Annotated in this window: 50 protein-coding genes and 2 pseudogenes (1 of these 52 running past the window's edge); 19 read left to right on the forward strand and 33 right to left on the reverse strand. The window is 73.3% G+C overall.

Annotation, left to right across the window (positions count from 1 at the left end; genetic code table 11):
• Positions 1 to 200: 200 nt before the first annotated feature.
• The gene (gene ispG, locus FB457_RS25275) at positions 201 to 1349 is read right to left on the reverse strand and encodes a flavodoxin-dependent (E)-4-hydroxy-3-methylbut-2-enyl-diphosphate synthase (RefSeq protein ID WP_047020377.1); all 1149 of its coding nucleotides are present in this window, start codon (positions 1347 to 1349) and stop codon (positions 201 to 203) included.
• A gap of 95 nt (positions 1350 to 1444) precedes the next feature.
• Complete coding sequence (gene ispH / locus FB457_RS36410) at positions 1445 to 3475, reverse strand: 4-hydroxy-3-methylbut-2-enyl diphosphate reductase (RefSeq protein ID WP_078898445.1); 2031 nt, start codon at positions 3473 to 3475, stop codon at positions 1445 to 1447.
• Between the two features lie 462 nt (positions 3476 to 3937).
• On the opposite strand from ispH, the gene FB457_RS25285 reads away from it, so the two are divergent.
• Positions 3938 to 4855 (forward strand): aromatic prenyltransferase, encoded by a 918-nt coding sequence (locus FB457_RS25285; RefSeq protein ID WP_047018069.1) that lies wholly within the window; start codon positions 3938 to 3940, stop codon positions 4853 to 4855.
• Positions 4856 to 4928: 73 nt separating this feature from the next.
• On the opposite strand, the gene FB457_RS25290 is transcribed toward FB457_RS25285, so the two are convergent.
• The 3 genes from FB457_RS25290 to sigJ all read right to left on the reverse strand — a co-directional run bounded on the left by FB457_RS25290 (position 4929) and on the right by sigJ (position 8903).
• The gene (locus FB457_RS25290; protein WP_047018070.1) at positions 4929 to 5828 is read right to left on the reverse strand and encodes a sigma-70 family RNA polymerase sigma factor; all 900 of its coding nucleotides are present in this window, start codon (positions 5826 to 5828) and stop codon (positions 4929 to 4931) included.
• Positions 5829 to 6144: 316 nt separating this feature from the next.
• Positions 6145 to 7677 carry a methyltransferase domain-containing protein gene (locus FB457_RS25295; protein WP_145783425.1) on the reverse strand — a complete coding sequence of 511 codons (1533 nt, stop codon included), beginning with the start codon at positions 7675 to 7677 and terminating at the stop codon, positions 6145 to 6147.
• A gap of 293 nt (positions 7678 to 7970) precedes the next feature.
• On the reverse strand, positions 7971 to 8903 hold the full coding sequence (gene sigJ / locus FB457_RS25300) for an RNA polymerase sigma factor SigJ (protein WP_047018072.1): 933 nt from the start codon (positions 8901 to 8903) through the stop codon (positions 7971 to 7973).
• A gap of 282 nt (positions 8904 to 9185) precedes the next feature.
• Here sigJ and FB457_RS25305 point away from each other — a divergent pair, with 282 nt between their 5' ends.
• Both FB457_RS25305 and FB457_RS25310 read left to right on the forward strand, forming a co-directional pair.
• Positions 9186 to 10358: a cytochrome P450 gene (locus tag FB457_RS25305; RefSeq protein ID WP_222439519.1), complete on the forward strand. Its 1173-nt coding sequence runs from the start codon at positions 9186 to 9188 to the stop codon at positions 10356 to 10358.
• 16 nt (positions 10359 to 10374) lie between these two features.
• A complete protein-coding gene (locus tag FB457_RS25310; protein ID WP_047018074.1) occupies positions 10375 to 11187 on the forward strand; it encodes an LLM class F420-dependent oxidoreductase in 813 nt (270 codons plus the stop codon).
• Positions 11188 to 11229: 42 nt separating this feature from the next.
• Here FB457_RS25310 and FB457_RS25315 read toward each other — a convergent pair whose 3' ends face one another.
• The 3 genes from FB457_RS25315 to FB457_RS25325 all read right to left on the reverse strand — a co-directional run bounded on the left by FB457_RS25315 (position 11230) and on the right by FB457_RS25325 (position 13984).
• A complete protein-coding gene (locus FB457_RS25315; RefSeq protein WP_145783429.1) occupies positions 11230 to 12000 on the reverse strand; it encodes a glucose 1-dehydrogenase in 771 nt (256 codons plus the stop codon).
• Positions 12001 to 12104: 104 nt separating this feature from the next.
• The gene (locus FB457_RS25320; protein WP_047018076.1) at positions 12105 to 12734 is read right to left on the reverse strand and encodes an LUD domain-containing protein; all 630 of its coding nucleotides are present in this window, start codon (positions 12732 to 12734) and stop codon (positions 12105 to 12107) included.
• Positions 12735 to 12925: 191 nt separating this feature from the next.
• On the reverse strand, positions 12926 to 13984 hold the full coding sequence (locus FB457_RS25325) for a 3-oxoacyl-[acyl-carrier-protein] synthase III C-terminal domain-containing protein (protein ID WP_145783431.1): 1059 nt from the start codon (positions 13982 to 13984) through the stop codon (positions 12926 to 12928).
• Positions 13985 to 14390: 406 nt separating this feature from the next.
• Between FB457_RS25325 and FB457_RS25330 the strand changes: the two genes are divergently transcribed.
• The 9 genes and pseudogenes from FB457_RS25330 to FB457_RS36415 all read left to right on the forward strand — a co-directional run.
• Positions 14391 to 15851, forward strand: a complete 1461-nt coding sequence (locus tag FB457_RS25330) for an FAD-dependent monooxygenase (RefSeq protein ID WP_164492584.1) — start codon at positions 14391 to 14393, stop codon at positions 15849 to 15851.
• 148 nt (positions 15852 to 15999) lie between these two features.
• The gene (locus tag FB457_RS25335) at positions 16000 to 17046 is read left to right on the forward strand and encodes a 3-oxoacyl-[acyl-carrier-protein] synthase III C-terminal domain-containing protein (protein WP_145783433.1); all 1047 of its coding nucleotides are present in this window, start codon (positions 16000 to 16002) and stop codon (positions 17044 to 17046) included.
• A gap of 293 nt (positions 17047 to 17339) precedes the next feature.
• On the forward strand, positions 17340 to 19247 hold the full coding sequence (gene dxs, locus FB457_RS25340; protein ID WP_047018080.1) for a 1-deoxy-D-xylulose-5-phosphate synthase: 1908 nt from the start codon (positions 17340 to 17342) through the stop codon (positions 19245 to 19247).
• A gap of 401 nt (positions 19248 to 19648) precedes the next feature.
• The gene (locus tag FB457_RS25345; RefSeq protein ID WP_173534886.1) at positions 19649 to 20746 is read left to right on the forward strand and encodes a type III polyketide synthase; all 1098 of its coding nucleotides are present in this window, start codon (positions 19649 to 19651) and stop codon (positions 20744 to 20746) included.
• Between the two features lie 48 nt (positions 20747 to 20794).
• Positions 20795 to 21307: a cupin domain-containing protein gene (locus tag FB457_RS25350; protein WP_047018081.1), complete on the forward strand. Its 513-nt coding sequence runs from the start codon at positions 20795 to 20797 to the stop codon at positions 21305 to 21307.
• Positions 21308 to 21342: 35 nt separating this feature from the next.
• On the forward strand, positions 21343 to 22548 hold the full coding sequence (locus FB457_RS25355; RefSeq protein WP_047018082.1) for a DegT/DnrJ/EryC1/StrS family aminotransferase: 1206 nt from the start codon (positions 21343 to 21345) through the stop codon (positions 22546 to 22548).
• Positions 22545 to 23546: a class I SAM-dependent methyltransferase gene (locus FB457_RS25360; RefSeq protein ID WP_047018083.1), complete on the forward strand. Its 1002-nt coding sequence runs from the start codon at positions 22545 to 22547 to the stop codon at positions 23544 to 23546. Before FB457_RS25355 ends, FB457_RS25360 begins: the two co-directional genes overlap by 4 nt.
• Before the next feature lie 141 nt (positions 23547 to 23687).
• Positions 23688 to 26087, forward strand: coding sequence for a LuxR C-terminal-related transcriptional regulator (locus FB457_RS25365; protein WP_047018084.1), 2400 nt, complete (start codon positions 23688 to 23690; stop codon positions 26085 to 26087).
• Between the two features lie 591 nt (positions 26088 to 26678).
• Positions 26679 to 26990: pseudogene (locus tag FB457_RS36415) on the forward strand (bifunctional serine/threonine-protein kinase/ABC transporter substrate-binding protein); the annotation flags it as partial.
• Positions 26991 to 27772: 782 nt separating this feature from the next.
• Here the strand turns inward: FB457_RS36415 and FB457_RS25375 are convergent.
• The 3 genes from FB457_RS25375 to FB457_RS25385 form a co-directional block, all read right to left on the reverse strand.
• Positions 27773 to 28600 (reverse strand): SAM-dependent methyltransferase, encoded by an 828-nt coding sequence (locus FB457_RS25375; protein ID WP_047018085.1) that lies wholly within the window; start codon positions 28598 to 28600, stop codon positions 27773 to 27775.
• 84 nt (positions 28601 to 28684) lie between these two features.
• Positions 28685 to 28972, reverse strand: coding sequence for a DUF397 domain-containing protein (locus FB457_RS25380; protein ID WP_253911422.1), 288 nt, complete (start codon positions 28970 to 28972; stop codon positions 28685 to 28687).
• 2 nt (positions 28973 to 28974) lie between these two features.
• Positions 28975 to 29868 (reverse strand): helix-turn-helix domain-containing protein, encoded by an 894-nt coding sequence (locus FB457_RS25385; RefSeq protein WP_047018087.1) that lies wholly within the window; start codon positions 29866 to 29868, stop codon positions 28975 to 28977.
• A gap of 261 nt (positions 29869 to 30129) precedes the next feature.
• On the opposite strand from FB457_RS25385, the gene FB457_RS25390 reads away from it, so the two are divergent.
• Complete coding sequence (locus tag FB457_RS25390; RefSeq protein WP_047018088.1) at positions 30130 to 30588, forward strand: ATP-binding protein; 459 nt, start codon at positions 30130 to 30132, stop codon at positions 30586 to 30588.
• A gap of 401 nt (positions 30589 to 30989) precedes the next feature.
• Here the strand turns inward: FB457_RS25390 and FB457_RS25400 are convergent, their stop codons facing one another.
• Complete coding sequence (locus tag FB457_RS25400; RefSeq protein ID WP_145783435.1) at positions 30990 to 31460, reverse strand: GNAT family N-acetyltransferase; 471 nt, start codon at positions 31458 to 31460, stop codon at positions 30990 to 30992.
• 276 nt (positions 31461 to 31736) lie between these two features.
• On the opposite strand from FB457_RS25400, the gene FB457_RS35725 reads away from it, so the two are divergent.
• The gene (locus tag FB457_RS35725; RefSeq protein ID WP_253911644.1) at positions 31737 to 31862 is read left to right on the forward strand and encodes a DUF6506 family protein; all 126 of its coding nucleotides are present in this window, start codon (positions 31737 to 31739) and stop codon (positions 31860 to 31862) included.
• A gap of 41 nt (positions 31863 to 31903) precedes the next feature.
• Here FB457_RS35725 and FB457_RS25405 read toward each other — a convergent pair whose 3' ends face one another.
• The 7 genes from FB457_RS25405 to FB457_RS25430 form a co-directional block, all read right to left on the reverse strand.
• Complete coding sequence (locus FB457_RS25405) at positions 31904 to 32416, reverse strand: hemerythrin domain-containing protein (RefSeq protein WP_047018090.1); 513 nt, start codon at positions 32414 to 32416, stop codon at positions 31904 to 31906.
• A gap of 226 nt (positions 32417 to 32642) precedes the next feature.
• On the reverse strand, positions 32643 to 33683 hold the full coding sequence (locus FB457_RS25410; RefSeq protein WP_047018091.1) for a TIGR03086 family metal-binding protein: 1041 nt from the start codon (positions 33681 to 33683) through the stop codon (positions 32643 to 32645).
• The gene (locus FB457_RS25415; protein ID WP_047018092.1) at positions 33680 to 34069 is read right to left on the reverse strand and encodes an ArsR/SmtB family transcription factor; all 390 of its coding nucleotides are present in this window, start codon (positions 34067 to 34069) and stop codon (positions 33680 to 33682) included. Before FB457_RS25415 ends, FB457_RS25410 begins: the two co-directional genes overlap by 4 nt.
• Before the next feature lie 83 nt (positions 34070 to 34152).
• Positions 34153 to 34563, reverse strand: coding sequence for a thiol-disulfide oxidoreductase DCC family protein (locus FB457_RS25420; RefSeq protein ID WP_047018093.1), 411 nt, complete (start codon positions 34561 to 34563; stop codon positions 34153 to 34155).
• The gene (locus FB457_RS36420; RefSeq protein ID WP_347614680.1) at positions 34541 to 34756 is read right to left on the reverse strand and encodes a hypothetical protein; all 216 of its coding nucleotides are present in this window, start codon (positions 34754 to 34756) and stop codon (positions 34541 to 34543) included. The genes FB457_RS25420 and FB457_RS36420 overlap by 23 nt, the downstream gene beginning before the upstream one ends.
• Positions 34732 to 34875 (reverse strand): hypothetical protein, encoded by a 144-nt coding sequence (locus FB457_RS36425; protein ID WP_347614682.1) that lies wholly within the window; start codon positions 34873 to 34875, stop codon positions 34732 to 34734. The genes FB457_RS36420 and FB457_RS36425 overlap by 25 nt, the downstream gene beginning before the upstream one ends.
• Before the next feature lie 36 nt (positions 34876 to 34911).
• Positions 34912 to 35541, reverse strand: a complete 630-nt coding sequence (locus FB457_RS25430; protein WP_253911424.1) for a DNA-binding response regulator — start codon at positions 35539 to 35541, stop codon at positions 34912 to 34914.
• Between the two features lie 339 nt (positions 35542 to 35880).
• On the opposite strand from FB457_RS25430, the gene FB457_RS25435 reads away from it, so the two are divergent.
• The gene (locus FB457_RS25435) at positions 35881 to 37158 is read left to right on the forward strand and encodes an outer membrane protein assembly factor BamB family protein (RefSeq protein ID WP_145783437.1); all 1278 of its coding nucleotides are present in this window, start codon (positions 35881 to 35883) and stop codon (positions 37156 to 37158) included.
• A gap of 205 nt (positions 37159 to 37363) precedes the next feature.
• Positions 37364 to 38422, forward strand: a complete 1059-nt coding sequence (locus FB457_RS25440; RefSeq protein WP_145783439.1) for an amidase family protein — start codon at positions 37364 to 37366, stop codon at positions 38420 to 38422.
• Positions 38423 to 38459: 37 nt separating this feature from the next.
• Here the strand turns inward: FB457_RS25440 and hemC are convergent, their stop codons facing one another.
• The 3 genes from hemC to FB457_RS25455 all read right to left on the reverse strand — a co-directional run bounded on the left by hemC (position 38460) and on the right by FB457_RS25455 (position 42587).
• Positions 38460 to 39392 carry a hydroxymethylbilane synthase gene (hemC, locus tag FB457_RS25445; protein WP_047020383.1) on the reverse strand — a complete coding sequence of 311 codons (933 nt, stop codon included), beginning with the start codon at positions 39390 to 39392 and terminating at the stop codon, positions 38460 to 38462.
• A gap of 162 nt (positions 39393 to 39554) precedes the next feature.
• The gene (locus FB457_RS25450; RefSeq protein ID WP_047018095.1) at positions 39555 to 41426 is read right to left on the reverse strand and encodes a CocE/NonD family hydrolase; all 1872 of its coding nucleotides are present in this window, start codon (positions 41424 to 41426) and stop codon (positions 39555 to 39557) included.
• 186 nt (positions 41427 to 41612) lie between these two features.
• Positions 41613 to 42587 (reverse strand): ABC transporter permease, encoded by a 975-nt coding sequence (locus tag FB457_RS25455; RefSeq protein ID WP_145783440.1) that lies wholly within the window; start codon positions 42585 to 42587, stop codon positions 41613 to 41615.
• Positions 42588 to 42693: 106 nt separating this feature from the next.
• Between FB457_RS25455 and FB457_RS25460 the strand changes: the two genes are divergently transcribed.
• Complete coding sequence (locus tag FB457_RS25460) at positions 42694 to 43308, forward strand: TetR/AcrR family transcriptional regulator (protein WP_047018097.1); 615 nt, start codon at positions 42694 to 42696, stop codon at positions 43306 to 43308.
• Positions 43309 to 43320: 12 nt separating this feature from the next.
• On the opposite strand, the gene FB457_RS25465 is transcribed toward FB457_RS25460, so the two are convergent.
• The 6 genes from FB457_RS25465 to FB457_RS25490 form a co-directional block, all read right to left on the reverse strand.
• Positions 43321 to 44451, reverse strand: coding sequence for a serine hydrolase domain-containing protein (locus tag FB457_RS25465; RefSeq protein ID WP_253911426.1), 1131 nt, complete (start codon positions 44449 to 44451; stop codon positions 43321 to 43323).
• Between the two features lie 222 nt (positions 44452 to 44673).
• Complete coding sequence (locus FB457_RS25470) at positions 44674 to 45126, reverse strand: SPW repeat protein (RefSeq protein WP_047018098.1); 453 nt, start codon at positions 45124 to 45126, stop codon at positions 44674 to 44676.
• Between the two features lie 97 nt (positions 45127 to 45223).
• Positions 45224 to 45904 (reverse strand): DNA alkylation repair protein, encoded by a 681-nt coding sequence (locus FB457_RS25475; RefSeq protein ID WP_047018099.1) that lies wholly within the window; start codon positions 45902 to 45904, stop codon positions 45224 to 45226.
• On the reverse strand, positions 45892 to 46950 hold the full coding sequence (locus FB457_RS25480) for a sulfatase-like hydrolase/transferase (RefSeq protein ID WP_486589133.1): 1059 nt from the start codon (positions 46948 to 46950) through the stop codon (positions 45892 to 45894). Before FB457_RS25480 ends, FB457_RS25475 begins: the two co-directional genes overlap by 13 nt.
• A gap of 156 nt (positions 46951 to 47106) precedes the next feature.
• Positions 47107 to 47856, reverse strand: coding sequence for a class I SAM-dependent methyltransferase (locus FB457_RS25485; RefSeq protein WP_145783442.1), 750 nt, complete (start codon positions 47854 to 47856; stop codon positions 47107 to 47109).
• A gap of 263 nt (positions 47857 to 48119) precedes the next feature.
• Entirely contained in the window at positions 48120 to 49037 is a 918-nt protein-coding gene (locus tag FB457_RS25490; protein WP_145783444.1) for a class I SAM-dependent methyltransferase, read from the reverse strand.
• Between the two features lie 338 nt (positions 49038 to 49375).
• Between FB457_RS25490 and FB457_RS25495 the strand changes: the two genes are divergently transcribed.
• Positions 49376 to 50830 (forward strand): aminotransferase class V-fold PLP-dependent enzyme, encoded by a 1455-nt coding sequence (locus FB457_RS25495; protein ID WP_047018101.1) that lies wholly within the window; start codon positions 49376 to 49378, stop codon positions 50828 to 50830.
• A gap of 28 nt (positions 50831 to 50858) precedes the next feature.
• On the opposite strand, the gene FB457_RS25500 is transcribed toward FB457_RS25495, so the two are convergent.
• From FB457_RS25500 to FB457_RS25510, 3 genes are all read right to left on the reverse strand, one after another.
• The gene (locus FB457_RS25500) at positions 50859 to 52844 is read right to left on the reverse strand and encodes an ABC transporter ATP-binding protein (protein WP_253911428.1); all 1986 of its coding nucleotides are present in this window, start codon (positions 52842 to 52844) and stop codon (positions 50859 to 50861) included.
• 74 nt (positions 52845 to 52918) lie between these two features.
• On the reverse strand, positions 52919 to 53479 hold the full coding sequence (locus FB457_RS25505; protein ID WP_047018103.1) for a GNAT family N-acetyltransferase: 561 nt from the start codon (positions 53477 to 53479) through the stop codon (positions 52919 to 52921).
• 224 nt (positions 53480 to 53703) lie between these two features.
• Positions 53704 to 54792 (reverse strand): MerR family transcriptional regulator, encoded by a 1089-nt coding sequence (locus FB457_RS25510; protein ID WP_145783483.1) that lies wholly within the window; start codon positions 54790 to 54792, stop codon positions 53704 to 53706.
• 153 nt (positions 54793 to 54945) lie between these two features.
• Here FB457_RS25510 and FB457_RS25515 point away from each other — a divergent pair.
• A pseudogene (locus FB457_RS25515) lies at positions 54946 to 55488 on the forward strand (SAM-dependent methyltransferase); the annotation flags it as partial.
• A 199-nt stretch (positions 55489 to 55687) separates the two neighbouring features.
• Here the strand turns inward: FB457_RS25515 and FB457_RS25520 are convergent.
• Both FB457_RS25520 and FB457_RS25525 read right to left on the reverse strand, forming a co-directional pair.
• Positions 55688 to 56434, reverse strand: a complete 747-nt coding sequence (locus FB457_RS25520; RefSeq protein WP_047018106.1) for a peptidoglycan recognition protein family protein — start codon at positions 56432 to 56434, stop codon at positions 55688 to 55690.
• Positions 56431 to 56630, reverse strand: partial view of a hypothetical protein gene (locus FB457_RS25525; protein ID WP_253911429.1) — the 3' portion only. The gene runs 34 nt beyond the window's last position; the window shows 200 of its 234 coding nt (coding positions 35-234); its start codon lies beyond the right edge, outside the window; the stop codon is at positions 56431 to 56433. The genes FB457_RS25520 and FB457_RS25525 overlap by 4 nt, the downstream gene beginning before the upstream one ends.

The following is a 56630-nucleotide window of genomic DNA, read 5'->3' on the forward strand; positions in this document are numbered from 1 at the left end:
GCACGCTGCGCAAGCACACCCAGATACAAACCACGCTTGTGCACCGGACTCACGCTCACCAGGTCACCACCCCAACCAGCGCCGAAACTCCCGACTACGCCCACCCAGCATCCGCCATCCCACTTGGCCGCCAACACACGAGTGACTTGGCGTCCACTTGGCGATTCCTGGATTGCAATTCCACTGGGTGGGCGCAGTGTTCACGGAGTGATGACCTGAGGCGTACCGGCGGGCGTGTCCTCGTCCGCCTCCATTTCCTCGGCAATACGCATGGCTTCGTCGATAAGCGTTTCGACAATCTTGGATTCCGGCACCGTGGCGACGACCTTCCCCTTGACGAAGATCTGCCCCTTGCCGTTGCCCGACGCCACGCCGAGGTCGGCGTCGCGGGCCTCGCCGGGACCGTTGACGACGCAGCCCATCACGGCGACGCGCAGCGGCACCTCCATGCCGTCGAGCCCGGCGGTCACCTCGTTGGCCAGCTTGTAGACGTCCACCTGCGCCCTGCCGCACGAGGGGCACGAGACGATCTCCAGACGGCGCTCCTTGAGCCCGAGGGACTCCAGGATCGCCGCGCCGACCTTGACCTCCTCGGCCGGCGGCGCCGACAGCGACACCCGGATCGTGTCGCCGATGCCCTCGGCCAGCAGGGCGCCGAAGGCCACCGCGGACTTCACCGTGCCCTGGAACTCGGGCCCCGCCTCGGTCACGCCGAGGTGCAGCGGGTAGTCGCAGGCCGCGGCCAGCTTGCGGTACGCATTGATCATCACGACCGGGTCGTGGTGCTTCACGGAGATCTTGATGTCCCGGAAGCCGTGCTCCTCGAAGAGCGAGCACTCCCACAGCGCCGACTCCACCAGGGCGTCGGGCGTCGCGCTCCCGTACTTCTCCATCAGGCGCTTGTCCAGTGAGCCCGCGTTCACGCCGATGCGGATAGGCACCTGGGCGTCCGCGGCGGCCTTGGCGATCTCGCCGACCTTGTCGTCGAACGCCTTGATGTTGCCCGGGTTCACGCGGACCGCGGCGCAGCCCGCGTCGATCGCCGCGAAGACGTACCGCGGCTGGAAGTGAATGTCGGCGATCACCGGGATCTGCGACTTGCGCGCGATCTCCGGCAGCGCGTCGGCGTCGTCGGCCGAGGGCACGGCGACCCGTACGATCTGGCAACCCGACGCCGTCAGCTCCGCGATCTGCTGGAGCGTTGCGTTCACGTCGGCCGTCACGGTCGTGCACATCGACTGCACGCTCACCGGCGCATCGCCGCCGACGAGCACGGCTCGGTCGTCATGGCCCAGCCTGAGCTGCCGGCTCTTGCGCCGGGGAGACACCTGCTGGGGCACCTTGGGCATGCCGAGGTCCACCACGTCTGATCATCCTCTCGATTCTGTCGTGCTGGGCCGGCACCGGTGGCGGGCCCCTCGGGTCAGGTCTGCGGGGCGGGCGGTCAGCGGTCGCGGTACGCGACGTAGTCCACCATCAGGTCCAGCCGCTCCCGCCAGCCGTCCGCCAGCGGCGCGCCCTCGAGGGCCGTGCGGGCGGTCCCGACGAGCTGGTCGATGTGCTCTTCGACCTCCTGGCGTACGCCGGACGCGAGCATCGCGGCGCTGAGCGCCTCGGTGTCCCACGTGCTCCCCGCCACCAGCTCGGCCACCCGGGCGTCCTTGGTGGCGGCGAGGGCGAGCAGGAGGTTCATCTTGTGCTCGCTGACGTCCAGTCCGGCCGGCTTGCCGGTCGTCTCGGAGTCGCCGAAGGCGTCGAGCAGGTCGTCGCGGAGCTGGAACGCCTCGCCGGCGGCGACGCCGTACGCCTCGAACACCTCCTGGAGGTCCTGCCGCCCGGCGAGGGACGCGCCGAGGGCGAGGGGACGGTGGATGGTGTACCGGCCGGACTTGCAGACCGCGATCCAGCGGGCGAGGTCCGTGTCCGGCTTCGGCTCGGCGGCCAGCGCGATGTCGAGCTGCTGGCCCACGAGCATCTCGGTGCCCAGGTCCGTCCAGATCTCCATGGCCGTTCCGGTCAGCCCGGCGGCGAGCCGGGTGGCGTAGCCGTACGCCAGGGCGCCGGCCAGGATGCCGATCCCCTCGCCGTAGCGGCGTGGCTCGCCGGTCCAGCCCTTGTCCGCGTGGATGGCGGCATGCTTGGCGTGCAGGGTCGGCGCGCCGCGGCGGGTGGGCGCGTTGTCCAGGATGTCGTCGTGCAGCAGCGCGGAGGCGTGCAGCAGCTCCAGCGCCGCGGCGGCGCCGATGACCGCGTCCTCGGCGGCCGAGCCGTCGGGGGCACCGCCGGCCGCCAGGTATCCGCTCACGCAGAACCTCGGCCGCAGCCGCTTGCCGCCGGCCGCGATCAGCTCCGCGATGCCCTCGACGGGCAGCGCCGCACGCGGGTCGACCGCCCGCCAGCGGGCGATCTCGGCGCTCAGCAGGTCCTCGATGCGCGCGACCGCGCGGCCGACCAGTTCCTCGGTGGCGTCGTCCGAGGGGAGGTCCTTGCCGGCGGCGGCGCCGTTCTTCTTCGGCAGTTCGAGCCCCGACGGCGGCCGGAACACGACGGTCTCCTTGGCGGTGACCTCGGTCTCGACGTCGGCGTACCCGAGGGCCGCGAGACGCTCGATGACCTCCTCGACCAGCACCTCGGGGGCGCTCGCGCCGGAGCTGACGCCGACCGTGCTGACGCCCTCCAGCCAGGCGGGGTCGAGGTGGTCCACGTTCGGCAGCAGCCGGGCCTCGGCGCCCGCGGCCTGCGCGACCTCCACCATCCGCACGGTGTTGCTGGAGTTGGCGGAGCCGACGACGAGCACGAGTTCGCTGCGCCAGGCGATCGACTTCACCGCGGTCTGCCGGTTCTGGCTGGCGTAGCAGATGTCCTCGCTGCCCGCGCCGACGATCTCGGGGAAGCGCTCGCGCAGCACGGACACGATCTCCTCGGTGTCGTCCACCGAGAGCGTGGTCTGGGTGAGGAACGCGGCGCGCGTGCCCTCCGGCAGCTCCAGGTTCCTGGCCGCCTCCGCGTCCTCCACGATGATCGTACGGTCCGGGGCCTCCCCGTAGGTGCCCTCGATCTCCTCGTGGTCGGCGTGCCCGACGAGGAGCAGGGTGCGTTCGTCGCGGGCGAACCGGCGCGCCTCCTGGTGCACCTTGGCCACGAGGGGGCAGGTCGCGTCGATGACCTGGAGGCTGCGCTGCGCCGCGTTGCTGCGCACCTCGGGGGAGACGCCGTGCGCGGAGAAGATGCACACCGCCCCGTCCGGCACCTCCGTCTCGGAGTCGACGAACCTGACGCCCCGTTCCTCCAGCCGGCGTACCACGTGCTCGTTGTGGACGATCTGCTTGCGTACGTACAGCGGTGCGCCGTGGATCTCGAGCGCGCGCTCGACGATCTCAATGGCCCTGATCACTCCCGCGCAGAAGCCGCGCGGCTCTGCGAGAATGAGCTTCTTGCCGCCCGATTGCTTCTTGTTATCCACCGCGGTAGCCATATGGAAAAGACTGCGGAACCGCGGCTGTGAGCGTCAAGGATCATTGCGGGGCAACATATTGTCACCGGTTTGCCGGGATGTGTCTCGCCTGGTCAACAGGGGTCCGAACCCCTACGGCGGGGCGGCGGAGGGGCAACCGATTAAAGCATGGAAAGTCCCGGGAGAGAGCTGGCACGGGGTGCCTGCGAACGCCTTGGGCCGGACTGTGCGGCGAGTTGGCGCCGGCTTGTCGGCGTACCCGGCAATGCGTTGCCGCAGGCAGCTTCCCGATTCTCCCGCGCCGGGTTCCCGGCCGCCGCTGCCGCCTCGGCCGGTGGCCAGGGTTCCGCCAAGTCGGCGCCAACCGGGTCCACAGTCAGGGCCAAGCCTGGTGACGGACCCTGGGCAGGCTGAGCTGGTAGCTGCCCCATACATCTGACCTGACCTCGACCCGTCGACCCCCATCGACTTGCGGAGGATTCCATGTCCGGTGCTGCTGACGTCGAGCGTGTCTATTCGGCCATGGAGGAGGCGGCCCGCCTCCTCGACATCACTGTCTCCCGGGAAAAGGTCAGACCCGCTCTGGAGGCGTACCACGAGGTGCTCGCCGACGCCGTGGTGGTCTTCTCGATGGCGAGCGGACGCTACGCGACGGAGCTCGACTTCAGCATCTCGGTGCCGGCGGAGGCCGGCGACCCGTACCGCGTGGCGTTAGCCAAGGGGTTGACCCCCCGCACCGACCACCCCGTCGGCAGACTGCTCGCCGACACCCAGGAGCACTGCCCCGTCAGCATGTTCGCCTTCGACGGCGAGATCACCGGCGGGTTTAAGAAGACGTACGCCTTCTTCCCGACGAACGATCTGCAGAGCGCGTCGAAGCTGGCCGAGATCCCCTCCATGCCGGACAGCGTGAAGGAGAACGCCGACCTGTTCGCGCGGTACGGCCTCGACAAGGTGCAGATGACGTCGATCGACTACAAGAAGAAGGCGGTCAACCTCTACTTCAGCGAGATGTCCCCGGACATCCTCGGCCCCGACACCGTCCGGTCGATGCTCCGCGACATGGGCCTGAAGGAGACCGGCGAGACGGGGCTGACGTTCGCGCGCCGCTCGTTCTCCGTCTACCCCACGCTGAACTGGGAGACCGGCAGGATCGAACGGCTCTGCTTCGCCGTGATCAGCAGGGACCCCACGCTGGCGCCGGCCGAGCGGGCGGAGGACCTGGCGAAGTTCTCGAAGTACGCGAACAACGCGCCGTACGCGTACGCCGGCGAGGCGCGCACCCTCGTCTACGGCCTCACGCTCACGCCCCGCGAGGAGTACTACAAGCTCGGCTCGTACTACCAGATCAGCGACATCCAGCGGAAGCTGCTCAAGGCGTTCGACTCGCTCAACGACTAGGTTCCGTCCGGCGGAAGGGCCGGTGTCCCCGTCGCGGGAACACCGGCCCTTCCGCCGTCCGTACGGATGCGTGCTAGAGCGCGAGCGCGATGTCGACGTCCGCCAGCTCGGCCTGAATGCGGATGGCGGTGATCCGCCCGTCGTCGACGGTGAAGCGGAACGCGAGCCGCGGCCGGCCGCCCTTCGCCCAGACCAGCCCGGCCGTCCCGTCGATGAGCGCCGGCACCGGCGCCCAGGCGCGGCCGGCGAAGACGCGGGTGACGGCGTCGGCCCCGCGCAGCTCGGCGTCGACGCCCATCTGCACCGCGGTCGCGTCGGAGCGCAGCACGATGTCCGGGTCCAGCATCGACAGCAGCGCCTCGAAGTTGCCCTCCCGGGAGGCGGCGAGGAAGGCGCTGGCCAGATCGGACTTGCCCGTCTTGGGGGTATCCGCGCTCTTGTCGTACACGCCGACGGCCGCGGTCCTGGCCAGCGGTGCGGCCCGCTGCACGCGGCGCCGGGCGCGGCTGGCCAGCTGGCGGGCCGCGGCGGGGGAGCGGTCGACGATGGTCGCTATCTCCTCGAAGGGGACGGCGAACATGTCGTGCAGCACGAACGCCAGTCGCTCGGCGGGCGTGAGGGTGTCGAGCACCACCAGCAGCGCGACGCCGACGGAGTCGGCGAGGACGGCCTCCTCCTCCGGGTCGTCCGGCGCGGCCTCGCCGTGCGGCTCGCCGGCCTCGGTGGTGTCCACCAGGTCCTCGGGGCGTGACTTGCGGGACTGGAGCATGTTCAGCGAGACCCGGGCGACGATCGTCGTCAGCCAGCCGCTGAGGTTCTCCACCTCGTCGGTGCGCGAGCGGCTGAGGCGGATCCACGCCTCCTGGACCGCGTCGTCGGCTTCGGCGGCAGAGCCGAGCATCCGGTACGAGAGTGCGCGCAAACGGGGGCGATCACTTTCGAACCGCTCGGCCAGCCAGTCGTGATCACTCATCTGGTCAAGTCCTCTCACCGGCGCCTGCCAAGTTGATGACCGGCGGGATCCCGCCGTTGTGACGAGCCGGGGACCGCCACCGGCCCGGTGCCGTGCCACGTCGCCGCCTCCCGTCCGCGCCGGTCGCGGCCGTCGGTGACAACAGCCGGCAACGAGCTTACTCCGTAGGGCGACGGCCATGACCTGCGCCTGGGCTCCGGCAGACGGATGCCCGCCCGGTACGTACCGGACGAGCACTCCCGCGCCGGAGCGCCGGCCCTCGCCCCCGCGGCCGTGGAAGGCGCGCGGTGCCGGGGACGAGGACCGGCGGCGCCGGTTACGCGCGTTCCGCGGTGAAGAAGACGAACGTGCCGGGGCCCCACTCCTCGCGGATCCGCAGGCCGGCGTCGGCCAGCAGCTCCTTGAGCGTGTCCGGGTCGAACGGGCGCGGCCCGACCCGGTATTCGGCGGGGGTGTGGGCGGCGACGAAGTGGCGGTAGACGGGATCGTCCGAGTTCCGGAAGGTCATCACCGTGAACGTGCCGCCGGGCCGCAGGCACCGCCCGACCTCGGCGACGGCCGCCGGCGGGTCGGGGAACGCCTGGAGCGCGTTCCAGCACAGCACCGCGCCCAGGCTCGCGTCCTTGAAGGGCAGCGGCGCGGCGCCGGACCTGATCGCCGGGACCCCGGGCAGCCGGGCGCGCAGCATCGAGAGCATCGGTCCCGTCGCGTCGAGCGCGACGACGCGCTCCGCGCCGACCGTGTCCGCGAGGACGCCGGTCCAGCGGCCCGCGCCGCAGCCGAGGTCGAGCACCGGGCCCTCGACCGGGCGGACGTGCCGGGCCAGGTAGTCGTCCTCGATGCCGGTGGTCACCGCGTCGTCCCAGTTGCTGCCGCACAGCCGCAGGAAGTTCGGGCGGGCGATCCGCTCGTAGAAGAGGGTCATGCCCGGCGTCTCGGCGACCATGAAGTCGAAGTCGTCGGCCTCGTCCCCGGCCATGGTCTTGGTGAGGTCCAGGATGCCGGCCGAGACCGGGTACGCCGTGTCGCACTCGGTGCACCGCGCCCGGCGCGCGGCGACCTCGAAGGCGCCGCCGCAGGCCGGGCAGCGCAGCGCGGGCTCGTGCGCGTCGAAGAGGTTCACGGCCGGCTCGGCGGCCCGGACGACCTGCTCGGCCGGCGGGAATTCGATCTCGGCGGGGACGGCGGGGGAGGTCCAGTTGCGCACCGCCCAGTACGCCTTGGCGCCGAGGCCGGCGAAGGCCGTTCCGGTGTCGGCGCGCCAGCCGCGTACGACCTCCTCCGGGGACATCGCCTCGATCCAGCGCTTGTCGAAGTCACCCTCGGCGCCGTACCGCTGCCAGGCGGCGGGGGAGGGGAACACCCGGCCGAGAACGGGGTGTTCGGGGTCGAGGGTGGCCAGCGCCCGGTCGAGCCGGGAGTAGTCGTCCTCGTGGAGGCCGGCCTGGCGGGCCGCGGCGAGCACGCGCTCACGCGCCGCGGGGAAGTGCGCCAGCAGGTAGCACAGCGCCAGGAAGAGCGGGTCGCCCTGGTCGAGGCCGCCCGCCAGGTCGGCGTAGGCGTCGAGGCCGGTGCCGACCGCGGTGGCGACGGGGCCGTCCGTCGCCGGATACTCGGTCTCGACGAGGAGACCGAGCAGCACCGCCGCGTAGCCGCGTCTCCGGTCGTCCAGCGCCTCGAAGCGGCCGGCGAGCTCCTCCGCGGCCGGCAGGGCGAGGCCGGTGGCGGCACCGTCCCGCCACAGCGCGCCCGTCAACTGCCGGAATTCCGCGTCGAGACGGTCGTCTGGTGCGTCCACGAAGGCGCTGACGAGTTCGTGCACCTTCGCCGGGGCGGCGGAAGCGCTCATGTGCGATCCTTTCGCGAGAGGCAGGCGGGGCTGCGTAAGGCGGTATCGGCGCGCGCCGGATGCAGGACTCTGCCGCGGGCGGTCGGAATGTCAGCCGCTGAGCCGGTCATCCGCGGAACACGGTTTCGCAGGAATGCCGCAGCCAAGGAATCATTCCTCCAGTTTAGTTGCCGGCCGATTCCCCCGGCGCGATCATCTTATGGGGAAAGACCGCTTCCTGCCCGGGGACGGATCGAGCGATCCGGCGGGGGCAACATATTGCTACTCCGCGCGGACGACGCGTCGGTGGCGGCTCAGCCGGTGTTCCACGCGCGGAGTTTCTCGGGGTTGAGCACGGCCCAGATCCGGGTGATGCGGTCCCCGCCGATGTCGAAGGCCAGGACCGCGACGGTCTCGCCGTTCCGTTCACTGACCAGTCCCGGCTGGCCGTTGACCGTACGCTCCAGGATCGTCAGCGGGCTCCGGGCCGCCAGCCCGGCGCAGGCGAGGGCGATCTCCCGTGCGCCGGTGACCGGATGGGTGACCGCGGCGGCCAGCCCGCCGCCGTCGGCGGTCACGGTGGCGTTCGGATCCAGCAGCCCGATGAGGGCGTCGATGTCCTGGGCCTCCCAGACCTGCCGGAACTCCCGGACGATGCCGGCCTTCCTGGCCGGCGCGGTCGCGGGGGTACGGGACGGCCGGATCCGGCGCCGGGCGGAGGAGGCCAGCTGCCGGCAGGCTCCCGGCGACCGGCCGACGATCTCGGCCACCTCCGCGAAGGAGTACCGGAAGACGTCGTGCAGCACGAACGCCACCCGCTCGGCCGGCGTCATCGACTCCAGCATCACCAGGAACGCCATGCTCACCGACTCGTCCAGGGTGATCCGGTCGGCCGGGTCCATGTGGCTGCCGCCGCCGCGGGCGGTGGTCCACTCGGTGTGCTCCGGCAGCGGCTCGGGAATCCACTGCCCGACGTACGTCTCCCGCCGCACCCGCGCCGAGTTCAGCAGGTTCAGGCAGATCCGGCTGGTCACCGTCGTCAGCCAGGCGCCCGGGGACTCGATGGCCTCCTGCTCGGCCCGCGGCATCGCGTACCAGCGGGCGTACGCCTCCTGCACCGCGTCCTCGGCGTCGGAGAGCGAACCCAGCAGCCGGTAGGCCAGATTGATCATCTGGCGTCGCTCGCCCATGATCACGCCCAGGCCCGGATCCGGTGCCGCAACCCCCGGCCCCGACTCGGTGGTCATCGCGCCACCAGCCTCCTCCACGCAACAGCCCTCGGCATCTCGTCAAGGTAACCCACCCGCACACCGGCGCAGCGCCACGCCTCACATTCGGCCAACGTGCCTTGTCGTACAGATGAGACGCACATATCCACGTGCGAGCAGGGCGCTTTCGAGCCGCGTTCCCTCCCCCCGTCCGGCGCGCGGCCGGCCCCTGCTCGTTCGCGTTCCGGCCGGCGGAATCCGGCCGGCTCGGCGCAGGGACCCACGAACCGATCACCACGGTGGAGGCGATGGAGTATGGCAGTGGAGTACAGCCCCTACGACGAGCAGCTCAACGTCGACCCTTATCCGCTGTACGCGCAGCTTCGCGAAAAGGCGCCCGTTTACCACAACGAGGAGCTGGACATCTGGGCGCTGTCACGGCACGCGGACGTCGACGCCGCGCTGCGCGACTCGGCGGGCTTCTCCAGCGCCAACGGCCCGCTGCTGGACTCCGCCATCTGGGGACCCGACGCGCACAAGGTGATGTCGTTCAACGCCATGGATCCGCCCGACCACACCAGGACCCGGGCCCTGGTGTCCGGTGTGTTCAGCCCCCGGCACATGAACGGGCTGGAGGAGCGGATCCGCGACATCGTGCGCACCCACCTCGACCCGGCGCTGGAGCGCGAGTCCTTCGACTTCGTCGCCGACGTCGCGGCCACCGTCCCGATGGACGTGATCTCGGAGCTGATCGGCGTCCCGCACGAGGACCGCGCGGAGGCGCGCCGCCTCATCCACCTCGCCTTCCACCGCCCGCCCGGCGCCCGCGACCTCACGCCCGAGAACGCCCAGGCGATGGGCGAGTTGGCCGGTTACTACCTGCGCTGGGTGAGCGAACGGCGCCGCAACCCCGGCACGGACCTGCTCACCTCGCTGGGCCAGGCGCGGCCCGACGGCGCGCTCCTGACGGACGAGCAGATCGTCGCCGTGCTGGGGCTGCTGGTCACGGCGGGGTACGAGACGAGTCTGCGGATGCTGGGCAACGCCTGGTACTGGGCGTGGCGCAACCCGGACCAGCGCGCCCGCGCCTTCGACGGCGGGATCACCGAGTGGGTCGAGGAGACGCTGCGCTACGACACGCCCGTCCAGTACATGGTCCGTACCCTCACCGAGGACCGCACCCTGCACGGCGTCCCCGTGCCCGCGGGCGCGCGCGTCCTGTGCCTGATCGCCGCCGCCAACCGCGACCCCGAGGTGTTCCCCGACGCCGAGCGCTTCGACCTCGGCCGCGACACCCACCGCGTGATCAGCTTCGGCGGCGGCCCGCACTACTGCCTCGGCGCCCCGCTGGCCCGGCTGGAGGCGCGCGTCGTCCTGGCCGAACTGGCGCGCCGCGTCAGCGCGTACGAGATCGACGCGGACCGTGCCGTCCGCGTCTACACCACCAACATCCGGGGCTTCTCCTCGCTGCCCACCACCATCAAGCTCCGCTGACGGCTGAGGATCGCGTATGAGGTTCGGCATATCGACGTTCGTGACCGACAAGGGCATCGCACCCGCCGCGCTCGCCGTGGCGGTGGAGGAGCGCGGGTTCGACTCGCTGTTCGTGACCGAGCACAGCCACATCCCGGCCAGCCGGGACACGCCCTTCCCCGGCGGCGGTGAACTGCCCCAGGTCTACTACCGCACCTTCGACCCGATCGTGACGCTCACCGCGGCCGCCGTCGTCACCGAGCGGCTGCGGCTCGGCACCGGCATCGCGCTGATCCCGCAGCGCGACCCGATCCTCCTCGCCAAGGAGATGGCCTCGCTCGACCAGGTCTCCGACGGCCGCGCCGTCCTCGGCATCGGCGCCGGCTGGAACCGCGAGGAGATGCGCGACCACGGCACGGACCCGCGCACCCGGTTCGCGCTCATGCGCGAGCGGGTGCTGGCGATGAAGGAGCTGTGGACGCACGAACTGGCCGAGTTCCACGGCGAGTACGTCGACTTCCCGCCGGCGTACTGCTGGCCGAAGCCGGCCCACCCGATCCCGGTGCTCGTCGGCGGCTGGGCGCCGGGGACGTTCGACCGGATCATCGAGTACGGCGACGGGTGGTTCCCCTTCGGCGCGAGCCCCGCGGCACTCGTCCCCGCCGTCGCCGAGCTGCGCGAGCGGGCCGGGCGGCGGGTGCCGGTCGTCGTGCACGCGGCCCCGCCCGAGCCGAAGGCCGTCGCGGACCTGACGGAGGCGGGCGTGGACGAGATCACGTTCAACCTGCGGTCCGCACCGCGCGACGAGACCCTGCGCCAGCTCGACCGGATGGCAGAGCTGCTGGGCTGACCGCCCGCGCCCCCGGCCCGCGGGCCGGGGGCGTGCGGTGGCTCAGGAGGGGGGGTCGGGGGCGTGCTTCATCAGGGCGGTCTCGCCGGCCGACCAGCCGCCGTCCACGGAGATGTCCGCGCCCGTCATGTACGAGGCCGCGTCCGAGACCAGGAAGGCCACCGCCTCGCCGATCTCCTCCGGCGTGCCGAGCCGGTTCAGCGGCGCGAACGGGAAGTTGCCCTCACCGGGCTTGGCGCCGTTGGCGGCGGTCATGGGGGTGTAGACGAGGCCGGGATGGACGGAGTTCACCCGTATCCGGTAGCGGCCCAGCTCCACCGCGGCCGTCTTCGTCAGACCCCGGGCGCCCCACTTGGACGCCCCGTACCCCGCCGTCATGGGGTGCCCGTTCAGGCCCGTGGCGGAGCCGACGTTGACGATCGAGCCGCCGCCGGCCGCGCGCATCGCCGGGACGACCGCCTTCACGCCGAGGAACACCCCGGTGAGGTTCACCTTCACGACCTGCTCGAACTTCTCCAGGCTCTCGTCCTCGATCAGCGACCAGGAGTCGACCCCGGCGTTGTTGACCAGGCCGTCCAGCCTGCCGTAGCGCCCGACGACCGCGTCCACCACGGCCGTCCAGTCGTCCTCGCTGGTCACGTCGTGGCGGAGGAAGATCCCGCCGGCCTCGGCGGCGGTCTTCTCGCCCTGCTCACTGCCCCGCCCGGTCACCACGACCGCGGCCCCGTCCCGGGCCAGGCGGGCGACGACCGCCCGGCCCAGCCCGCCGGCGCCGCCCGTCACGATCACTACCTTGTCCTGCAAGCCAGACACGGTCGTTCCTCCTGGTGTTCATGCGGTGGACGGAACCGGCCGGGGCCGGTGCGGTGCCGGGCGCGCGGCCCCGCGTCCGTCCCGGCTCCCGGCTCCCGGCGGGGTCAGAACCCGATGGCCTCGCGGAGCAGCAGGACGGTGCCGCGCCCGGGGTAGTAGTTCGGGTTGAAGGCGTGGAGGATGAGGACGCGGTTGAGGGCGCTGCCCACCCCGTACGCCTTCATGGCCCGCTCGTCCTCCAGCTTGGTGCAGTGGGTTTCGAGACGGCGCAGCCCGGTCTCCACGTCGGGCACCACCTTCTGCGCCCCGACGACCCAGATGGCGTGGTCGGAGCCGCCGGTGTAGCCGGTGAGCTGGCTTCCGCTGGCCGAGCCGATCACGAGGGAGCCGGTCTCGGTGACCGCGTGGACGCTGCCGACGATGACGTCGTGGTGGCCGAGCAGCCGCCGGATGTCCTTCCGCTGGGCGGTGCGGTCCATGGCCAGGCTCTGCGTCCTGACGGAGTCGTACCGCTCGCTGTTGAGATCCTCGTCGATGCCGGACAGGCGCAGCGTCTCGCTGGCCCCGGTGAACACGGTGGCGCCCTCGGGAACGAGGTCCTTGACGCGGGCGCGCGCGGCCGCGGCGTCGTCGAGGATCTCGGCCTCGAAGCCGTTGCCCTTCAGTGCGGTGGCCACCTTCTCCAGGCGCTCCGCGGGCGCCGGCTCGGTGAACGACGGTGCCGGGGTCGTCATGGTTTCTCCTGTTTGTCGGGTGCGGCGGATCTGAGTGAGCAGGCGGAGCCGTCCGGGCGCGATCGCGGGGGACGGAGAAGCGGGTCGTGGTGGTTCCCGGGCCGCCTGCTCGCCGGATGACGTGTTCGTCGTCTCCCTCTGTACGACAAGACATCCCGCCGGAATGTGACGCGGGTACCCCGCCGGGGTGACTACAGGACCTTCAGGAGCACGACGGTCCACTGGAATCCGAGCCCCTCGGAGACGAGGAGGACGAGGTCGCCGCTGCGGCAGCGGTCGTGGTCCACGAGGTGTGCGAGGGCGCCGAACGGGTCGGCGGCGCCGACGTGGCCGGTGACCGCCGCGTAGTCCCACGTGGTGCGCGACACCGGGATGTCCAGCGCGTCGAGGTAGTTGCGCTTGAGGAAGGGCGCGCCGATGGCCGGGACGAGCACGTGGGCGACGTCCGCGAGACCGGCACCGGCCCGGGAGAGGGCGGCGCCGATCGTGGCCGTCAGGCCGGACCTGAGGCGGCCGATGACGACCTCCGTGCCCATCCGGGTGGTGAGGAAGGCGCGGGCGCGCGCGGTGATGTCGACGGGGGTGCGGTCCGAGGGCACCTCGGCGTGCAGCCCGCTCAGCAGCGGATCGGTGAGGGTCGCCGCGGAGAGCAGCCGGGCGAATCCCGCGTCGCGGGCGAGTACGACGGCGGCGGCGCCGTCGGCGAACACGTACCCCTGCTCGCAGTTGAAGCGGTCGATGTGGGGCCGGCTCCAGAGGTCGCCCGCGACGACGAGGGCGGCGCGCTCCCGGGTGGCGAGCATCCGCTGGGCGGCGATCACGAGGGCGTTGAGTCCGGCCACGCAGCCGCCCGATATCTCGGCGGCGAAGACCGCGGGGGCGCTGACGGCTTCGGCGACCGCGGTGGCCAGGTTGTGCAGCGGCGGGCGCGGCTGCGGGAAGACGTTGGCGAAGAGCACGGTGCCGAGGGCGGCGGCGGGCACGGGCGCGCGGCCGACGGCCGACACGGCCGCGCCGGCGGCGAGGTCGTAGAGGCTGCTCGTCTCCTCGGCGACGGTGACGCTGCGGTACCCGGTGAGTTCCGCGTCCGCCGCGGAGATCAGCCCGTCACGGACGGCTTCGGCGAGGGGCAGGGCGGGCGGCGCCTCGACCGCCGCCGACGCGAGGCGCAGATCGCCGCCCGCGGTGAAGTCGAGAGCGCTGGGGGTGAGCGGTGGGAAGGGAGGCGGTGCCGAAACCGGGGTCGTCATGATCGCTCCTGGCGGGGTGTCTGTGTCGGTGGTGACGAGCAGGCGGGGCCGGCCGGCGCGATGTCGGGGGGCAGGGCGTCGGATTCATGGGGGTCACTGGCTTCCTGTTCGCGGGCTGGTGCGTTCGTTCACCTGTACGACAAGGCGCGTCGGCGGAATGTGAGGTGCGGTCCCGCAAGGGTCCCCGCCTTTCGGCCAAGGGGCGCGTGTCCGCGGATACGTGCAGGTCGGGGCGGCTTCCTCGGTTCCGCACGGCCGCCCTCGCCGTCCGCTTGGCGATTTCTTGGCAGCCGCTTGGCGGTCGATTGGCGGTCGTAGAGGTCGCCTTGACGGTGTACACGACGGGCTCTTAGCGTCGGATGCCATGACGGGATTACGGGAATCGGGGCAATTGCTGCCTGACCAGGTGCAAGTGCTCGTAGTGGGCGCCGGACCCGCCGGCATGGTGGCCGGCATCACCCTCGCGGGCTACGGCGTCGACGTCCTGCTCGTCGAGAAGCGCCCGGAGGCGTCCGAGCTGTCGCGGGCCATGCTCATCAGCACCAGGACCATGGAACTGGTGCGCCGCTGGGGCCTGGAGGCGGCGGTACGCGCCAAGGCGAGCGACGTCGAGGCGTACACGTACGTCACCGAGACCCTGGCCGCCGGCACCGGCACCGAGATGCCGATGGCCATCCCGACCCGGCCCGAGGCGGCCCTGGTGAGCCCGACCCGGCCCGCGTGGGCGCCGCAGGACGACCTGGAGCCCGTGCTCCTGGCCCATCTGCGCACGCTGCCCGCCGCGCAGGTGCGGCTCGGCTGCGAACTCACCGCGCTCTTCCAGGACGACGACGGCATCCGGGCCACGCTGCTCGACCACGCGACCGGGAGCAGCCACGTGGTCGAGGCGCGCTACGTGATCGGCGGCGACGGCCCGTACAGCACGGTGCGCGAGCAACTCGGCATCGCCATGGAGGGCCTGGACCACCTCGGCGGCTACGAGTCGGTCCAGTTCCGGGCCGAGCTCGACGGCGTCATCGGGGACCCGGACCGCAAGCCCGCCGTCTACATGATCACCCGGCCGGACGCGGCCGGCTTCCTCAGCCGCCGCGGCCAGGGGGACCGGTGGAGCTTCGCGCGCGGTCGCGCCCCCGACCAGCCGGGTCTCGCCGACCTCGACGACGCCGGGCTGGCCGCGCTGCTGGCCCGCGCGGCGGGCGTCGACACGCTCCGGCCGCGGATCGAGCGGTTCAGCAGCTTCGCGCTCGCCGCCATGCTCGCCGACCGGTACCGGGAGCGCCGCGGCTTCGTCATCGGCGACGCCGCCCACCGGATGACGCCCCGCGGCGGCACCGGCATGAACACCGCGATCCAGGACGCCTTCGACCTCGGCTGGAAGCTCGCCTGGACGCTCCAGGGCTGGGCACGGGACGACCTGCTCGACACCTACGAGACCGAGCGCCGCCCGGTCGGCAGGCACAACGTCGACTTCTCCGCCGCCCCGCCCACCGAGCCCGCCACCGCCGCGGAGACCCTGCCGTGGGACCTCAACGGACGGCTGGCCCACCACTGGGTCCCGCCCGCGGACGGCGCGCGGGACGAGCCGGTCTCCACCGTCGACCTGATCGGCGACGGGCTCACCCTGCTCACCGGTCCCGAGGGGAAGCGCTGGACCGGGGCCGGAGCCGTCGGCGCCGGGCCCGTGCCGCTCGCGGTGCACACCCTCGACCGGGCCACCGCCGACGCCCTCGGGCTGCCGCCCGCGGGCGCGATGCTCGTACGCCCCGACTGCCGCGAGATCCAGCGGTGGCCGGAGTACGACGAGGCCGCACCGCCCCGGGTGGAGTCCCTGACCCCGGCCGCGCACGCGCTCCTCGCCGCCGACTGAGCGCACCGCCGGAACGCCACGGGCCGCCGGCCTCACATTCCGGAGCGCTGTCCTGTCGGATGACCGGGGGGCCGCCCCGGGGCGTCCTCCCGCCCGGCGCACGCGTCAGTCCACGCACCCCGCCCCAGTGCCCTCACGGAGGCTCCTCATGGCCCAGCCCCCCTTTCCGGCCCTGACCCCCAGCGCCACCGACTTCACGAAGGGCGGCGCGCTCTACGTCGCTGCCGCGGCGACGGAACTGCCGCCCGCCATGCCCATCGAAGACGCCATTCGCGACGGGCTGTACACCCGGGAGAGCGCCGGCATCGCCGAATACACCGGCGTCACCATCGCGGACGAATCCAGTTCCATCCTCGACCTGGCGTCCGCCGCCGCCCTTTCCGCGACCGCGAGATCGAACGTGCCGGCCACCGACATACGCAGCCTGCTGTTCGTCAGCATCTTCCCCTTCACGCACCCGCGCCTCTACAACCTGCCCGCGGCGATCGCCGAAGCGGTCCGCGCGCCGAGCGCCTTCACCACCCAGATATCCAACGCGTCCTGCGCCGCGGGCGTCGACGCCCTCGTCATGGCCGGGCACCGCCTGCTGCTCACCGAGGACCCCGCCGCCCTCGTCGTCGCCGCCGAACTCTGGCGGATGCCCCACATCGACCGCTTCGACTGCAATCCGAACTTCATCTTCGCCGACGGCGCGTCCGCCGTCGTGCTCGGCCGGTCGGGCGGCTACGCCCGGCTGCTCTCCGGGGCGACCCTCACCGATCCGACGCTGAGCGGGCTGCACGTCGAAGTCCCCTCGGACCGCACCCCCGTCGACGTCAGCGCGCGCGCCGGCGCGTTCTTCCGGCGGACGGGCCGGGACACCGCCGAGGTGCACGGGCGCCTCGAAGCGGGGCTGAGGGCCACGATCGACAGTTCCCTGGCGCCGGCCGGCATCAGCCTGGACGACGTGGCGTGCGTGGTCCTGCCGGCGGTCGGGAGGACGTTCCTGCAGCGGTATCTCGACATGCTGAAGATTCCCGTTTCCCGCACCACGTGGGACTACTTCGCGACCACGAGCCACATCGGCCCCGGCGACCAGTTCAGCGCCCTCGAATATCTCGCGGAGAACGACCGCTGCCGCAGCGGCGACGTGATTCTCCTCATCGGCGAGGGCGTGGGCTTCCAGTTCAGCGTCGCGGTACTCGAAGTCCAGTAGCCCCGGCCGGCGGTGCGGGCACGCACCGGAAAGCGGATAGTGGAGCGGCGGACGAGCGCTCCCGCGTTACTTGAATTAATGCCTCGTCGCACCGCTCCACGATTTTCAGTATGGGGACGCTCCTTGGGCAGGACTGTGCCGCGAGTTGGCGGCGGCTTGGCGGGCCGCGCAGGCCGGGAGCGATCGATCATACGCCCGCAAAAATGACAAGAGTCTGCCATACCGGGCCACCGGCAACATGTTGCCGCGCGGGACTCCTTGCTGAATTAGGCCGCGGCCCCGAGTGTTGTTCCATGACACTTCTAGATTCGCTCCGTGGTCCGAAGGATCTCAAGGACCTTGGGCCGAATGAGCTCACCGGTCTTGCCGCCGAGATCAGGGACCGATTGATCTCCACGGTGTCGGCGAACAGCGGGCACCTCGGTCCGAACCTCGGCGTGGTGGAACTCACCATCGCCATGCACCGCGTGTTCGATTCCCCTCGCGATCCGCTCATCTTCGACACCGGCCACCAGTCGTACGTGCACAAGCTGCTGACGGGCCGGCAGGAGGAGTTCGCCACCCTGCGGCAGCCCGGCGGCATGTCCGGATACCCGTGCCAGGCCGAGTCACCCCACGACCACGTGGAGAACTCGCACGCCTCGACCTCCCTGTCGTACGCCGACGGTCTCGGCAAGGCGTTCAAGCTGCGCGGCGAGGACGACAGGACGGTGGCCGCGGTCATCGGCGACGGCGCGCTCACCGGCGGGATGGCCTGGGAGGCGCTGAACAACATCGCCGCGGCCAAGTCGAACCGGGTCGTGATCATCGTCAACGACAACGGGCGTTCGTACTCGCCGACGCACGGCGCCATCGCCACCCACCTCGCGCAGGTGCGGACGTCGCAGAAGTACGAGAACGTGCTCGCCTCCATCAAGTCGACGCTGCCCAGGACCCCGTTGGTCGGCGCGCCCCTCTACGAGACGCTGCACGGGATCAAGAAAGGTCTCAAGGACGTCCTGCAGCCGCAGGTGATGTTCGAGGATCTGGGCCTGAAGTACGTCGGCCCCATCGACGGCCACGACCAGGCGGGACTCGAACTCGCGCTGGCCCACGCCAAGGACTTCGGCGGCCCGGTGATCGTGCACGTGCTGACCCGCAAGGGACACGGCTACGCGCCCGCCGAGAACAACGACGAGGACCACCTGCACCAGGTCGGCGCCAACACCGACCCGCTCACCGGCGCGCCGGTGAAGAAGGCCGCGCGTACCTGGTCGCACGTGTTCGCCGACGAGATCCTCAAGATCGGCGGCAAGCGCGAGGACGTGGTGGCGATCACCGCCGCGATGCTCCACCCCACCGGACTCGCGCCGTTCGCCAAGGCACATCCGGACCGCGTCTTCGACGTCGGCATCGCCGAGCAGCACGCCGTCACCATGGCGGCGGGGCTCGCGATGGGCGGGCTGCACCCGGTGGTGGCGCTCTACTCGACGTTCCTCAACCGGGCGTTCGACCAGATGCTCATGGACGTGGCCCTGCACAAGCTGCCCGTCACCTTCGTGCTGGACCGCGCCGGTGTCACCGGCCCGGACGGCGCGAGCCACAACGGCATGTGGGACGGCTCGATCAGCCAGATGATCCCGGGCATGCGCGTCGCCGCCCCGCGCGACGCCAAGCGGCTCTCCGAGCTGCTGACCGAGGCGCTGGACGACGCCACCGGACCGACGCTGCTGCGCTGGCCGAAGGCGCCGGCCGGCGAGGAGGTCCCGGGTCTCGGCAAGCTCGGCGGCATGGACGTGGTGGCCCGCCCCGAGGAGGGCACCGCCACCGACGTTCTCCTCGTCGGCGCCGGCGTGATGGCCGGGGTGTGCGCGGACGCCGCGGCCCGGCTCGCGGACCAGGGCATCGGCGCGCTCGCCGTCGACCCGCGGTGGGTCAAGCCGGTCGACCCGGCGCTGGCCGCCGCTGCCCGCGACGTACGCCTCGTGGTCACCGTCGAGGACAACGGCATCTCCGGCGGCTTCGGCGACGCCGTCTGCCGCGACCTGCGCGACGCGGGCGTCGCCACCCCGGTCACGTCCTTCGGCCTGCCGCAGGAGTTCCTGGACCACAACACCCGCGGCGGCATCCTCGAACAGGCCGGGCTCACCGGCCAGCACATCGCACGCTCCGTCACCGAGGCGGTCTCCGGCCGCCGCGGCGAGGTCGTCGGCTCGCGCTGACCACCGCGGGACGGCGAGGGCCGGGGCCCCCTCCGGGGCGCACCGGCCCTCCCGTGCCGTACGCAACTTGCGCAACCGCGCCCTGTACCGGGAGACTCGGCGGCGCCGCCCTCGGGCCGGCCGCCGGCCTCCCCGCCCGCCCCGAGTCCGGGCGGCGCGGTCTGCTGCACGCCCCGGGAGGGCGTCGTGCGGGCGTGACCAGCACCCCCGCATGATCAGCGGGCATTCCCCTCGCGTTGCCAAGTCGACACCAAGTCGATCGCAAGCGAAATGAGCAAACATATACAGCGCTTGTGCACCGTTGCTATAGCGGCGGCGGCGCAGCCGAATTTGCTGCAACCCCGAACGGGTGCGACGGGAAACTTCGGGGAAACCTCTACCTCAGAAGGTGGATGCCAGGCATGTCGACTCTTTGCAAGCCAGCGGTGAGCGTGCCGGAATACGTCATCACCATGGAAGAGACCCTGGAATTCGCCAAGAAGGTGCACGCGGGAAAGCCACAGCTTCCGCTGGCGCTCCGGCTCATCCAGAAGACCGGGGTACGGAAAAGGCACATCGTCCAGCCCATCGAGAAGACCCTCGACCACCCCGGTCTCGAGGAGCGCAACCGGGTCTACGAGGTCGAGTCGAAGAGGATGACCCCGCCGGTCATCGAAGAGGCCCTGGCGAACGCGGACGTGGCCGCCCGGGACATCGACGCGATCATCTACGTGTCCTGCACCGGCTTCCTCATGCCGTCGCTGACCGCGTGGCTGATCAACACCATGGGCTTCCGCTCCGACACCCGGCAGATCCCCATCGCGCAGCTCGGCTGCGCCGCCGGCGGCGCAGCCATCAACCGCGCCCACGACTTCTGCCGCGCCTACCCCGGCAGCAACGTCCTCATCGTCTCCGCCGAGCTGTGCTCGCTCTGCTACCAGCCGGAGGACGACGGCATCGGCTCGCTGCTCTCCGACGGCCTCTTCGGCGACGCCGTCGCCGCCGCCGTCGTCCGCGGCCGCGGGGGCACCGGCGTGACGCTGGAGCGCAACGCCTCGTACCTCATCCCGGACACCGAGGAGTGGATCTCCTACGCGGTCCGCTCCACCGGCTTCCACTTCCAGCTCGACCGCCGGGTGCCCGGCACCATGGAGCCGCTCGCCCCGGTGCTGCGCCAACTGGCCACGAAGCACGGCTGGGACGTCGAGAACCTGGACTTCTACATCATCCACGCCGGCGGGCCGCGGATCCTGGACGACCTGAGCAAGTTCCTCAACACCGACCGGCACATGTTCCGGCACAGCTGGTCGACCCTCACCGACTACGGGAACATCGCCAGCGCCGTCGTGCTGGAGGCGCTGCGCCGCCTCTTCGAGGAGAACTCCGTCGTGCCCGGCGCCAGCGGCATGATCGCGGGCTTCGGCCCCGGCATCACCGCCGAGATGTCGGTGGGCAGCTGGGTCGGCGAGGGCCCCCGGAAGCAGGCGGCGAGCACTCCCGTCGCCGCCGCCGTCGGCTGACCCGGCGTACGGCGCGAGCCCCGTCAGCCACCACGAAGGGAAGATCGCATGACCAGCCTGGTCGTCCCGCCCGGTCAGGGACGGAAGCTCATCACGAAGGCGCAGGAGGTGACCTTCAAGGTCACCGGCGCGGACAACGGCTTCGCCTCGACCTTCGAGGTCGTCGTCCCGCCCGGCTTCGACGTCGGCGCGCATGTGCACGAGGACGCCAAGGAGTTCTTCTACGTCCTCGAGGGCGAGCTGGAGCTGTTCGCCTTCGAACCCGTCGCCCGCACCGAGGACACCTGGCACAACTGGGAGTCCCCCGAGGGCGGCAAGCCGCTGCGGGCCGGGCCCGGGAGCTGCATGTTCGTGGACAGCGGCACCCCGCACGCCTTCCGCAACCCCACGAGCACCCCGACGCGCATGCTCTTCCAGAGCTCACCGCCGCCCGACCACGAGCGCTACTTCGAGGAGATCTGCGAGATCTTCTCCAGCGGCAAGACCGTGGACCCCGGCGCCGTGCAGCTTCTGCGGGACCGCTACGACGTCAAACAGATCACGCCGCTTCGCTACGGGTAACCGGTCCCCCCACCAGCACCACCCGAGAGGGAACGATGGACAGCATTCCATTGGTTCACGCGAGTCTGGGCATGCAGGAGCTGGCCGCCGTCGAGGAGGTGTTCGACTCCGACTGGACGGCCGGCCAGGGCCCGCGGGGCAAGGCGCTCGAAGCCGAGCTGGCCCGCCGCTACAGCGTCGCCGACGCCGTCACGCTGAGCAGTTGCGCCGCGGCGCTGCACCTCGCCCTGCTCGCGCTGAAGGTGGAGCCCGGCGCCGAGGTGATCGTCGCCGACTACACCTTCCCGGCGCCCGCCCACGCGGTGCACTACGTCGGCGCCACCCCCGTGTTCGCGGACGTACGGGCCGACACCGGCACCGTCGACCCGCAGGCGGTCGCCGACCTCATCGGCCCGCGCACCGTCGGCATCATCGCCGTGGACACCGTCGGACTGCCCGCCGACTACGCGGAGCTGCGGCAACTCGCCGACCGCCACAAGCTGTTCCTCATCGAGGACGCGGCCTGCGCCATCGGCGCCACGTACCAGGGCCGCCCGGCCGGCTCGCTCGCACCGGTGGCCTGCCTCTCCTTCCACGGCCGCAAGGGGATCACCTGCGGCGAGGGCGGCGCACTGCTCGCCGAGGACCCGGCGATCGGCGCGGACGTGCGACTGCGCTCGTCGTTCGGCATCGGGAGCATCTTCGACAAGGCCCGGGTCATCGGCCTGCCGATCCCGATCTTCACCGACATCGGCTACAACTACAAACTGTCCGACATCTCCGCCGCGATCCTCCAGGTGCAGCTCGGCCGGATCGAGGAACTGCTCGACCGCCGCAACCAGGTGGCGGCCCGCTACGGCGAACTCCTCAAGGACGAGGAACTGGTCACCGTCCCGCACGTGCCCGCGGACCGCACCCACGCCTGGCAGTCGTACCTGCTCACGCTCGACCCGGCCGTCGACCGGGCCGGCGTCGCCGCCGACCTGCGCGCCCAGGGCATCGGCTGCGGACACGGCACCTGGGCCAGCCACCTCCAGCCCGCGTACGAGACCGAACAGACCTGCCCCGTCTCGGCGGACCTCGCACAGCGCCAGCTCGCCATCCCCATGCACGCCGAGCTCTCCCTCCAGCAGGCCGAGCGGGTCGTCGAGGCGCTGCGCCCGGCGCTGCGCAACAACACGAGCTCGTCGCGGCGGCCCGAGGGTTCCGCCGCGCCCCGGACCACGTCTCCTGTCCAGGACAACAAGGGAGGAGCGGCATGACCGACGGCCGTCCCAACTCCGATCGGGTGCTGCGGCTCATCACGGGCTACTGGGCCACCGGCATCGTGGGCACCGCGGCGAAGTACGCGCTGTTCACGCACATCGAGGACGGCGCCCGTACGGTCGACGCCCTGGCCGCCCGCGCCGAGCTGTCCGTCCGCGGCACGCAGGCCCTGCTCGACGGACTGGTCAGCCTGGACCTGGTCGAGCGGCGCGGCGGCGAATACCACAACACCGAGGAGGCGGCCACCTACCTGGTGGACCACCTGCCGACCAGCCTCACCAGCTTCGCCCAGTTCAAGATGGGCCACATGGGCTCCCTCACGGACCTGCCCGAGGTGGTGCGGGCCGGCGGCCCGCTCTCCACCTCGGTGGTCGAGGTCGCCGACAACCCGCACTGGGAGGCGCTGGTCACGGCGCTGGCCGCGTCGTCGGTGCCGGCGACGGAGATCGCCGCCGAGGCCCTCGGGATCGCCGGCGCGGGGGAGGTCTCGATCCTCGACATCGGCGGCGGCTCCGGTATCTACTGCGGCACCTTCCTGGAGCTGAACCCGGCCGCCCGCGCCACCCAGCTCGACTGGGCGCCGATCAACGCCATCGCGCGCCGGCTGCTCGCCGAGCGCGGGGTGGGCGAGCGCGTCGACTACATCGACGGCGACTTCCACACCACGGAGTTCGGCACGTCCGCGTACGACTACGTGGTGTATTCCAACATCGCCCGCCAGGAGGGGCCGCAGGACAACATGGCCCTCTTCGCGAAGATCAGGGCCGCCCTGAAGCCCGGCGGCACGCTCATCGTCTCCGACTACGTCGTGGACGACGACCGGGGCGGCGGCTCGAAGTACGCCCTGCAGTTCGCCTCGGAGATGCTGCTGAAGAGCAGGCACGGCAGCACCTGGCGGCGGGCCGACTACCACGAGTGGCTGGTCAAGTCGGAGTTCGAGGAGATCACGTTCCAGCCCACGCCCTCGCCCGCCACATTGATCTTCGCCAGGTAGAGGGGGCGGGCCGACCGTGGCACGGGGGAGCGGGACAGCTTTCGGCGGAGGGAATGCAGTGAGCCCTGATGGCAAGAGGGCGGTCGTCTCGACGGGTACGCGGTCGGCGGTCGCTTCCGGCACCTCCCGGGACGCGGCGCCGTGAACGCCGGCGCCGTAGTCGCGGCCAAGGAGCACGAGGACGCCTGGGGTCCCGAGGACCTGTTAACCGGCCGGGCGACCAGCCCCGCCGGATACCTGGGCGACACCCCCACGCCGCTGGTCGGCCGCACCCGCGACCTCGACCGGCTCGCCACCGTGCTCTCCGCGCCCGACGCCGGTCTGGTGACCGTCACCGGGCCGGCAGGAGTGGGCAAGAGCCGGCTCGTCATGGAGTACCTCCGCCGCTTCGGGCCAGGGCCCGGCGGCACCGTCGAGGTGTTCGACTTCGGCCGGATCACGGACCCCGCCATGGGCGCGCTGATGCTGCGCCGGCTCAAGGAGCAGCTCCACGAGGGCCCCGCCGCCGTCCAGTCGGCCCTGGAGGGCCTCGGCCCCGGGCCCTACACCGTGCTGTTCGACCACTACGAGGATGTCGCCGATGAACTGGCGCCACTGCTCACGGAGTTCCGCCGGAGCTGCCCGCAGGTACGGGTGGTCACGGTCGGCACCACCCGCCTCGGGCTCTACGGCGAGCGGGTCGTACGGCTGCGGCCGCTGCCGACCGGGCACGGCGTCGAGGCCGACCTCCCGGCGGTCTCGCGGATTCCGGCCGTGGAGCTGTTCGTACAGTACGCGCGGGCGGTACGGCCCGAGTTCAAGCTGACCGCGGAGAACTTCCGCTACGTACTGGCCCTCTGCCGGCTCGTCGGCGGGCTGCCGTTCGCCATCGAGCTCGCCGCCGAGCAGGTCAAGCTCGCCGAACCCGACCTGATCCTGGAGCGCTTCGAGCGCGGCACCGGCGACCTGCGGCGCATCGACCAGCACCCGTACTCGCGGCACTCCAGCATCTCCACCATGGTCTCCTGGGTGTTCGCCCGGCTGCCCGCCGAGGAACGGATGCTCCTCAACCAACTGGCGATCTTCGAGGGCCCGTTCACCACCCGCGCCGCGGCAGGTGTGCTCACCGGCTTCGACGCCGCCGGCTACCGGACCCTGGAACGGCTCATCGACGCCAGCGTGCTCATCCCCGAGGAGCGCCCCGACGGCGAGCTGAGCCTCAGCATCCCCAGCTCCGTACGGCACGCCGCGGCCCGGTCGCTGGCCCTGCTGCCGATCCACGAGACACTGCGCAAGGCCCACGGCGAGTACTTCCTCGCGCTCGCCACGCCCCACCCCACGCCGCCCGAGCCGGGCGCCCCGTCCGCCGGTCCGCGCGCCGCGCCGGGACCGGAGACCCGGGCGGACCTGCTCGCGGCGTTCGGCTACTGGCGGGAGGCCCGCGACGGCCGGTTCATGGCGCTGATCGCCGGCGCGCTGCGCGACCAGTCCACCGGCGCCGCCCAGACCCGGCAGTGCCTGCGGCTGACCGAGGAGGTGCTGCGGGCCGGCGTCGAGGACGCCCGGCTGCACGCCAGGACGCTGGAGGCCGCCGGCGGGCTGGCGATGCGGCTCGGCTCCGGCGCGGCCCGCGGCTATCTCGCCCAGGCCCGCGACGCGTACCGCGCCGTGCGCTGCGACGTCGGCCTGGTGCGCTGCCTCGGGCTGCTCGGCGACGAGGCGTACGCCGCCGGGGACCTGGAGCGCGCCCGCCGCCGGTTCGAGGAGGGGCTGGCCGTCCTGGCCTCTCCCGCCCGCGCGGGGGTCACCGGGGACACCGCGATCGGCGTCGGCCGGTACCTCAGCCGGCGGCTCGCCGTGGTGGCGCGCGACGCGGGCAACCTGGCCCGCGCCGACGAACTGGCCCGTACCGCCCTGGCGGCCGAGCTGGGCCGCGAGGACTTCGGCGGCGCGGTCACCGCCCGCTACGTTCTCGCCTCCGTCCGGCTGCTGGAGCAGGACTCGGCCGAAGCCCGGGCGCTCTTCGCGGACGCCGCCGAGCAACTCGGCGGCCTCGCGGACGCGCCGGAGCAGCCCGAGTGCCTGGAGATGCTGGCGATCACGTTGTACAAGTGGCGCCGGATCACCGACTGGCGGCTGCTCACGGCGACGCTGGGCCTGGCCAACCTGCTGCGCCGGCGGCTCGGCTACCCGCGCCCGCGGCCGCTGACCGACCTGACCACGGCGATCCTCGCCACCGCCAGCCAGGAGCTGACCGCCGACGACTACATGTGGGCGTGGCGCTCCGGTGCCGACCTGACCTGGGAGGCGGCGCTGCGTCTCATGCCCGCCGCGGACGCGCGCCCTGTGGCCGGGGACGACGTGCCCACCGACGTGGCCGACATCCTCACCAAGCGGGAGCTGGAGGTCGCGCTGCTGGTGGCCGAGGGGCTGACGAACCGGGTCATCGCCCGCCGCCTCGGCATCGCCGAGTGGACGGTCGTGAACCATCTGCGCAAGGTGATGCGCAAGCTCGGCTGCCAGTCCCGGGTGCAGGTGACCCGCCGGCTGGCAGCCGGCTGAGGCCGGCGGCGGAAGGCGGGTACCGCACCCCGCCTTCCGCCCGCCCCGCCCCGACCCGGGCGTTCACGCGGTGTTACGTGATCCGTACACGCCCGTGCTGACACCGTGTCGAGCCGCGTCGTACGATCCGTTACCGGGGGACGGGAGAGCTGCGTCACGTCAGGGGTGGGGGAGACTCGTGCGACGACGGCCCGCGGGGTGCGCCGGATCCGTGCTGCTCGCCGCCGTGCTCGCCCTCGCCGCTGCACCGGCGGCGACGGGAAGCCCGCTGACGGCCCGGCGCGGGCTTCCGGTACGCGGGGCGATCCGGGCCCGGCGCCGACCTCCGCGCTCGACGCCGACCCGGCGAAGGCGCCGCGGGACGAAGCCGCCGCCCGCACCCTGATCGACGAGGTCATCGCGGAACCCGCGCTCTTCGGCCCCGAGGCGGTCGCGGCCACGCCGTACGAGAGCGACCCGGGCCGCTGGTCGGTCCTCGGCGACGACTGTATCTGGCGCCGGGAGCCGCTTCCCGGCGACGTACTGGCCACGCTCTCGCGGCACTTCGAGGTCCCGCCCGCGGCGGGGAAGGGCGCCGCCCGGCTGGTCGCCGTGGTCACCGTGCACCACACGCCCTCGGATCCGGCACGGATCGGCGGCCACCGCCTCCTCGCCCGGCTCGGCGCCGGCGGCATGGGGGTGGTCTACCTCGGCCGCGCCGAGACCGGCGAGCTGGCGGCCGTCAAGGTGATCCGCCCGGAGTACGCCGCCGAAACGGACTTCCGCGCCCGGTTCCGCCGCGAGGCCGCCGCCGCCCGGCGCGTGCGCAGCCCGTGGGTGGTGCCCGTCACCGGCGCCGACCCGGAGGCCGAAGCCCCCTGGCTGGCCACCGCGTTCGTGCCGGGCCCCGCGCTCGACGATGCCGGCGTCCCGGAACCCGCCGCGAACACCATGGACACCCTCTGCGTCACCCGGGCACCCGAGGAGCTGCTGGCAGCGCCGTTCCTCCGGTATCTGACGGACGACCGCCCCGTCCGCCGCACCGCCGTCGTCCGCGACGAAGGCCGCGAAGCCGCGGACTTCTCCCTGGCCCTCGGCGAGAACCCGCCCAACGACGGCATCGTCACCGTGCACGACACGGATGACGGCATCGCCGCCGCCGTCGAAGCCGCCGTCGCCCGGGACGCCGAGGCCGTGATCTACGCCGGCGTGTCCCCGGAGCGCGCCGCGCAGTGCGCCCGCGCGATGGCCGCCGCGGACTTCGCGGGTCCGCGCGGCGGCACCTGGCGCACGATGACCCCGGCCTTCCTCAAGGCGGCCGGTATCACGGCCGGCGGCTGGCTCTGCGCCGCCCCGTTCAGCGACCCCGCCGCACCGCGGGACTTCGCCGCCGCCTACCGCGCCGCGTACGGCGCGGCGCCGCCGCGCTGGGCGCCCGAGGCGTACGACGCGGTGGGCCTGGTCGCGGCGGCGATCGCCCGGCAGAAGAGGACCGCGACGGACGGCACCGTCGACCGCGGGGCCCTTGCGCAGGAGCTGTTCCGGGAGACGTACCGCGGCGTGGCCAAGGAACTGACCTTCGCGCGGGACGACACGCACCAACTGGAGCCGGGGGGATCCCTCTTCCTCTACCAGGCCCGCGGCGACACGTTCGCCTCCCTCGGCCCGTACGCCTGACGGCGGCCGGGGCCGCCGCCTCCGGTCCGCTACACCTTCCGCGCCACCGCCGCGTACTGGGACACCTCCGCGTCGAGCAACTCCGTTTCGCCGCCGGCGTCCGGGTCCCTCTCGGGCTTCCAGCGGTGCGGGGGGACCAGGCCGGGAGTGACCAGCTCAAGACCGGCGAAGAAGGGTCTTATCGACTCCTTCGCGCGTATGGTCAGGGGGATGCCCTGCCGGTGGTAGATCTCCTGGACCTTCCCCATGCGCTCGGGGGCGAAGTCGGGGGTGGCGTGCGACAGGGCCAGGAAGCTCCCCGGGGCCAGCGGCTTGAGCAGCGTCTCCATGATCTCGTAAGGCGCGTCGCGGTCCGGGATGAAGTGGAAGAGCGCGTTGCAGGAGAGCGCGACCGGCCGGTCGAGGTCCAGCGTGCCCCGTAACTCCGCCGCGTCCAGGATCGTGTGCGGCGTGGTGACGTCCGCGTGCAGATAGGCGGTGCGGCCCTGCGGCGTGCTGGTCATCAGCGCCTCGGCGTACCGCAGCACCAGCGGGTCGTTGTCGGTGTAGACGACCCGCGCGGCCGGGTTGGCGTCCTGCGCGACCTGGTGGAGGTTGGGTTCCGTCGGTATGCCCGTGCCGATGTCGAGGAACTGGTCGATGCCCGCCTCGGCGGCCAGCCAGTGGGTCGCGCGGCGCATGAACGCCCGGTTGACGCGGGCGGCGGTACGGGCCTCGGGCCAGACGGAGAGCACCTGCCGGGCGGCGGTGTGGTCCACCTCGTAGTTGTCGTGCCCGCCCAGGATGTAGTCGTAGATGCGGGCGGGGTGCGCCCGGCTCTGGTCGACGCGGATGGGGTCGGCGGTCTCGTCGGTCACCTGCTCAGTCCGTTCGGTCGTGCCGGCGCTCGGCGGTGGGGGCGGCGTACGGGACGCGCGCGGGGCGGCGGCCGGAATGCCCGTTCAGGAGAGCAGGAAGTCCGCGTCCCCGTTCTTGATGCCCGCGAGGAACGCGCGCATCTCGTCGGCGGTGTAGATCAGCGCGGGACCGTCGTCCGCGGTGCTCTGCCGCAGCGCCACACGGCCGTCCGCGAGCCGCTTCGCCTCGACGCAGGCGTCGCCGTTGGGCCCGCTCCACGGCTTGTCCCAGCCGTCGGTGCCCAGCTCGCGGGCGGGCATGCCGTTGTACACCTGCCCCCCGCCCGGTGCGCCCGTGCGGTGGGCGTCGTTCGTCCCGTGCGTGTGCGCCATCTTCATACTTCCTTCCGGATGTTGGCGATGATGTTCTCGGTCTGGTGTGCCGGCGGCGCCTGGGTGGATATCCGGTTGAGGGCCTCCAGGCACTGGGAGACCAGGGCGGTGTCCTCCACGTAGGCGGGGCCGGTCAGGCTCTCGCTGTAGCCGAAGTCGCCCAGCTCCGGGGCGGGGAAGCGCAGCAGGTGCAGCGGCCCGTACATGGCGGGGTGCGGGCCGGTGTCGAACGGGAGCACCTGCAGGGTGACGTTCGGCATCCGGGAGACCTCCACCAGCCGGTCGAGCTGCGCCCGCATCGTCTGCGGTCCGCCCACGGTGCGGCGCAGGGCCGCCTCGTCGACGATGGCCCACAGCCGCAGCGGCTTCGGCTGGCGTATGAGCAGTCCCTGGCGCTCCATCCGCAGGGTGACGCGGCGCTCGCGCTCGCCCGCGGCCAGCGGCAGGTGCCCGGCGGAGAGCAGGGCGCGGGCGTAGTCCTCGGTCTGCAGCAGTCCCGGCACGCAGTGGGGTTCGTACGCGCGGATGAGGGTCGCGGCCGACTCCAGGCTCACGTACAGGCCGAACTGCTCCGGCAGGACGTCGCGGAACCGGTGCCACCACCCGGGCTTGTTGGCCTCCTCGACGAGGTCGAGGAAGGACTCGATGTCGTCCTGCGGCAGACCGTAGGTGCGCAGCAGCTTCTCGACGGAGGCGTATTTGAGGCCGACTTCGGCCTTCTCCATGCGCCGGACGCTGGTCGCGTTCACGCGCAGCGCCTTGGCGGCCTGCTCGGGGGTGAACCCGGCGCTCTCGCGAAGGTTCTGCAGGCGGCGGCCGAGTACGAGCTGGCCGGCCGTGGGGGCCGACGGGCCGGACAGGGCCGTCGCGCCCGCCTCGCCGCCGGCTCGCGCCATCGCGTCTGCACCTCCCGGGAACAACTGTGGGGCGTTGTCGGTGGGTTTGCCGGTGCGCAGTGTGCCACGCCACTGGGATCGTTCGCAGCGTTATGCATTCCCGCGTGTGCAGTCTGCAAAACAGCGCTTGCGATCTGTGACCGGCCCACGCATAGTTGGCGAGTGACGCCGTTCACACGGCAGACGCCCGCCCACGTGCGAAGCTCCGGGGCGGTCGGGCGCCGTGTCCCCCTCGACGGACGTACGGAAGGCATCCGGCCCATGGCCTCCTCATCCCACACCGCGCTCGGCACGACGGCGGACTTCGACGTCGCGGCGCACGGCGAGAGCTTCGAGCTCGTGGCCAGGGCCGCCGCGGCGGCAGAGGCGCGGGCACACGTCAGGCGGCTGCTCGGCGACTGGCGGCTGGGCGGCGGCGACGTCTGCGACGCGGCCCAGTTGGTGATCTCCGAGCTGGTGACCAACGCCGTGCTGCACGCGAGCGGCGGCAGGATCGTCTGCCGGCTGGCGCTGCGGCAGCCGTGGGTGCGGCTGGAGGTGCGGGACCAGGGCGGGGCGTACGGGGTCCCGATCCGCACGGTCGCGGGACCCGAGGACGAGTGCGGGCGCGGGCTGGGTCTGGTCGCGGCGCTGAGCGAGGCGTGGGGGGCGGAGCCGTCGGGGCCGGGGTTCTCGGTGTGGGCGACGATCAGGGTGCCGCGGCCGGTCCGAGGCGGGTGAGCCCGCTCCCGGGCGGTTCCCGGCGCTACCCGTCCGCCGGCAGCAGCGGGTTGCCGTTCGCCGCGAGACGACGTCGCGGGTCCGTCTCGTCGGGGATCGCGCGGGCAACGCTCACCTCGACGACGGCGTCCGGCAGTTCCTCGGCCGCCCGGCCCGCGACTTCGCCGACGACGCCCGCGTCACCGCCGCGACGGGCGTCTGGAACCTGGAGAACGCCTCATGAAGAACCTCCGGACGGTCGCCCTGCGCAGGCGGACTTCGCGGGCGGGCGGGTGGCGCTGAACCCCGTCCGGGCGGTGCTGCACGCGGTCGCGTTCGGGCTGATGCGCGGGCGCTGATCGGGTAGGGGGCACACCGGATGGCCGACGACGCGGCGGCGGCGCGCGGCGTCGGCGTGCGGGCTACGCGCCCCGCAGGGTGCGCTGCATGAGGATCGTGTCGACCCAGCGCCCGTGCTTGAACCCCACCTCCGTCAGCCGGCCCACCTGCGTGAACCCGTGCCGCCTGTGCAGAGCGGGCGAGGTGCCGTCGCCGGTGTCCGCGATCACCGCCATGATCTGCCGCACGTCCGCCTTCGCGCACCGGTCGACCAGTTTCGCCAGCAGCGCGCCGCCGATGCCCTGTCCCGTGCGGCCCGGGGCGAGGTAGATGGTGTTCTCGACGGTGTGCCTGTAGGCCGGCTTGGGGCGCCGGGGGGCGGCGTAGGCGTAGCCGGCGAGGCTTCCGTCCGCCTCGGCGACGAGGAACGGCAGGCCGCGGTCGCTCAGGTCGCGCAGCCGCTGCTGCCAGTACGCGGGCGGCGGCGGGGTCTCCTCGAAGGTGATCACGGTGTCGGTGACGTAGTACGTGTAGATCTCGGCGATCGCCGCCATGTCCTCGGGAGCTGCTGGGCGGATGGCGGCCGCCGGCGGGAAGGCGGGAACCTGCCTATTGTGCGCCGGGTCCGGAACGCGGACCGGAGGTGTCCGCGATGCGGGCCGTGATGCGGAGCGCCTCCTCGCCCTCTCCCCGTGCCACGCAGCACGCCGGCGCCGCCCGCAGGTTCGGCGTCTCCGTGTCCGGGCGGCGCAGCCACTCCCGCTGTCCCGGGCCGCGGAGCCGGGCGTCCGCCTCCTCCGCGAGGTGCGTGAAGTGCCGGCCTGACCGAGATCTTCGGCGGCTTCGGGGCCGACGCGGCGGCCCGTGTTCACGAGGCCGCCGGCGGCATCCCGGTCGGTTCGGTGACGTACGGCATCGAGTCGATGGACGCCGCCGCCGCCTTCCGCGCCGCCTGATCCCCGGCGGTCCGGCCCCGGGACCTGCCGTAGCCCCGGCGCTACCCGCCGTCCTTCCCCGGGCCCGGCAGCCCGAGCAGGTCCTCGGCGCCGCCGGCCTCGGGCGGCAGCGCGTCGAGGGCCGCGACGATCGTCCGCTCCTCGAAGCGGAAGTGGGACTCCACGATCGCGCTCAGCCCCTCCAGCTCACTCCGTACCCGTGCCGCGTCCCCCTCGCCGGGGTCCTCGGGCAGGGTGTCGAGGACCCGCTCCAGGCTCTGCAGGAGGCCGCTCATCATCGCGTGGTCCTGCTCCATCTTGGCGATCAGCGGCCGCAGTTCCGGGTCGCGCGCGGCGAGCGCGGGGAAGGCGCCGCGGTCCTCGCCGGTGTGGTGGGAGGTGAGCGCGGTGCAGAAGGCGAGGCAGTGGGCTTTGAGGTCGCGCGGCCGGGGGCCGCCTGCCAGGTAGTCGTCGGTCTCCTCACGGAGCCGGGCGAGCTGCGCGCGGAGCCCGCGGTGGATGGCGAGGAGTTCGGCGCCGAGGGCGACGAGCCGCGCACGGGATTCGGGGGACATGGTGCCATCCGATCACGGCGGCCCGGTCCGCCGGATCCGGGGGCCCCGGCCCGTCGGGCGGCGGGCTTTGGGGCCGGCGGTTACCAGTGGCCGGCCACGTGGCCGTCAAGCATCGGCCGAATTCGCGGCATGACCCGCGCCGCCGCATACGCTGCACGCACGGTCCTGTCCCTGCCACGGGCGGCGCGGCAGGGACAGGAACGGGGCCGCTCGCGTCCGCCCGGGTTCAGGGCGTGCGGCCGGTGAACGCCAGCAGGCGGGTCTGCACGTCGGCGCTCTCCGGGACCTCGACGCGCGGCCCGTAGTGGCCGCTGCCGCGCAGCACCTCGTCCATCGGCAGCATCCCCGCCAGCAGGGCGGCGCACTTGGCCGGATCCAGGTGCTCGTCCTGGCCGGTCGCCCGGGCCAGGTCCCAGGTGTGCATGAAGACGTCGCTCGTGTAGAAGCGGTCGATCGCCTGGGCCAGCGGGAGGTCGCCGGTCTGCGGGTGCGAGAGCGTCCTGCCCGCGGTGGCCGGATCGTCCAGCAGGGACTGCACGGCGTCGTTGTGGACCTGCCAGGCCGCCACCGGGTCGTCGTCCACGGAGGGGCCCTCCGGCAGCTCGATGCCCGCGCCCGTCTTGAGGAAGCCGGGGAACCACTCGACGAGGTGCCGCACGACGTCCCGCGCGACCCAGCCCTCGCACGGCGCCGGGTCGTCCCACCTGCCCGCCTCGGCGCCGCGGACGCGCGCGGTGAAGCCGGCGGCGATCCGGCGGTGCTCCTCGGCCGCCTGGGTGCCGTCGAGTACGGCGTCCAGCCGCTCGTACCCCTCGCGGATGCCGGTCTCGGCCCCGCTGGCGATCATCCCGTCGCGGGATTCGAGGGAGTCGAGCAGCGACGTGGCGGTGAGCCGGGTGCGCCCGCCGAGGTCCTCGAAGACGGCGGTCTCCAGGCTGACGCTGTCCGGCATGCCCTCGTAGGTGAAGGTCTGGACGATGCGCTCGGCGGGGCGCACCTCGTGGAAGACGCCGTGGAAGGCGTACTCGTTGCCCTCCTCGTCGGCGTGGACGTAGCGGTACGAGCCGTCGGTGCGGGCGTCGTACCGGTCGATGGTCATGGTGAGCCCGCGCGGGCCGAGCCACTGGGCGACGAGGTCGGGGTCGGTGTGCGCGCGGAACACCCGCTCGGGCGGGGCCTCGAACTCCCGGGTGATCACGATGGTGGGCAGCGCCGGGTCGACGACGATCCCGGTCTCGTTGCGGTGGCGGGTGGGCGTGGTGCTCATGATGCTTCTTCTCTCTCTGTCCGGGTCTTCTCCACCGGCGGTCCCTCCTGGGCGTCCATCCGCTCCAGGACGGCGTCCAGGCGGCGGTAACGGTCCTCCGCCGCGCGCCGGTAGCGCTCTATCCACTTCGTCATGAGGTCGAAGACCTCCGCCTGAAGGTGGCAGGGCCGCCGCTGGGCGTCCCGGCTGCGGCTGACCAGGCCGGCCTCCTCCAGGACGCGGATGTGCTTGGAGACGGCCTGCACGCTGACGTCGTACGGCTCGGCCAGCTCGTTGACCGTCGCGTCGCCCGCGGTGAGGCGGGCGACGATGTCGCGGCGGGTCGGGTCCGCCAGGGCGGAGAACACCAGCGACAGCCGTTCGTCCGGCTCGGGGACCGAGGTCATCTCACGTCCTCAACTGTTCGGTTGAATACACGCTAGCCCGGACGCGGGCGAGTGGTCAACCGTTCGGTTGAATAGCCTGGTGGTTACCGCTGAGGGAGCCCGCAGCTCGCGCCCTCGCGGGCCGGGAGGAAGGGGAAGCGCAGCCGGTAGCGGTTGCGGGAGACCAGGCGGTAGACGGCCGCGGCGGGGCGGCGCACGGGCCGGGCGGCGAGCGCGCGGCCCAGGAGCCGGCCGGCGCGGTTCCCGCTGCGCAGGGTGCCGGCGATGGCCATGGCGCCGCCCGGCGGCACGGTCGCCGCCGGCGCCCCGGCGGGCGCGTACCCCACCTCCTCGACCAGCACCACCTCGCGCAGCAGCCGCTCCTCCGGCACCCCGTACACCGCCGGGTCCACCGACTGCCACGGCACGATCCGCACGTCCGGCGCGAACCGCCGGCGCCCGAAGTCGGCCCATCCCGTGCAGAACCCGCAGTCACCGTCGTACAGCAGCAGCATCCCGCGCCTCCTCCGTGTCGTGCGGTGTCCCGCTCGTCCCCTCCAGCATGTGGTGGTGCGCGAGACCGGGCAAAGCCGGGGGCGGCTCGGGTGGCAGCGTGAGACCCGCGCGGGCGAAGAGCCCGCGGTACTCGGCGAGCGTGCGCTCCCGCCCCGCCGTCAGCACCATCATCTCCACGTCGCTCTGCGCCATCGCCACCTCGGCGTCCGCCTGCGTACGGGCCCGCCCGCGGCCTCCGGCAGGACCAGCGCGGGCACCAGCACCCGGCCGCCGGGCCGCAGCGCCGTCCGGCAGGCGCGCAGCACGCGCACGCAGTCGTCGTCGCCGAAGTTGTGCAGGGATGTTCTTCAGCAGGCAGGCGTCGGCCGGACCGCCGTCGCCCGTCGGCACCGCGGTGAAGAAGTCCCCCGCCACCAGCGTGCACCGTTGGACATGCCCGCGGACATCAGGCTCAGCACCCGCTGCTCCCGCTCGGTCAGCACGTCCACGCCGACGGTCAGCGGCCCGCTGAGCACGTCGCTCAGCCGCCGCGACACCCGGCGCAGCAGCCGCGGCGAGACGAACAGGTCCCGGGAGGCCGCCGCGTACAGGCCGGCCGCGGTGTCGAACACCGAGTCGTCCGGCAGCATCACGGCCGACGCGCCCAGCGCCAGCGCCTGCGCCACCTGGCCCTCCTCACCCCCGCACACGACGGCCAGCGGCCGCGGCCGGCCCACGCCGCCGCCTGCCCCTGCCCCGGCACCCCCGCCGTCCTCCGCCCCGGACTCGGCGGTCCCCCGCCGCGGCACCAGCCGCGGGAACTCCCGTACGGACTCCCCGGTGGCCGCGGACGGCCGCGCCAGCCAGACGTCCACCCGCCCGGCCTCGGGGCGCGAGACGGCGTCCGCCACCACGGTGCCGGTCAGCACGATGTCGATGTGGAATCTGTCGAGTGCGAGCCCGAGCACGTGCGACAGGTGCCGGCGGTCAGGCGTCACGATCCCCATGGAAAGCGCGCGAACTCACCTCACTGATACGGAAACGGTCGCGTAGTCAAACCCGACTCGTCAATGCGCAAGCTACCGCCCTACCGGTGGGTGACCCGAGCGTGGGACCCGGCGGATCGTGCCCGGTTCGGCCCGTTTCCGCGGCGGTCCCCCGGGCCCTGAACGGGCGCGACGGCACCGCCCGCCCGGCCCGCGGGGCCCGCTTGTGGGGAAAACAGCCCTGTATCGTGGCCGACTTCCGCCCCACCCGTAGCGGAACCATCCTGTCCGCGGTCGCGTCCTGAGGAACCTGAGTTGATCACGACAAGAGGACAGGACACAGGCGACTGTATGGGCGCGAACACAGAGAAGCGGGCGTTACTGGCCACGGCAGCCGCGGTGCTGCTCGCCGCGGGCTGCGGGGACGACGGCGGCGAGGGGAGCGACGCCGCCGGGGGCGGGGCCCCGCTGGCGGAGGAGTGGCGGACGAAGGCCGTGGCGCACGAACCGGAGGACGTGTGGCTGCCGCCGCTCTGGGTCACCGGTGACCGGGTCGTCGGCATCAGCACCGAAGGGGTCACAGGACACGACGCCAAGACCGGCAAGCCCGCCTGGGAACTGGCGCCGCCACCGGGCGCGGGACAGCCCTGCGCCGCCTCGCCGGCCGTGAACGCCGGCGGCGTCGGCGCGGTGCTGTTCGGCCCGGCGGACGCGAAACCCGGCGACGACTCCTGCGCGGTGCTCACGGTGGTCGACACCACGAGCGGCAAGCTGCTCTGGAGCAAGGACCTGACCTCCGGCGACAGCGCGTACCCGAGCGCCGACGTCATCCCCGTCAGCGTCGGCGAGGAGGCGGTCACCGTCGAGCTGATCGAGGACGGTCTGCACCGCTTCTCCCTCGACGGCGAGGAACTGCCCACCCCCGAGGTGACGGTGGGCGAGCAGTGCGACGACTTCTCCACCGACTGGCGGCACAGCGCCACCTCTCTGGTCGCCGTCGTGGACTGCCCCGACCTGACCGGCGCCGAGAACCACATCGCCGCGTACGACGCCGCGAGCGGCGAAGAGCTGTGGACCGCGGCGGACTTCACCGACGAGGACCAGCCCGCCCGGGTCGAGATCCTCACCGACGAGCCGCTGACGGTCGCGACGCAGGAGCGGCTGGTGTCGTTCGGCGAGGACGGCAAGGTGCTGACCGACCTGCCGCTCAAGCGGCCCGACGGGTATCTCCACCTCGACCCGGGGGACTTCACCATCCGGGACTCGGTGCTGGTCACCAGCTACGACGACGCCACCAACGACTACGTGGGCATCGATCTGACCACCGGCAAGGAGCTGTGGAAGAAGGAGTTCGACTTCGCTCCGCACCCGCTGGCCCCCGGCGGCGGTTCCGGCGGCGAACTGGTCGCGCTCCGGGACGGCATGATCGAGGGCGAGAACGCCATGGGCGAGTACCTGGCGCTGTGGGACGCGCGGAAGGGCGGCGAGCCCACGACCGCGGGCATGCTGCCGGAGAACGCGGGCTCCGCGCAGGTGGTGGCCAGCAGCGACGACGGCGGCGTGGTGTACGTGCTCGCCGAGCCCGAGGTCGGCGAGGAGGCGCTGCGGATCGAGGCGTACCGGCGGTAGCGCGCCGGGCGGGGGCCGCCGCCGTGCGCCGGAGCGGACGGCGGCGCCCCCGCGACCGGCTGCCGGGGCGGCTCCGGACTCCCCGCCGCCGTACGGCAGTCGGGGACTCCGGCTGGCCCCCGTACGGGCCGGGGGGTGGCGCCCGCGGCCACGGGGGTGGCAGCCGGAGGGATCCGGCGGCGCCGCCGCCCTAGCGTTCCTGCGTATGAGAACTCCCGCGCCGCGCCCCTCGCGCCGCTCCCTGCTCGCCCTCGGCTCCGCCGCTGCCGCCGCGCCCGCGCTGGGCGCCGGCCCGGCCCACGCCGGTACCGGCCACGGCCGGGTCCCCGACGCCCCGGACGACTTCGACGAGCTGGACATCGACGGGCTGCGCCGCCGCATGGCCGACGGGCGGCTCGACGCCGTCCGGCTCACCCGCCACTACCTGGAGCGGATCGAGCGCATCGACCCCCTCCTCCGCTCGGTCATCGAGGTCAGTCCCGACGCGCTGCGCGAGGCGCGCAAGCTCGACCGGGAACGGCGGCCCCGCGGCCCGCTGCACGGCATGCCCGTGCTGCTCAAGGACATGTTCGAGACCGCCGACCGGATGCACACCACCGCCGGTTCCTACGCCCTGGAGGGGATGCGGGTCCGGAGGGACTCCGCCGTGGCGGCCCGGCTGCGCGCCGCCGGCGCCGTCATCCTGGGCAAGACCAACCTCAGCGAGTGGGCCGGCGGCATGTCCCTGACCCACCACGCCGGCTGGAGCGCCCGCGGCGGGCAGACCGCCAACCCGTACAAGCTCGACCGCTCACCACATGAGTCCAGCTCCGGCACCGGCGCCGCCGTCGCCGCCAACCTGTGCGTCGCCGGCATCGGCACCGAGATGAACGGCTCGATCCTCGACCCGTCGTCCGCCAACTGCGTCGTCGGCGTCAAGCCGACCGTCGGGCTCGTCGGCCGCGGCGGCATGATCCCCGGGGTGCCGAGCCAGGACAGCGTCGGCCCGATGGCCCGTACCGTACGGGATGCCGCGATCCTGCTCGGCACCCTCGACCTGATCCGCGGCGACGCCTACGGCGGCGGCTCCTCGACCCCCGCGGCGCTCGCCGGCTATCCGGCGGTGAGCGTGCCGGCGGGGTTCGCGTTCGGGCTGCCGGTCGGGCTGACGTTCATGGGGACGGCGTGGAGCGAACCGACGCTGCTGCGGCTGGCGTACGCGTACGAGCGCGCGACCGCGGTCCGCAGGCCGCCGGAGTACCGGGCGCCGGACGTCGGCCTGTAAGCCGCCCGCCGCGTCCGCCCGCCGTGCCCCGCGCGCGTCAGTGCGCGATGCCGTCGATCAGCCCCCGCGCGCCCTGCCGCAGCAGCGCGAGGGCGACCGACGTGCCGAGGTCGGGCGGGGTGAGCCGGCCCGCGGACTCGTGGGCGTGGAGCACCGTCTTGCCGTCGGGGCTGAACACCCGGCCGCGCAGCCACAGTTCGTCCGGCGCCGCGGTGGCGAAGCCGGCGATGGGGCTGTTGCAGTGGCCCTGGAGCACGTGCAGGAACATCCGCTCGGCCATGGCCTCGCGGTACGTCTCCGGGTGGTTCAGGTCGCTGACGACGTCGATGGTCGCCGTGTCGTCCTCGCGGCACTGGAGCGCCAGGATCCCCGCGCCCAGCGGCGGGCACATCGTCTCCACCGGCAGCACCTCGGTGATGACGTCGGCGCGGCCGATGCGTTCGAGACCGGCCACGGCCAGCAGCAGCGCGTCGACCTCCCCGGCGTGGAGCTTCGCCAGCCGGCGGTTCGCGTTGCCGCGGAACGGCACGCACTCCAGGTGCGGGTACGCGGCGGAGAGCTGGGCGATCCGGCGCACCGAGGACGTGCCGATCCGGGTGCCCGCGGGCAGGTCGTCGAGTCCAAGCCCGCCGGGGTGGACCAGCGCGTCGCGGATGTCGTCGCGGCGCAGGAACGCGGCGAACGTCGTCCCGGCCGGCAGCGGCCGGTCCGCGGGCACGTCCTTGACGCAGTGCACGGCCAGGTCCGCCTCCCCGCTGACCAGCGCGGCGTCGACCTCCTTGGTGAACGCGCCCTTGCCGTCGACCTGGGAGAGGTCGCCCAGCCACTTGTCGCCCGTGGTCTTCACCGGCACCACCGCGGTGCGGATGCCGGGGTGATGGGCGGCCAGCTCGGCGCGGACGCGCTCGACCTGGGCGAGGGCCATGGGGGAGTCGCGCGAGACGATGCGGATGAGCTCGGGCACGGACATGCCGTACACGATAGACCGTCAGAAACGGCCTCTTCGGACGGGCCCCGGCCCCGCGGTCGCGTACGCCTCGGACCTGCCTCGAACGCGTGCGCCGCCCGGGAGCCCGCGGGGCTCCCGGGCGGCGCATGTGCCGTCGGCGGCTCGGCCGGCGTTCCGCCGGAGCTACCTGACGCCCGGGACGGTGAACGACGGCGGCCCCGCGGGGAGGTCCACCGTGTACTGCCTCAGGTACGTGTCGAGGTAGGGCGAGCGCTCGCCGCCGGTCGCCACGTCGTCGGCGGTGCCGTCCAGGGCCAGGTGCAGCGTCGCGTCACGCACCTCGATCGTCTCGCCGGACGGGGTGTCCCGCCACGAGCCGGTCTGGATCGTGCCGATCTCCACGGCCAGCACGTGCCCGGCCGCCAGCCGCCAGTCGGTCGACTTCAGGTCGACGGTGAACCGGCCGCGCTCCAGCAGCGAGACCTGCTCGTCGAACATCACGGCGGTGCCGTCGGGGGCGACGTCGTAGAGCTTGAGCATGACGTTCCCCGCGCCCTTCGCGTTCAGCGCGATCCGCGGGGTGCCGGTGACGCGCACGTCCCGCTCAAGCGGCTTCGACCACGCGAAGAAACTCGACGTGACCTCGCCCGCCCGCTGCTGCTTCGCGGCCTCGGCGGCGAGTCCGTCCGGTGCGGCCGGCTCCAGGGCGGGCGCGTTCTCCATGTCCCACTTGCCGGACGGCTGCGCCGGCTTGCCGGGCGCCGCGCGGCCGGAGGCGGTGAGGTCGGCGCGGGCGGAGGCGCCGCCGTCGTCGACGTACGAGCCGCCGCCCAGGGGGATGCTCGCGCGCCGCTCGACGACCGGCCAGGTGCTCTGCGCGCGCCAGTCGCCGCTGTTGTCCTCCATGGCGTACTTCGGGTAACGGACGGCCGGCTTCTCGCCCTTCAGATACCGGTCGAAGAACGCGAGCGTCTCGTCGTACCAGCCCTCGCGCCCCATCGCCAGCCGGCCGTCGGGCACGCGGTCGCCGCCGCGGACGTGGTCCCACTGGCCGAGCCAGCCGCGCTCGGGGCCACGGTGGTTGTCCAGGTACTCCTCCATCTCCTCGGGCTTCGTGTTGGGCTCGATGAAGCCCTGCGTGACGAAGAGGGGGGTGTCGCTGCCCTTGGCCTGCCTCGCGAGGTCGCGCGCCTTCCAGTGCTCGCTGTCCTGGTCGGAGATCCGGTAGCCGGCGGAGTTCTCCGTCAGGCACTCCGGATGGGCCTCCTCCCAGCGGGCGTTGGCCGCGTAGCGGGGGTCGTCGTCGGCCATCGGGGGGATGGCGGCGATCGAGTTGTACGCGTCGGCGGTGCCGGTGACGTTGGGGCGCGGCACGCCGTTGGAGTAGATGTACTGGTACATGTCCCAGACCGGCTCCTGCGACACGACGGCCTTCAGGGCCCGCTGGTCCAGGTTGTTGCCGATCAGTCCGGTCACCCCGTCGTACGACTTGCCGTACATGCCGACCGCGCCCGTCGACCACGGCCGGCCGGCGGCCCAGTCGATCGCGGCCTTCACGTCGGCCTGTTCGCCGGGGCCGGCCCAGTCGAGGCAGCCCGTCGAGCCGCCGAAGCCGCGCAGGTCGACCATGACGAAGGCGTAGCCGTTGGCGAAGACGTCGGCGCCCTCGATGAAGTCCTGGAACCGCGAGGAGGGCCCGGTGTGCGACCAGCCCTCGTCGCCGGTCGCCCCGGCGTGCGCGAAGTACGGCCCGACGGAGAGGATGACGGGCACCTCCTCGCCCTTCTCCAGCCCCTCGGGCAGCAGCACGTCGGCGTGCAGCTCGGTGCCGGAGCCGTCGGCGGAGGGGAAGTAGTGCTGGGTCCATTCCGCGCCCTCGGGCACGCGGTCGTTCTCGTCGTGCGTGACGGCATCGGTGGCGGTGGCGATACGGGCCTGGGGGCCGGCCGCGGTGGCTTCGGGCGCCGCGGTCGCGGGCCCGGCGAGCGCGCCGGTCGCCGCGAGGGTGGCGGCGAGTGCGGAGGCGGCCCAGGCGGCCGCGTGACGTCTCTTCACATGCTCCTCCGGAATGACGGTACGGAGTTGTGGGGGGACGGCGGCTGGGCGCACCCGGGAAAACCACACGTCGCGGGCGCGACCGGGACCGACGCGTGGAGCGTATGATCACTTCGCGTACACGTCAACGAGGCTTTGCGACCGGCCTGTTGGCCGGGGCCGTACGGGCTCCGTGCGGGGACGGCGCTACACCGCGACGCCCGCGGCGGCCGGCCGCGCGGCCTCCGGGGCGCGGCGGCGGGCGAGCAGCGGGCCGAGGGCCAGCAGCGCCAGGCCGGCCGCGGACCAGCCGGCGAGGACCGCGAGCGGGCCCGCGGCGCCGTTGCCGTCGAAGTAGGCGACGGAGCGGACCAGGGAGCCGCCCGCGCCCGGCGGCAGCCACTGGCCGAGCGTCCCCACCGGCTCGGGGAGCAGCTCGGGGGCCGAGGTGACGCCCGAGAACGGGTTGCCGAGGAGCATCACCAGCAGACTGCCGGCCCCCATCCCGGCCCGGCCGAGCACCGCGGCGAGGCCCGCGACCGCCCCGGCGCCCGCGAGGACCGTCAGGCCGAGCGCACCGGCCTCCGCCCACCAGTCGCCGGCCAGGGCGCCGAGCCAGCTGTCCGCGAGCGCGGCGGCGACCAGGCCGATGGCCGCGGCCGCGCCCACCGCGGCGAGCACTCCGCGACCGCCCCGCAGCCCCAGCAGGGTGACCAGCCCGCCGACCAGGAGGCCGGCCAGCGCGAGCGGCAGGACGCTGGAGTTGAGGGCGGAGCCGCGGGGGTCCGCGGACGGCAGCGGGACCACGTCCCGGATGGGCAGCGGCCGCCCGGCCCGCTCCCCGGCGGCCTCGGTGAGCACCTGCGCCACGCTGGGCCCGGCGGCGGTGGCCACCAGCAGCTCGGGCCCGCCGGGGGAGGCGACGACGGCGCCGTAGACCTCGCGCTCCTCGATCGCGGTACGGGCCGCGTCCGCGTCGGCGTAATCGTGCACCTCGAAGGCGCCCTCGCGCTCCGCGAGTTGCGCCTTGAGCGGCGCGGTGGCCTGCGCGCGTCCCGCGACGCCGAGGGGCAGGTCACGCGGCGCGAGCCGGGCGTTGGGCCAGACGAACGCCCAGAGGGCGAGGGCCACGAGGGCGGGGACCAGGACGACGACCGCGAGCACGCTGCGGGTGGAGGACATCGGGGGCCTCGATCGTAAAGAGAAGGATCGTTCGTTTTACGATCCTCACTCTGCGCGGGATGCTCGCGACTTGTCAAGAAGGAACGTTCGTTTTAACGTGGCGGCCATGGCTCGCGTATCCCAGGCCCATCTGGACGCCCGGCGCCGGCAGATCCTGGACGGCGCGCGGCGCTGCTTCACGCGCAACGGGTTCCACGCCACGTCCATGCAGGACGTCTTCCAGGAGACCGGGCTCTCCTCCGGCGCCGTCTACCGCTACTTCCGCGGCAAGAACGACCTGATCACGGCCGTCGCCGAGGAGGCGTTCGAGCGGATGCGGCTGGCCTTCGAGTCCGCGAGCCACGAGGCCCCGCTGCGCCCCCTCGCCGACGTGATCGACGGGGTGCTCACCCACGTGCTGGAAGAGCAGGCCCGCACCTCGGGAGTGGACCGGCCGGGCGCGTTCGCCGAGCTGATCGTGCAGGTCTGGAGCGAGACCCTGCGGGACGAGGGGCTGGCCGCGACGCTGAACGCCGGCTACGACCGGATGCGCGCCATGTGGGGCAAGGTCGTCCGCACCTACCAGGAAGCCGGCCACCTGCGCGCCGACGTCCCGACCGACCACCTCGTACGCGCCCTCATGGCGCTCGTCCAGGGGTTCATCCTGCAGCAGGCCGTCTTCAAGGACGTCGAGGCCGAACTCCGCAGCGGCCTGCGCGCCCTGCTGTCGCCGCACGCCTGAGCGCGCGGCCGGTCAGCCGCAGAAGGCCGCGTCCAGGAGCGCGTCCACGGAGTCGTCGAGGTCGGCGCGGTGCTCGGGCGTGAGCGCGACGGTGACGTGGCGACGCAGGTCCGGGGTGGTGAACGACCAGCTCTGGTACGCCAGCGCGTCGCCGTCGTTGCCGTACACCGTGACTCCGCACGAGGTCTCTTGCCAGGCCAGCCCCAGCCCGTACGTCCGGTCCCCGGACGAGGGCGTGCGCATCTCCGCCAGCAGGTGGTCCGGCAGCAGCCGCCCGCCGAGCAGCGCGGCGAGGAAGCGGTCGAGATCGCCGGCCGTGGAGATCATCTCGCCGCTCGCGCCGAAGAGCGACGGGTTCATCTCCGTGAAGTCGGCGAGCTGAATCCCGCCGGCCCGCCCGACCGGGACGTAGCCGCGCATGTGCGCGCCGCGGATCCGCGGGTACGTCCCGGGCAGCGAGGTGGCGTGCAGCCGCAGCGGCCGGAGGATCCGCCGCCCGATCTCCTCTGCGTACGGGCGCCCGGTGGCCTCCTCGATGATCCGGCCGAGCAGGAGGTAGCCGGTGTTGGAGTACGCGTAGGCCGTGCCCGGCGGCGTGGAGGTCGGGGGATGGGCGACGGCGCGCCTGATCTGCTCCTCCGGGGTCCACGTCCGCGACCGGTAGTCCAGGAACGCCGGGTCCGGCGGCACGGTCAGGGTGCGCTTGTAGTCGTAGAGGCCGCTGGTGTGGCCCAGCAGGTGCCGCACGGTGATGCGGCGGCCGTCCGGGACGGCGCCCGGCAGCCAGTCCTCGACCGGGTCGTCCAGCCGCAGCCGCCCCTCGCCGGCGAGTTGCAGCACGACGGTGGCGACGAAGGTCTTCGTGATGCTGCCGATCCGGAAGCGCCCGCGCGCCGGGACCGCCCGCGTCGTGTCCCGCTCGGCGACGCCGCCGGTGACCCGCCACACCCGGCGCCCGTCGCGTACCTCCACGAGCCCGCCCACCGCACCCTCGGCCACCAGCCCGTCCAGCCGCTTCCGCAACTCCGCCGCCCCGGGCGGCTCGTCGCCGTCCCGCGGCGGGGCGGCGGCCGACCCGGCCACCACCGCCAGCACCGTCGCCGCCGCCACCAGCACACCCCGTACCCGCTTCACCCGGTCCACCCGCGCTCTCGTCTCGCCCGTCCCGTACGCGACGAGCCTGCGGCAGGCGGTGGCGGGAGACGATGGGGCTGGTCGGAGTTCCGCACCGGGGGTTGTCCCCACCCGGCGTCCGGCCGGGCACGCCCCGAGGCGCGCGACCGTCCGGACGCGCGCCTCCGGGCAGGACCCGGCCGCGGAGGGGCGGGAGACAACTGCCCGCTCCGCGGCCGGAGTCGAGGACCGTCACATACGCGTTCGCGCCTGGCGCTTGAACGCCACGGTCAGACCCATGGCGAGCAGCCCGAGCAGGGCGGTGACACCGCCGACGAAGCAGTTGGCCCAGATGGCGGCGGTCGGCGCGCCGTTCGTCACGGTGACCACCCAGGGGGAGATGACCAGCCAGGCGCCGAGGGGAATCGTCAACCATGCCAGGCCGGACGTCCGCTCCGGGGCGAGTGCCAGCCCGAGCCCGATCAGGGCGACGGCGATGCCGACGATCAGGTTGTTGATAGTGAGGTTGGTGTTCCCCGTGAAGTGCACGACCCAAGGCGAAATCGCGGCGAACAGGCCGGCCAGAAGGATCAGTCCTTCGAGGGCAATCACACCACCTCTGGCCGCCGTGCGATCGAGCCGGTCCCGCATCTCCACTACATCGGGGTGCGAGGTCATCTCAGTGGTGTGCTGCTGATTCGACATGGTTGCCGCCTCCTCTCCAGAGACAGAGTCGGATGCATCCCTTTTCGTATGATACGCCTGTTTGGGTGACTCTGCGTGGTGAGGGCTTCCGGCCCGGTCAGAGGACCTGCGGGCCGCCTCGCCGGCGGACGATCTCGGCGATCCAGACGGGGGCGAACGGCGAGGTGCAGCCCGGTGAGGTCGGGTAGTCCTTGAGCACCCCCAGGCGCTCACCGACGGCCACGGCGCGTGCGCGGTGCGCGGGGTACTCGATGCCGATCTGCGCGAGGCAGGTGTTCATCGCCCACTGCAACCGGTCGGGGGCGTCCTTCAGCTCCGCCTCGATCACGTCGAGCAGCCCTGCCGCATCGAGGCCCGCGGGGCTCTTCACCACGCGCTCGGCGGTGAGCGCCCAGCCGGCGGCCGCCACCACCGGGTCGGGGTCGGCGAGCCAGGCCAGGCGCAGCTCCTCGGCGTGCGGGCTCTTCTTCACCGCGTAGTTCACGAGCCAGTCGTGCACCTTGGGCGTACGCGCCTCGCGCAGCATCGCGTCCAGCTCGTCCCGCTCGAACGCCTTCGGGCGGCAGACCAGCAGCGCCAGCAGCCGCGCCGCGGTGTCGCCGGTCCGCCACAGCTCGCGGGCGAGCGGCTGCTGCGTCTTCAGCCGCTTGGCGAGCGCGCGCAGCCTGCCGAGGTTGACGCCGTGGTCGTCGCCGTGCCTCTCGTTCACCGCGCGCGCCTTCGGGTCCTCCAGCTCGGCCAGCTCCGCCATTACCTCGGTCAGGGTCATCTCGGCCACCGCACCCTCCTGCCGGTCGGTGGGAGCCTAGACCCCGGCTGTGACAATCCCGCCTGCGTCGCGGCGCTCCTCGCCGGACGGGGCCCGGCCCGGGCTACGCGCGGCTCGCCGCCCGCAGCCCGTTCAGCGTGATCGTGCCCCGGTCGAGGCGCACGCTCGCCGTGTACCGGTACGCGGCCCGCACCTCGGGGTCCGTGAGGTCCAGCACCCCGCCCGCGTCCGCCGTGAAGAGGAACTCCCAGCCCGCGCCCTGGTCCACGTACGCCGTGGTGACCCTGCCGCGCGCCACCAGGGCGTAGCGGGAGCCGGGGCGGGAGAGGTCCACGGTGCCGTAGGGGTTGTCCAGCGGCTCCTGGCCGACGGTGATCAGCTTGCCGTCGATCGCGGTGGCGCGCGACGAAGTCGACGGCCTCGTCCGCGAGCCGGTCGGTGAGGTACTCGCCGGGGGTGCGGGCCGGCAGGTCGGGCATGAAGCGGTACGGGTGGAAGTAGTCGCCGTCCGCGATGTACAGCCGCTCGGAGGCGATGGCCTCGTCCAGCCCGTGCGCGTAGGGGTTGCCGGGCCGCTCGGTGTACTCGCCGCTGTAGGTCTCGGTGAGGTGCCACTTGCCGATCAGGGCGGTGGTGCAGCCGTACGGGCCGGGGAAGTCGGGGACGGTGGGCACGTCGGGGGAGAGGAACTTGCCGCTCGCCGCGGGTGCCTCGCGGAGGAAGTCGGTGATGCCGGTACGGGCCGGGTACAGCCCGGTCATCAGCGCGGCGCGGGTCGGCGAGCAGATGGGCGCGGCGGGGTACGCGCGGGTGAAGCGCATCCCCTCGCGCGCCAGCCGGTCGATGTGCGGGGTCTCGTTGAAGGTGCTGCCGTACGCGCCGAACTCGCGCCAGCCGAGGTCGTCGATCGACACGACGATGACGTTGGGCGGCGGCGGGCCCGCGGCGGTGGCGCTCCGGGCGAGTGCGGGGCCGGCGACGGCCGTGAGGCCGACCGCTGAGGCACCGCGCAGGACGCCGCGGCGCGAGGGGTGGCGGAACGTCGTCGGAGGCATACGGCTCAGCGTCCGGCGGCCCGCGAGCGGGCGTCAACACCCGGGTGAATGAGTCCGGGACGGACGCGCGGAGCGCCGCGGGCAGGGGAGCGGGCCGGGTTGAGCGGCCGGGGTTGAGCGGCGGGGGAGTGGGGCCGCGGTGCGGCCGGGCGCGGGTCAGTCCGCGGCGCGCAGCCGTACGTGGATGTGGCCGGCGTCCGGCGCCGCGGGCCCGCCGTCCGGTTCCGTGATCCCGGCGACGTCGAGCCCGGCGACGGCCGCCAGGGTCTCGAAGCCGTCCCGGGTGTACCAGTGCAGCACCCACGGGCGTTCGGTGATGCTGCTGCCCGAGGGGTGGTAGCGCTCGTAGCGCAGCAGCGTCGTCTGGGTGCGGGTGTGCTCGTCGCGGCTCTCGGCGACGACGCGGACCCGCAGTTCGGCGCCGTCGGGACCGGTGGCGGTGCGGGCCCGGCCGACGTCAGCCGCGGCGGTGGGCGCCGGCAGGTGCAGCGGGATCAGGGCGCTGCCGCCCCCGGCGAGATGGGTGCGGATGGCGCGCAGCGCGGCCAGCGCGGTGGCGTCGTCGGGCAGCAGGTTGAACGTCGGCCCGGCGAGGAAGACGGCCGCGTACCTGCGCGGCAGGTCCAGCGCCTCCATGCGCTGCTGGAACACCCTGACGGGCAGGCCCTCTTCCGCCGCGCGGCGGCGCAGCCGGTCCAGCATGTCCGCGGAGGAGTCGACGCCGTCCACGTCCAGACCGCGGCGGCGCAGTTCGAGCAGCGGCTCGCCGTCGCCGCAGCCCAGCTCCAGCGCGGGCGTACCGGCTTCCTCGATGAAGGCGGCGTACGGCTCGGGGTCCTGGGCCACGGACTTCAGCGGCCCGTACAGCTCCGCGACGATTCCGGTGTAGAAGTCTGCTGGATCCATGTTCGCCACCTTATGCGGGTGGCGGCGGGGGTGACAGTTCCCCGGGGAGGGAGGTCACCCGGGTTCCGCACCCGCGGCCGGCGCGGTGCGCTCCACCCCGTGGTGCCACCCCGGCCTCCGCGGCCGGCAGCCCGCCCCGGAGCGGTCCGGCCCCGCCGGCCCGGCGGCCGTCCGGGACGAACCGGCGTGCCGCGCAGGTCACTTGACGACGGCGTACGCGCCCCGCGGCATCCACCCGGTGACGGCCGCGAGGCGCTGCGACGTCACGAGCCCGCGGACGTGCCCGCCGGGCGGGCGGCCCGCCGGAAGTGCCAGACGATCCCCGCCGGGACGCCGGCGTGGGACACCGCCGCGGCCTCGGGGACCAGTTCGCGCAGGGACCACGGCCACGCCTCCCACGGCCCCGGGTCCGTCGCCGGAGCGGGGGCCGGTGTCGCCTCCGCGGCGGCCGGCGCCCCCGGCTCCTCGCAGCCCAGCACGTCGAGCCCGGCCGCGAGCGCGGCGCGCACGTAGTCCCCGACCGCGTGCCGGTACGTCTCCACCCGGGCGGGGCCGCCGTCCGGCAGCCGTACCGCCGGGACCGACCCGAGCGCCACCCGCTCCGGGTGGACGTCCGAGGTCACCAGGTGCCCGCCCGGCCGCAGTACCCGCGCGAACTCCGCCAGCACCGGGCCCAGATCGGGGACGTGGGTCAGCGCGAGCGAGCAGACCACCACGTCCACGGCGCCGTCGGCGACGGGCAGCTCGTCCAGCCCGCCGAGGCGGAAGTCCCCCTCCGGCAGCCGCTTCCGGGCCCGCGCCGGCATCTCCGGGGAGCTGTCGACGCCGAGGGTGCGGTGGCCGCGGGCGGCCAGCAGGGTCGCCATCCGGCCGGTGCCGCAGGCGGCGTCCAGGGCGAGGCCCGGAGGCAGCGGGTCGAGGAACGCCCCGACCACCGGCTCGTCCAGGTCGAACGCCGTGTTGGGCCCGTCGTACGTCTCCGACCAGATCCGGTAGCCCTCGACCGTGGACACCCGGGCGACGTCCACGCCCGCGCCCGCCAGCGCCTCGTCGCCGAGCAGCCGCCGGATCCCGCCGAGCCGGGCGGCGACGAACGCGCGGTCGTACTCCCCGGTGAACGAACGCACCAGGGCGATGCCCTCCATGCCTACCGCGTAGGCCAGCGGATCCTCATGCCGCACGGCTGCGACCGTAGTGACGCGCGCGGCGCCCGCGCCACCCGATTTCGCGGCGCTCGGCCGCGTCCGCACCCGGCGGCATGCGCCCCCGGCGGGGCGCGCGCGGGCCATCCAGGTGAGCGGCCGGCAGCCCGCGCCCACCGGCCGAAGTCCCCGGCGGCCGGGCCCGGGTGCCCCGCCGGCGTACTCGAAAATCCGTGAATGCGACATGCGACCGAGCTGCCATATCAAATACCCCGCTGAGTTCGATTTACCGAAGCCGCGCTTCGCTGCCGCCACCGAGCCTGGTCGGTGTCATCCTGGTATGGCTACCTTTGGCGGATTTCATGCGGAGGGGTCCCATGGGCAGGGCAGACACCACCGGGCACGTACGCGAACGAGCGGCGGACGCCCCCGACCTCTTCGCGGAGCTGCGGGAACGGGAGTTCGGATACCTCGACGAGGGCGGGCACACCTATCTCGACCACACCGGCGCCGGGCTCCCGCCGCGCTCCCTCGTCGCGGAGAGCGCCCGGCGCATCACCGGCGGGCTGTTCGGCAACCCGCACTCCGAGAGCCCCGCCTCCCGGGCCTCGGGGGACCGGCTCGCCGAGGCCCGCGAGGCGGTGCTGCGGTACTTCAACGCCGACCCCGCCGAGTACGCCGTGATCTTCACGCCCAACGCCACGGGCGCGCTGCGCCTGGTCGGCGAGGCGTATCCGCTCGGGCGCGGCAGCCGGCTCGTCCTCTCCCTCGACAACCACAACTCCGTCAACGGCCTGCGGGAGTACGCGCGGGCGCGCGGCGCGACCGTCGAGTACGTCCCGCTGCGCACGCCGGACATGGGGATCGACGAGGACCGGATGCACGCCGCCCTGGCCGTACGCACCCGGCGCCCCGCCCTCGTGCGCCGCGCTCCCCGGGGGCTGCTGGCCTACCCGGCGCAGAGCAACTTCACCGGCGTACAGCACTCCCTGGACTGGATCACCACCGCGCAGGCCCACGGCTACGACATCGTGCTCGACGCGGCCGCGTACGTCCCGACCAACGCCCTCGACCTCGGCCGCCACCACCCCGACTTCACCGTCGTGAGCTGGTACAAGCTCTTCGGCCACCCCACAGGACTCGGCGCCCTCATCGCCCGCAGGACGGCGCTCGCGAAGCTGCGCCGCCCGTGGTTCGCCGGGGGCACGATCTACGCCGTCAGCGCGCAGGCGCAGTGGCACGTCCTCGCCGACGACGAGGCCGCGTTCGAGGACGGGACCGTCAACTTCCTCGCCATACCGGACGTCACCGCCGGCCTCGCCTGGATCGAGGACATCGGCATCGACCGCGTGCACGACCACGTCGACGCGCTGACGGCGCACCTGCTCGCCGGGCTGCGGACGCTGCGGCACGGCGACGGCTCGCCGCTGGTCCGGGTGTACGGCCCCGACCGGGCCGGAGCACCGCGCGGCGGCACGGTCGCGCTGAACGTCCTCGACGCCGGAGGGCGGGTCGTCGACGAGCGCGTCATCATCCGCGACAGCGGCGCGTACGGCATCTCCCTGCGCACCGGCTGCTTCTGCAACCCGGGTGCGGGCGAGGCGGCGTTCGGCCTGTCGCCGCGCCGGCTGCGCCGGGCGGCCCGCAGGCGGCTCGACTCGCTGGAGGACTACCTGAAGATGCTGCACCTGCCGTCGGCGGGCGCGGTGCGCGTGTCCCTGGGGGCGTCGTCGCAGCCTGCCGATGTCGAAACGTTTCTTTCGTTCGTGACGCAGACCTACCGGGACCGCGTCCCCGACGCGGCCGGCCTCGCGCCGCGGCTGGGCTGCTGACCCCGCGGGCCCCGGACCCCGGCCCGCGTCACCGTCCCTGCCGGCTCCGCTCGGCGCCGTCCCGGCACTTGCGCACGACGACCCACCACGTCAGCGCCAGGAAGAGCACCGCGAAGCCGGCCAGGATCAGCCACCCGCGGGCGGCCGGGTGCCCGAACGATTCTCCGTACGAGGCCAGCAGCGGCCACCCCGCGGGGGACACCCCCGTACGCCACAGCGACTCCAGACCCACCCCGCTGCCCAGCGCCTCGAACGCCCACCGGTTGGTCATCGCCAGGCTGATCGCCTCGCCGCCCGGCGTCATCCGCGGCACCGGCACGAACGCCCCGGAGAACAGTACCTGCGGGAAGCACAGCAGCGGCAGCATCAGCGTCGCCTGCCCCGGCTCTGCCACCGCCGCGGACGCGAGCAGCCCGAGCGCGAGGGCGGCGGCGGAGGCCAGCAGGCTGGAGGCGAGGAGCGAGGCGTACGTGTCCCAGCCGGCCGGCGGCAGCCGGTCCAGCGCGCGCAGGACGGCCAGCAGCAGCGCGTCGGCGAGGGCGAGCGCGGGGAGCATGGTGGTGAGCTTGGAGGCGACGTACGGGCCGACCCGCAGGCCGGCGAGCCATTCGCGGCGCAGCACGGCCAGTTCGGTGCAGATCTGCAGCAGGCCGTACGTCAGCCCGAAGAAGAAGGCGCCGAAGGCGATCCAGAACATGATCATCGCGGTGGACCCGGGGTCCGGGGACGCGGGGTCGAAGGCGCCGCCGCGGAAGAGCACCGCGAACATCGCCACGATCACGACGGGGGAGCCGACGAGGACGGCGACGGAGAGACGGTTGTGGAGGAGGAGCGCGGTGCCGCGCCGGGTGAGCAGGGCCCACTGGCGCAGGGCGCCGACGCGGGCGGGTGTGGTGGCGGGGACGGCGGACGAGGGGGCGCGGGCGGGCACGGCGGGGGCGGCGGGCGTGGTGGGATCGGCGGGCGTTGCGGGACCGGCCGTTGCGGCGGGGCCGGACCGGGCGCTGGGCTCGGCAGCGGTGGCGGTGGCGGTGGCGAGGCCGGTGGCCGCGACGGCGCCGGCGGGTGCCACGGCCCCGGGCGGTGCCGCGTGTCCTGTAGGTGCCGCGTGTCCGGTGGGCGCCGCGTGTCCGGCGCGTGCCGCCGGGCCGGAGGGTGCCCCGGGGCCCCAGGTGTCCCCCCGCTCCGGGAGGCCGCCGGCGCCCGCCCCCGGCGCCCGTGCGCCGGCGGCCACCGCACCGTACACCTCCTCCGCGGTGTGCACGCCGAACGTCTCGCAGAGCGCGCCCGGTTCACCCGCGTAGGCGACCTCGCCGTCGGCCGACAGGAAGACCACCTGGTCGCCTCGCGGCAGATCGGCGAGCACGTGCGTGGTCAGCACGACCGTCGTGCCGTCGTCGGCCAGCCCGCGCAGGGTGTGCATCAGCTCCGCGCCGGTGGCCGGGTCGAGCCCGGACGTCGGCTCGTCGAGGAAGAGCACCCGGGGCCGGGTCAGCAGCTCCACCGCGATGCTCGCCCGCTTGCGTTCGCCGCCGCTCAGGGCCCGAACCGGCGTATCGCGCCGCGAGGTCAGCCCCAGCGTGGCCAGCACCCGGTCGACCGTCGCGGCGACGGCCGCGGCCGGGGTCCTCGGCGGCATCCGCAGCCCGGCCGCGTACACCAGCGTGCGGTGCAGCGGCAGCTCACGGTGGATGATGTCCTCCTGCGGCACATACCCGAACTCCGGCCCGGGCGGCCCCGGCGGCGCCCCGTCGTGCCACACGTCGCCCTCGCTCGGCACGCTCAGCCCCGCGAGCGTCTGCAGCAGGACCGTCTTGCCGGCGCCGCTGCTCCCGGCGATCACGGTGAGGGTCCCGGGCGCGACGTCGAGCGACACCCCGCGCAGCACCCGGCCCGCCCCGCGCACATCCCGGCTCACCCGCCGCGCCCGCAACCGCAGGCCGGCGGCCGGCGGAACGGACACACCGGCGGGACCGCCGGGGGGAGCACCCGGGCGCAGGGGCGGCGTCGACATGAGTGCAGCATGCCAAAGGTTCGGGGTGCCGGACCCCCGCGGCTCGCGCGCGGTACCAACGATCGGACGATCCGTCAGCTGCCGTCGTCCGGCCGCGCGGCCGCGTCCGGCCGCCAGTCCGGGGCGAGCAGCCCGAGGACCACCTCGTCCAGGAACGTGCCCAGCACCCAGGCCGAGGAGCGCAGCACGCCCTCGCGGACGAAGCCGTTGCGCTCGGCGGCGCGGAGCATGGCGGCGTTGTCGGCCAGGGTCTCGATCTGCAGCCGGTGCAGGCCGCGTACGACGAAGCCGTAGTGGCAGAGCGCGGCGACGATGTCGGTGCCGTAGCCCTTGCCGCGCGCGTACGGCATGAGCCCGAGGCCGACGTGCGCGGACCGGTGATGGGCGTCGATGCCCCACAGCGACGCCGTGCCGACCAGCTCCCCGCCCTCCAGCTCCACCACGGAGAACGGGACGGTCCCCTCGGCCTTGTCGTCCACCAGCAGCGGGTTGTCCTCGGACGCGGCCGCGATCGGCCGCCACGGCGTGGCCTGGGCCCGGGAGCCGGTGACGACGTCGTCGTAGAGGTCGGCCTGGAGAATCGGGATGTCGTCCGCGTGGCGGGCCCTGAGCCCGACCTTCGTGCCTCGTAGCATCCCTGTTTCCTAACCGGCGGGACCCGTCGCCCGCAAACGCATTCCCCCGGCAGGCCGTGCCCGTTCGGGGGAAAGCGGACGCCGCGGCTTACGGGTGAAACACGGCGGCGGGCTCGGGCCGCGACGGCCATCCGCTCATCGGACCGCCCGGATAAGCCTGTTGTCATATCCCCCCTTCCGGTGGCCCGCATTCCGCGGCGCGGGGGGAGAGGGCGGGAGACGCGTCAGGCGATGAGGAGGCGGAGGCCCAGTTCGGCCGCGTCGAGGGCGAGGAGGTCGCGGTTGCGCTCGTTCCAGCGGCCCGAGGCGAGGTCGTCGCGGAGGCCGCTCACCGCCCGCCGCTCCGCCTCCGGGCCCACCCTGGTCCACACCGACACCGCGCGGCGCACCTCGTCCTCCAGGTACGCCTCGGGCCGCCGCCAGTGCGCCTCGAAGAAGCCGTCCGCGCAGTCCCACGGGATGAGCACCGGCTCCGCACGCCCGCCGATCGCGCGGGTCAGGTCGGCCAGCGAGGGCCAGTCGGTGAGGAGTCCGGCGAACTCCGGCAGGTAGTCGCGGGTGAGCCAGAACCGCTCGCGCCTGCCCGGGTCGCAGGCGTCGTACGTGAACACCACCACCCGCCGCGCCACGCGCCGCATCTCCCGCAGCCCGGCCACCGGGTCGGGCCAGTGGTGCACGGTGCTCACCGCCATGGCCGCGTCGAACGCCCCGTCCGGGAACGGCAGCCGCTCCGCACTGGCCGCCACGCACCGCGCCGCGCCCGCGGGCCGCTGCGCCCGCATGACGGCCGACGGCTCGACCGCGGTGACGTCGCGGTCGGGCGGCTCGTACGAACCTGTGCCGGCGCCGACGTTCAGCACTGTACGGGCGTCCCCGAGGGCGTCCCAGATCCGCGCGGCGATCCGCGGCTCGGTGCGCCGGGTCGCGGGATACGCGGCGCCGATGGCCTCATACAACTGTGGTCCGAACACCCTGAGTTGCTCCTCCGACGTCGTTCTGATCCCCATCGCCCGCGCCGCCAGCTCCGCGTCGATGGCCGTCACCATGGCGGCGGCGCGCTCGCGCTGCGCCAGCAGCAGGGCGCGCAGCCGGCGCAGGTGGGCGACCGCGTCGGTGGCCGGGTCGTCGACCAGCTCCGCGATCTCCCGCAGCCCGAACCCCAGCCGCCGGTACCCGAGCACCTCCCGCAGCCGCTCCACGTCGCCCGCCGCGTACGCCCGGTAGCCGGCAGCGGTCCGCGCGGAGGGGCGTACGAGGCCGATCTCGTCGTAGTGATGCAATGTGCGCACGCTCACCCCGGCCAACTCGGCCACGCGCCCCACGGTCAGATGTTCCGCCACGCCCCCGACGATGCCCCCTCACGCCACGTGAGGGTCAAGCGGCCTTCCTCGGGCCCGTAGCCCGCAGTACGTTGAGCCGCTCCGCACCCCGCGCAACCCCCCGCGGCTTCCAGGGCGGTCCCCAGGGCAGACCACGCACCGGACGCGGTCGACACGAGCCGCCCGCAAACGGCGCGTATCCGGAACCACCTGCTGGGCGGCGAGGACGACCACGAGGCCGACCGGGCCGCCGCGGCGGCGCTCCTCGCGGTCTTCCCCGGGATGGCCGGCATCAAGCGCCACTCCCGGCAGTTCACCGGCCGCGCGGTCGGCCACCTGGTGCGCGACGCGGGCATCGGCCAGTTCCAGGACGTCGGCAGCGAACTGCCCACCGCCGACAACACCCACGAGATCGCCCAGCGCACCGCGCCGGAGGCGCGGATCGTCTACGCCGACAACGACCCCCTGTCCCCGCCCGGGCGACCCGGCCTACGCCGAAGCCCTCCGCCGGGCCAACCCGGGGCCGCGGTCCCGTATACACCGCGCACCCCGCACGAGGTCGAGCGTTACTTCGAGGGCCTGCACCTCCTGCCGCCGGGCGTGGTCTCCTGCCCGCGGTGGCGGCCGGAGAGCACCGCGGAGGGCCTGCCGGAGGTGGCCGTCTACGGCGGCGCAGCCCGCAAGCCGTGAGGTGCGCAGGGGCCGCGGTGGGGCGGCTTACAGTGAACCGCCATGGGTTCCGCCGCCTCCCCTGCCTGCCTCGCTGCTGATCACCGCCCGCACCGCCCGGCGACCGCGCGCCGCACGACCCGTCAGACAGGGCCCAGCGCCCACCCGGACCGGGCCCGTTCCGGGCGGTGACCCACAGCGTTCCCGACCGCCGCTCCCCTCAGGCGGGGAAGGTGGCTCCCCAGGTGGCGGGGCCGACGATGCCGTCGACGGTGAGGCCCTTCTTCGCCTGGAAGTCCCGGCACGCCGCGTACGAGTTGGGGCCGTAGGCGCCGTCCGCGGTGAGGCTGTAGCCGTGGCGGGCGTTCATCTGGTTCTGCCACGTGGCCACGCTCGCGTGGCTGAAGGTCGGCGGCTGGCGGAAGTTGACGCCGGGGTGGGGCAGCGGGCCGCCGCCGGGGTTCGTCGCCCCGTTGAGCACGCCGTTCACGTACAGGTTCCCCGGGCAGCCGGTGCTCAGGTGGTCGCGGTGGCCGCAGATGGCCCGGGCCGCACCACCCTGCGTGCGCAGCCGGTTGACGGCGTAGCGGAAGGCGTTGATGAGGCCGCTGGTGATGGTGTCGTAGTCCCCGGCGGTCCCGCCGACGAGACCGCAGACGGCGTACCAGTTCTGATTGCCGGGGTCGGTGCCGTTCGCGGCCGTCCGGCGGTTCTCACCGCGGCCCTGGAACACGTAGTCGTGCACGCAGACGAGGTGGCTGTAGGCGATGTCCGCCCAGCCGTTGCCGTCCATGTGGTGGTTCTGGATCCCGCGCACCTGGGCGGCGCAGTCCGCGTGGTTCGCGCGGGCGACGTGGACGGCGTCGACGTGATGGATGGTCACGCCGCCGTTCTGGGGCGTGATGTTGCTGTTGGTGTTCCGCGGAGCGCGTGCACCCCAGGCGGACCGGGAGACGAAGGTGGTCACTGGCCCCTCCGTCCGGACAGCGCGCAGTCGACGGTGGCGTTGAGCGGCTCGTCCTGTGCGCGCCGCAGCCCTCCGGACGCGTAGACCGCGCCGGGATGCCCGGGCCGGTTCACAATCGGCAATTCCCGCGGATCCGCGGCGAAAGCCTGGCCGGAGCAGATCACGGGGGCGCCGGCCACGGCGGCCGCGGCTATCC

This window comes from Streptomyces sp. CNZ287 (genome assembly GCF_007827615.1).

Coding starts and splice junctions, on each gene's coding strand:
- FB457_RS36420 (WP_347614680.1), bottom strand. CDS start 34,756: ATGGCGCAGAGCGACGTGGAGATGATGGTGCTGACGGCGGGGCGGGAG.
- hemC (WP_047020383.1), bottom strand. CDS start 39,392: ATGTCCGTGCCCGAGCTCATCCGCATCGTCTCGCGCGACTCCCCCATG.
- FB457_RS25455 (WP_145783440.1), bottom strand. CDS start 42,587: ATGTCCTCCACCCGCAGCGTGCTCGCGGTCGTCGTCCTGGTCCCCGCC.
- FB457_RS25505 (WP_047018103.1), bottom strand. CDS start 53,479: ATGCTACGAGGCACGAAGGTCGGGCTCAGGGCCCGCCACGCGGACGAC.
- FB457_RS25360 (WP_047018083.1), top strand. CDS start 22,545: ATGACCGACGGCCGTCCCAACTCCGATCGGGTGCTGCGGCTCATCACG.
- FB457_RS25390 (WP_047018088.1), top strand. CDS start 30,130: ATGGCCTCCTCATCCCACACCGCGCTCGGCACGACGGCGGACTTCGAC.
- FB457_RS25415 (WP_047018092.1), bottom strand. CDS start 34,069: ATGACCTCGGTCCCCGAGCCGGACGAACGGCTGTCGCTGGTGTTCTCC.
- FB457_RS25355 (WP_047018082.1), top strand. CDS start 21,343: ATGGACAGCATTCCATTGGTTCACGCGAGTCTGGGCATGCAGGAGCTG.
- FB457_RS25345 (WP_173534886.1), top strand. CDS start 19,649: ATGTCGACTCTTTGCAAGCCAGCGGTGAGCGTGCCGGAATACGTCATC.
- sigJ (WP_047018072.1), bottom strand. CDS start 8,903: ATGACCACCGAGTCGGGGCCGGGGGTTGCGGCACCGGATCCGGGCCTG.
- FB457_RS25480 (WP_486589133.1), bottom strand. CDS start 46,950: ATGCCTCCGACGACGTTCCGCCACCCCTCGCGCCGCGGCGTCCTGCGC.
- FB457_RS25325 (WP_145783431.1), bottom strand. CDS start 13,984: ATGACGACCCCGGTTTCGGCACCGCCTCCCTTCCCACCGCTCACCCCC.
- FB457_RS25460 (WP_047018097.1), top strand. CDS start 42,694: ATGGCTCGCGTATCCCAGGCCCATCTGGACGCCCGGCGCCGGCAGATC.
- FB457_RS25440 (WP_145783439.1), top strand. CDS start 37,364: ATGAGAACTCCCGCGCCGCGCCCCTCGCGCCGCTCCCTGCTCGCCCTC.
- FB457_RS25435 (WP_145783437.1), top strand. CDS start 35,881: ATGGGCGCGAACACAGAGAAGCGGGCGTTACTGGCCACGGCAGCCGCG.
- dxs (WP_047018080.1), top strand. CDS start 17,340: ATGACACTTCTAGATTCGCTCCGTGGTCCGAAGGATCTCAAGGACCTT.
- FB457_RS25470 (WP_047018098.1), bottom strand. CDS start 45,126: ATGTCGAATCAGCAGCACACCACTGAGATGACCTCGCACCCCGATGTA.
- FB457_RS25405 (WP_047018090.1), bottom strand. CDS start 32,416: ATGTCCCCCGAATCCCGTGCGCGGCTCGTCGCCCTCGGCGCCGAACTC.
- ispG (WP_047020377.1), bottom strand. CDS start 1,349: ATGCCCAAGGTGCCCCAGCAGGTGTCTCCCCGGCGCAAGAGCCGGCAG.
- FB457_RS25500 (WP_253911428.1), bottom strand. CDS start 52,844: ATGTCGACGCCGCCCCTGCGCCCGGGTGCTCCCCCCGGCGGTCCCGCC.
- FB457_RS25310 (WP_047018074.1), top strand. CDS start 10,375: ATGAGGTTCGGCATATCGACGTTCGTGACCGACAAGGGCATCGCACCC.
- FB457_RS25335 (WP_145783433.1), top strand. CDS start 16,000: ATGGCCCAGCCCCCCTTTCCGGCCCTGACCCCCAGCGCCACCGACTTC.
- FB457_RS25290 (WP_047018070.1), bottom strand. CDS start 5,828: ATGAGTGATCACGACTGGCTGGCCGAGCGGTTCGAAAGTGATCGCCCC.
- FB457_RS25495 (WP_047018101.1), top strand. CDS start 49,376: ATGGGCAGGGCAGACACCACCGGGCACGTACGCGAACGAGCGGCGGAC.
- FB457_RS25320 (WP_047018076.1), bottom strand. CDS start 12,734: ATGACGACCCCGGCACCGTCGTTCACCGAGCCGGCGCCCGCGGAGCGC.
- FB457_RS25385 (WP_047018087.1), bottom strand. CDS start 29,868: ATGGCGCGAGCCGGCGGCGAGGCGGGCGCGACGGCCCTGTCCGGCCCG.
- FB457_RS25350 (WP_047018081.1), top strand. CDS start 20,795: ATGACCAGCCTGGTCGTCCCGCCCGGTCAGGGACGGAAGCTCATCACG.
- FB457_RS25420 (WP_047018093.1), bottom strand. CDS start 34,563: ATGCTGCTGCTGTACGACGGTGACTGCGGGTTCTGCACGGGATGGGCC.
- ispH (WP_078898445.1), bottom strand. CDS start 3,475: ATGGCTACCGCGGTGGATAACAAGAAGCAATCGGGCGGCAAGAAGCTC.
- FB457_RS25485 (WP_145783442.1), bottom strand. CDS start 47,856: ATGGATCCAGCAGACTTCTACACCGGAATCGTCGCGGAGCTGTACGGG.
- FB457_RS25285 (WP_047018069.1), top strand. CDS start 3,938: ATGTCCGGTGCTGCTGACGTCGAGCGTGTCTATTCGGCCATGGAGGAG.
- FB457_RS25400 (WP_145783435.1), bottom strand. CDS start 31,460: ATGGCGGCGATCGCCGAGATCTACACGTACTACGTCACCGACACCGTG.
- FB457_RS25295 (WP_145783425.1), bottom strand. CDS start 7,677: ATGAGCGCTTCCGCCGCCCCGGCGAAGGTGCACGAACTCGTCAGCGCC.
- FB457_RS25410 (WP_047018091.1), bottom strand. CDS start 33,683: ATGAGCACCACGCCCACCCGCCACCGCAACGAGACCGGGATCGTCGTC.
- FB457_RS25380 (WP_253911422.1), bottom strand. CDS start 28,972: ATGGCGCACACGCACGGGACGAACGACGCCCACCGCACGGGCGCACCG.